The sequence below is a fragment of the Microbacterium sp. SA39 genome, assembly GCF_000967865.1.
Classification (GTDB): domain Bacteria; phylum Actinomycetota; class Actinomycetes; order Actinomycetales; family Microbacteriaceae; genus Microbacterium.
Genome location: NZ_JXRU01000032.1, coordinates 169908 through 226277, shown reverse-complemented (window position 1 = coordinate 226277; position 56370 = coordinate 169908). Strand labels below are relative to the sequence as shown.

The window sequence follows — 56370 nt, the reverse complement described above, 5'->3', positions numbered from 1 at the left end:
CCGCCCCCTGGCGCGCCCTCATCGGCGGGCTGGTGGCGCTCGTCCTGGTCGTGGCCGCAGCGAGTCGCCCCAGCGCCGCGGCGCGGGCGCGGCTGCGGCGTCTGCTCGGCATCGTCGAGATGCTCGCGGTGATCGCCATGGTGCCCCTGCTCCTCGCCATCATCGGCGTGTTCGACGACCTGCTCGGAGCCTTCGCGTGAGTCGCCTCGGCTCGCTCCTGCAGGTCTGGCCCGCCGAGCGCCACGAACAGGCGATCGACGCCGAGCGCACGCTGCGCGCCGCTCTTCCCGTCGTGCGCCGCGTCGGGTTCGCCGCTCTCCGCGGAGGCACCGGATGCTCGACCGCAGCCAGCGGCGTGGCCGACGCGCTCACCGCACGCCGGGACCGTCAGACGCTGCTCGTCGACGCGACCGACGATGAACTGCGTCTCACCGAGAACTCCGAATCGCGCCCGGCAGCGCACGTGGTGCCCTCTCCCGTGTGGCCCGGCGGTGTCGATCACTGGCGTGAGCACTGCGAGGAACGTCACCGTGCTCACGAGATCACCCTCACGGACTGGGGCACCCTCGATCAATCCGCACTGTCTGCTGTCGCGGCGCACTCTCATGTGCTCTGCCTCACGACGAGCGTCGAGCGCAGCGCCGTGCAGGACACCGTCGACACGGCATCCGTCCTGATCGCCGGCGGAACGCCGACGGTGATCGTCGCCTCGGCGGTGCGCGGGCGTGCGACACCGGCAGCACGACGCATGCTGAGCTCCTCGCCGGTCCGGACCTTGGTGCTGCCCTTCGACCGCGGAGGACACCGCTCTGGGGCCACGTCGTTCGCGCTGTCGATGCTCAGCGCGGAGATCGTCCGCCTGTGCGGACGGCCTCGCGAGACGAGGATCGCATGACCAGAACGCTCTTTCACCGTCCCACGCGCGTGACGGCTCCGCCTTCCCCACCCGAGCCGCGACTGATCCCCGCGCCGCCGAGCCTCGAGGATCAGGGCGGTGGGATGCCGCTGCAGTTCCTGCTGCCCCTCATCGGAGCCCTGTCATCGGTCGTCATGATGGTGGTGCTGCGCAACGGCCAGCCACTCTTCCTCGTGCTCGCCGCAGTGGTGTTCATCGTCGCCGTCGTCGGCGGAATCGGGTTCGCACTCTCGGCTCGAGGCCGCGCCGCACGCAAGGCCCGGACACGTCGAGAGCTGTACCTCGACTACCTCGAGCGCTACCGCTCCGATCTCCGCGAGCGCGGTGCCGCCGACCGGGAAGCGGCCATCGCGGTGCACCCTGCGCCCGGGGGGCTCACCGAGATCATGCGGGACCCGGCGCGACGCTGGGAGCGGCGCCGGACCGACGAGGACTACCTCTCGGCCCGTCTCGGCCTTGCCGCTCGGCCCTGGTTCTCGCTGGAGGTGGGCAGCGAGGAGTCTCCCCTCGAGCCCGCCGACCCCATCCTGCAGCGCGAAGCCGAGATCGTCGCCCGGGCGCTCGACTCGGTTCCGGAGATGCCGGTCACCGCTGACCTCCGCCACGCCTGGGTCGTGTCCGTCGTGGCCGACCGCGCGAACGGCATGACGGCGATCCGGTCACTGGTGGCGCAGCTGTCGGCCGCCCACACCCCCGATGATCTGACGCTCGCCGCCGTCTACGCGACAGACCATGCCGAGGAATGGGCGGGATTCGACCTTCTCCCCCATGTGCAGGATCCCGCGCTGTTCGACGGCCCGGTTCCCGCCCGGCGCATCGCCCCCGACCTCCCCTCCCTGCTCGGGGTGCTCGCGACGGAGCTGGGCTCGCGCGCTTCTGCCGCGGCCGGGGTGCAACGACACGGACGCGGCGCGAACCCACGCGCCCGCCTGGTGATCTTCGTCGACGACCACGGGCGCGCCGCCTCGCGTCTGGCGAGCCCGGATCCGCACCTCGCACTCGGCGAACTCAACGTCACGGTCGTGCACCTCGTCGCGGATCGCGTCGATGAACCCGACGATGTCGACATCCGCATCACCATCGATGAGAGCGACGCGGTGCTGACGTCGCAGGCGTCGTCAGCCGAACCCGTCCACATCGCGTTCGCGCCCGACCGGACCCGCGCGAGCACCCTGACCAGCCTCGCCCGATCGATGGCCGCGTTCCGCACGGTGCACGCCGCCCGGCCCGAAACCGGCGAGACCGCGGCATTCGACATCACGCAGCTGCTCGGAATCTCCGAGGTGTCGGAGATAGATCCCGAGACGCTGTGGACTCCTCGCTCCCCCAGCGCCTTCCTGCGGGTGCCGTTCGCGATCGACGACAACGGCCGACCCGTCTTCCTCGACCTGAAGGAGAGCGCGCAGGAGGGCATGGGGCCGCACGGCATCTGTGTGGGCGCGACCGGCTCAGGCAAGTCGGAGATGCTGCGGACGGTGCTGCTCGCCCTCGCCCTCGCCCACCCTCCCGAGGATCTCAGCTTCATCCTCGTGGACTACAAGGGCGGCGCGGCCTTCGCACCCTTCCAGAACCTCCCCCATATCGCGGGTCTCATCGACAACCTCGCATCCGATCCGCAGCTCACCACACGTGCCCGTGCCTCGCTGCAGGGCGAGGTCATCCGTCGTCAGCAACTGCTGAAGGATGCCGACGCCTCACCCTCGATCACGCACTACCGAGAACTGCGCCGGACGCGACCCGACCTCGAGCCGATGCCGCATCTGTTCATGGTCATCGACGAGTTCGGCGAGCTGCTCACCGCCGAACCCGAGTTCATCGATCTGTTCCTGCAGATCGGACGCATCGGCCGGTCGATCGGCATCCACCTGCTGCTGTCGAGCCAGCGGATCGAGGCCGGAAAGCTGCGCGGACTGGACACATACCTGTCGTACCGGCTGGGTCTGCGCACCTTCAGCGAGAGCGAATCGCACGTCGTGCTCGGCACGGGTGACGCCTACCGTCTTCCCGCCATGCCGGGCTACGGCATCCTCAAGGTCGACACCTCGGTCTACCAGAGGTTCCGCGCAGGCTATGTCTCCGGTCCTGTACCCGTGGGACCGGCCCCCGTCGTCGGCGACAACGAGCGCAGCAGGGTGTTCCGGGTCCCGGTGCACAACGGGATCAGCTCCGCAGGGGACGACTCCCCCTCGGCAGGGCCGGTGTTCACGACCCCGGCGGTGGGCGATCTGCTGGTCGACGAGGCCGTCACACGACTGCGGGCCGACGACCGCGCTGTCGCGTCGGCCTGGCTGCCGCCGCTGCCGGAGACCCTCACGCTCGGCCAGATCCTCGGCGAACACGGCGGTACCTCGGGACTGGAGACACCGATCGGTCTCATCGACGACCCGGCCCATCAGAAGCAGCTGCCCTGGATGCTCGACCTCACCCGTGGAGCCGGACACCTCGCCATCATCGGGAGTCCTCAGTCCGGACGCTCGACCCTGCTGCGCACGATCGCGGTGTCGCTCGCCCTCACACGCACGCCCGCCGACGTCGCCGTCTATGGGATGGACCTCGTCGGCGGGGGCCTGCGCCGTCTGGAGCCGTTCCCGCACGTCGGCGGCGTGGCGACTCGCTCCGACCCCGCCCGGTTGCGCAGGCTCATCGAAGAGCTCGAGGCGATGCTCGACCTGCGCGAGCGGATCTTCAAGGAGAGCGGCATCGACTCCATGCCCCAGCTGAGGGCACGCCATGCATCCGGCGACATCCCGCAGCTGGCCTCTGCCGACATCGTGGTGCTGGTCAACGGGTACGGCGCTCTCCGCCAGGAGTTCGACGATCTCGATGCCGCGTTCACCGCGGTGATGCTGCGCGCGGCCGGCTACGGCGTGCACATCGTGCTCGCGCTCTCGCGGTGGAGTGAACTGCGCATCGCACACCAGTCCCTGTTCGGCACGAAGATCGAGATGCGGATCAACGACCCTGCCGAATCGCAGATCGACCGTACGCTCGCGCGCACGATCAAAGCGTCGACGCCGGGACGCGCGCTCTCGGATTCCGGCCTGATCGCCCATGTCGCCCTCCCCGTGCTCGAGACAGCGGATGACGGCGCTCTCGGCGACGAGATCGAGGCACTCGGCCGTCGCGTCGCCGCGTCGTGGGCCGGCCCGTCGGCCGCACCCATCCGTCTGCTGCCGCAGGACCTCGATCCGGAGCAGCTTCCCGAAGCCGTGGACGAACCGGATGCCGTGCCCTTCGGGCTTCGACAGGACACCATGGCCACGGCGTTCTGGGAGTTCCAGCAGGCGGATCAGCACCTTCTGGTGCTCGGCGACGCCCGCAGCGGCAAGTCCACGACCCTGCGGATGATCGCGGCCGGGCTCATCGAACGGTTCACCCCCGAGGAGCTCGCGATCGCCGTGGTGGACTCGCGCGGGCACGTCGCGGAGGTGATCCCGGACGAATACCTCGCCGCGCACGCGCGCACTGCCGCGCAGGCCTCCGGGTTGGCTTCGTCGATCGCGACGGAGCTGTCTCGACGACCACAGCTCGACGCGGACGAGGTCGCCAAGGCGCCGAGAGTCGTGCTGCTCGTCGATGACCACGACATCCTCAGTGCCGGTGGTCTCGAGCACCTGTCCGCGCTGGCGCCTCATCTGCCGACGGCGCGGGACAGCCGCTTCCATCTCGTCGTGTCCCGCCCCGTCGCCGGATCGGTCCGTGCGATGTACTCCCCGTTCCTGCAGGGCGTGCGCGACACGGGCGCGGCTCTCCTCCTTCTCTCCGGCGACCGCAGCGAGGGACAGATCCTTCCGCGCCTCCACGCGGAGCGCTTCCCCCCGGGCAGAGGGCGATACGTCCGCCGCGGTGAGCATCCGCACGTGGTGCAGGTCGCGCACCTGCGCGGACGATCGGAGCAGCCGCGATGACGTCTGTGACCTTCCTCGGTGCGGGCGGCGGAACCGGCACCACGACTCTCGCTGCCCTGAGCGTTCTGCTGCTCGCAGAGAACGGAGCGCGGGTGCCTGCCGTCGTCGCCGAGAACTCCGCCGCGTTCGATCGCCGTCTCGGGACGCTGCCCGCTGCCGCACGCGCCGGTGGCAACGAGCTGGTGGACGGCGGCGGCTACCGGGCGGGGAAGGCATCATCCGCCCTCGCGCAGGGCAGGCTCGTGATCGTCGGTGCGCCCACGCCGCAGGGCATCTCGTCCCTGGAGCTCGCGCTCTCGGACATCGCGTCCCGCTTCGGCGGTGCCGGGCTCGAGCGGACCCAGCCCGTCCTGGTCGCCGCATTCGGAGCGCCCTCCGGGCAGACCCCGGGCATCGACATCCGCGTCCGCATCCCCTTCGACCCGTCGCTGGCGCCCGGCGGGCGGGTGTCTGATGCACTCCCCGCGCTTCGCGGGCGCACGCGAGCGGCGTTACGCCAGCAGTGGCTTCCGTGGCTCTTGGACGTGTACGGCGGGCGCTGACCCGCCTGCTGACCCGCTGGGATCAGGAGAGGCTGGACACCCAGTTGCGCAGCAGCTGGATGCCGGCTTCCCCGGACTTCTCCGGGTGGAACTGCGTCGCCATCAGCGGTCCGTTCTCGACGGCCGCGAGGAACGGGTCGCCGTATGTCGACCAGGTGAGCACGGGCTGAGGGAACGGCGGGATGACGTCGAGTTCCCACTTCTGCGCGGCGTACGAGTGCACGAAGTAGAAGCGCTCCTGCTCGATGCCCCGGAACAGGACGCTGTCGGCACCGGGCTCGACCGTGTTCCAGCCCATGTGCGGCAGCACCGGCGCGTTGAGCTCGGTGACGGCCCCCGGCCACTCCGCGAGTCCCTCGGTGTCGTGGCCGCGCTCGACTCCATGCGCGAACATCACCTGCATCCCGACGCAGATGCCGAGCACGGGGCGACCGCCGGCCAGTCGGCGGTCGATGATCTCGTCTCCCCCGTGCGCGTGCAGCGCATCGCGCACCGCCTGGAACGCGCCGACGCCGGGCACCAGGAGGCCGTCGGCCTCCTGCGCCTCCTTGCGGTCGCGCGTCAGGACGGCATCCGCGCCGGCAGCGACGAGCGCCTTGACCGCCGAGTGGACATTGCCGGACTCGTAGTCGAAGACGGCGACCTTGGGAGCTCTGCTCACAGCGCGCCTTTCGTGGACGGCACGCCGTCGACCAGAGGATCGAGCGCCTTGGCCTGTCGGAACGCACGAGCGAAGGCCTTGAACTCCGCCTCGGCGATGTGGTGCGGGTCGCGTCCGCCCAGCACGCGCACATGCACGGTGAGCGCAGCGTTGAAGGCGATCGCCTCGAAGACGTGGCGCACCAGGGAACCGGTGAAGTGTCCGCCGATGAGGTGGTGCTCGAATCCGGCCGGCTCGCCCTCGTGCACGAGATACGGACGTCCGGAGATGTCGACGACAGCCTGTGCGAGCGCCTCGTCGAGCGGCACGAGCGCATCGCCGTAGCGGGAGATTCCGGACTTGTCGCCCAGCGCGTGCAGGATCGCCTGGCCGAGCACGATCGACACGTCTTCGACCGTGTGGTGCGCGTCGATGTTCGTGTCGCCCGAGGCGCGAACCGTGAGGTCGGTCAGAGAGTGCTTCGCGAACGCGGTGAGCATGTGGTCGAAGAACGGCACGGAGGTGTCGATGCGCGACGCACCGGTGCCGTCGAGGTTGAGCTCGAGCTCGACGGTGGACTCCGACGTGGTGCGCACGCGGCTGGCGGAGCGCGGGTTCTGGACGGGGGTGCTCATGAAGCCGATCCTATCGAGGCCAGGGCGTCGAGGAACGCGGTGGTCTCGGCCTCGGTGCCCGCGGATACCCGCAGGTGGCCGGGGATGCCGACGTCTCGGATCAGCACGCCACGGTCGTACAGCTGCTGCCAGGTCGCACGGGGGTCTGTCACACCGCCGAACAGGACGAAGTTCGACCAGGACTCGTGCGGCGCGTACCCCAGCGCCTCGAGCGTCGCCGAGATGCGGTCGCGCTGCTCGACGATCTCCTCGACCATGCCGAGCATCACGTCGGCGTTGCGGAGAGCCGCCACCGCGGCCGCCTGGGTCAGCGCGCTGAGGTGGTACGGCAGTCGCACGAGGCGCAGCGCGTCGATGAAGGCGGGGTCGGCTGCGAGGTAGCCCACGCGCGCGCCGGCGAAGGCGAACGCCTTGCTCATCGTGCGCGAGACCGCGAGACGCGGACGACCTTCGAGCAGAGTGAGAGCGGATGCCGCGTCGTGCGGCGCGAACTCCTGGTAGGCCTCGTCCACCACCACGATGCCGCGTGCCGCTTCGTACACCGCTTCGACGACATCGAGCCCGAGCGGCGTTCCGGTCGGATTGTTCGGCGAGCACAGGAGGATCACGTCGGGGTCGGCGTCGCGAACCTGCTCGGCGGCTTCCTCCGGGGTGATCGTGTAGTCAGGCTGGCGGGTGCCGGCGATCCAGCGGGCGCCCGTTCCTTGCGCGATCAGCGGATACATCGAGTAGGTCGGAGCGAAGCTGAACGCCGTACGCCCGGGACCCCCGAAGGCCTGCAGGATGTGCTGGAGGACCTCGTTCGAGCCGTTGCCCGCCCAGATCTGGTCGGCCGTCAGACCGTGTCCGAGGTACTCCGCGAACCCCTCGCGCAGCGTCGTGAATTCGCGGTCCGGGTAGCGGTTCACGTCGCGCAGCGCCACGGCGATGTCATCGAGGATGTCGCTCGCGACGGCATCCGGCACGGGATGCGTGTTCTCGTTGACGTTCAGTGCGATGGGGAGCGGCGCCTGCGGTGCACCGTAGGGCGTGAGCCCCCGGAGGTCATCGCGCAGCGGGAGGGCATCGAGTGAAGAAGTCACCCTTCCATGCTAGGCCGCGTGCCCGCCGCGTGACGCACCCCTCACCTTGGGTCCCTGAGCCTGCCGAGGGGTTCAGTCGGTGTACTCCGCGGGGATGGCGAGCTCCTGACCGATCTGCAGCTCGCCGCCGCGGAGCATGTTCAGCCGGCTGATCTCGCCGATGACCTCACGCGGGTCGGCGGTCGGAGCCACTGCGCCGGCGATGGACCAGAGGGTGTCGCCCGGCATCACGGTGACGGTCTCGAAGCTGGCCGCGGCGACCGCGTCGCCGGAGGCGAGAGCGCTGCCCCCGCTGATCGCGGCGAACGCGATGCCGACGGCGAGCGGCACCGACGCGATCGCCAGCAGCACGCCGCGCCCACGAGCCGTCAGACGCAACCGCGACCGCGTCGCCGGACGCGTCGGGAGGACCACTGCGGTGCTGAGGCTGATGCTGCTCATGTCGGGCTCCTTACCCTGTTCCGTCGAGTGATCGGCGGAGAAGTTGGCGTAGCGTTCGCATTCGCGCCTCGGCCGGGAGCCGTGAATGCGAAGCTACGTTCCGAAGATATCTTCGAGTTCGAACATCTGTCAACTGTTCTTCGAAATCGGACCCGCGAATCCTCCGACACGCTCGAACAGATATTCCAGATCAGCCCGATACTCGGATACGGTTTCGATAGGAACACCCCACCACGGACCTCCGACATTCGAAGAGGAGCGTCGGGTCGCGTACTGAAGGAGCACCATGAGCGAGAACTCAGCCCCGGAGCAGGAGGCCCCTCGGACGCGCCGTCGGAAGAGCCTCAGCCCGAAGCAGATGGCGATCCTCGAGGTCATCCAGATCTCCATCGCCCATCACGGCTACCCGCCGAGCATGCGGGAGATCGGCGACGCGGTCGGGCTCAAGTCCCTCTCCAGCGTCACCCACCAGCTCGGGCAGCTCGAGCTGAGCGGATACCTGCGACGCGACCCCGGCAAGACCCGTGCGATGGAGGTCCTCATCGACCTCCCCGGCACAAGCGGCGAGAACCCGGCGGATGTGGCGACTCCCGTGGGCGACGCCGCCCTCGTCCCGCTCGTCGGTCGCATCGCCGCCGGAGTGCCGATCACCGCCGAGCAGCAGGTCGAGGAGATCTTCCCCCTTCCCCGCCAGCTGGTCGGCAAGGGCGACCTGTTCATGCTCAAGGTCTCCGGCGAGTCGATGATCGACGCGGCCATCTGCGACGGCGACTGGGTGGTCATCCGCTCGCAGAACAGCGCGGAGAACGGCGAGATCGTCGCCGCGATGCTCGACGACGAGGCGACCGTGAAGACCTTCCGCCGCCGCGACGGGCACACCTGGCTGCTCCCCCGCAACTCCGCCTTCGAACCCATCCTCGGTGACGAGGCCACGGTCCTCGGCAAGGTCGTGGCGGTGCTCCGCGCCGTCTGACCTGCCGTTCCGGCATCCGCCGACACACGCGAAAAGCCGCCCTCCGAAGATTCAGGAGGGCGGCTTTCTCGCCGCGCAGCAGGCGCGCGGCATCCGAGAGTCCGTGGGGCGCCTCACGTTCTGCGGACGATCCGAACTTCTGCGGCCCGATCAGACGCGTCGGGCCGCAGAAGTTGCCGATGGCCGCGAAAGCTGCGAGTCAGACGCCGACGCTGATGTCCTCACGGACTCGGCGGGTGGCCTCCACGATGTTGCGCAGCGAGGCCGTGGTCTCGTCGTATCCACGGGTCTTGAGCCCGCAGTCGGGGTTCACCCAGAGCTGACGGGTGGGGATCTCCTCGACGGCGCGACGCAGCAGCGACTCGACCTCGTCGACGGTGGGAACGCGCGGCGAGTGGATGTCGTAGACGCCCGGGCCGATCCCGTGGCCGAAGCCGACCTCCGCGATGTCGGCCACGACCTCCATGCGGCTGCGCGCGGCCTCGATGGAGGTCACGTCGGCGTCAAGCGCCCGGATCGCGTCGATCACGACGCCGAACTCCGAGTAACACAGGTGCGTGTGCACCTGCGTGCCCGCCGCGGCACCGCCGGTGGCGAGACGGAAGGATGCCACCGACCAGTCGAGGTACGCGGGCTGGTCGGCCTTCTTGAGCGGCAGCAGCTCGCGCAGCGCCGGCTCGTCGACCTGGATGATCGCGATGCCCGCAGCCTCGAGATCCTCGATCTCCTCGCGGAGCGCGAGCGCGACCTGGTTCGCGGTCTCCCCCAGCGGCTGATCGTCACGCACGAACGACCACGCGAGGATCGTCACGGGCCCGGTCAGCATCCCCTTCATGTGCTTGGTCGTGAGCGACTGCGCGAAGCTCGACCAGCCGACCGTGATCGGGGCCGGACGAGACACGTCGCCCCACAGGATCGAGGGACGCGTGGCGCGCGAGCCGTAGGACTGCACCCAGCCGTTCTCGGTCACCGCGAAGCCGTCGAGGTTCTCGGCGAAGTACTGCACCATGTCGTTGCGCTCCGGTTCGCCGTGCACGAGCACGTCGAGGCCGAGCTCCTCCTGCAGCGAGACGACGCCGGCGACCTCGCGGCGCAGGAAGTCCTCGTAGTCCTCCGCGGGGATCTCGCCCCGGGTGAACCGTGCACGAGCACGGCGGATGTCGCCGGTCTGCGGGAACGACCCGATGGTCGTGAGCGGGAGTGCGGGCAGCCCGAGGGCTTCCTGCGCCGTCTCGCGCTCCTCGTAGGAGACACGGGAGAAGTCGGCGTCGGCGAGCTCACGACGACGCACGGCGCCGTCGCGGACGCCGGGGGCGGCCAGTCGATCCGCCAAGGCTGCGGACGCGGCATCCAGTTCGTCCACGATCGCCGCGCGCCCCTCGGCGAGGCCGCGCGCGAGGATGCCCACCTGCTCGACCTTCTGGTCGGCGAAGGCGAGCCACGACACCAGACTCGGGTCGAGCAGCGACTCGTCCGCCACGTCGTGGGGCACGTGCAGCAGCGACGTCGATGTTCCCGCTGCCACCGGCGTTCCCAGAGCGCGCAGCGCCTCGAGCTTGTCGAAGGCCGCGGCGAGGTCGCTGCGCCAGATGTTGTGCCCGTCGACGACACCGCCCACGAGGGTCTTGCCCTCGAGGCCGGGTGCCGCAGTGGGGATGCCACCTCGGACGAGATCGACGGCGATGGCCTCGATCGGCGCGGCGGCCAGCACGGGGAAGACATCGCCCAGGTCGGCGTACGGCGCTGCGACGAGGATCGAGGGGCGCTCAGCGGTGCCACCAAGAACAGCAAGGGCCCGTGCCGCGGCATCCGCCAGCTGTGCCGTCGAGGCCGGGAGCGACTCGCTGACGAGTGCGGGCTCGTCGAGCTGCACCCACTCGGCACCCGCGGACTTCAGCTTCGAGAGCAGTTCCAGGTAGACGGGCAGCAGGTCGTTCAGACGGGACAGCGGGTCGAAGCCCTCAGGCGCGTCGTCGGAGGCCTTGGCCAGCGCGAGCAGCGTCACCGGTCCGACGACCACCGGACGGGTCACGAAGCCGGCGGCGACGCCCTCGGCGACCTCGCGCACGAGGCGGTCGCTGGAGAGGGAGAACACCGTCTCCGGGCCGATCTCGGGGACCAGGTAGTGGTAGTTCGAGTCGAACCACTTCGTCATCTCGAGCGGTGCGCGCTCCCCCTCGCCGCGGGCGATGGTGAAGTACGCCGGAAGCCCGATGGTGCCGTCCGCCGAACGCAGGCCTTCGAAGCGGCTGGGGATCGCCCCGACCGCGACGGCGGCGTCGAGCACCTGGTCGTAGTAGGAGAACGACTCCGGGATCGCCGAGTCGGTGCGGCCGAGGCCCAGTGCCGCGAGCCGATCGCGGGTCGCGGCACGCAGCTCGGCGGAGGTCTGCTCGAGCTGTTGCTCGTCGATGCGGCCGGCCCAGAACGCCTCGACGGCCTTCTTCAGCTCGCGGCGGCGGCCGATGCGGGGGTAACCGAGAATCGTGCCCTCGGGGAATGCGGTCATGATCTTTCCTTTCGGCGGGGTCTGGTCGACCAGGTCTGGTCAGCGGGCTTCTAGCGGCGCAGAGCGGGGAGGATCCCTGCCTCGGCGAGGACGGTGAGGACGGTGTCGTGCTGGTTGAACGCGTACAGGTGCACCCCGGGGGCTCCGCCGGCGACGACCTCGCGGGTGAGACGGGCGGCCCACTCGATGCCGATCTCCCGGCGTCCCTCGGCGGTCGGTTCGACCTCGAGGGCGATCGAGAGCTCGCTCGGGAGGTCTTCTCCGGTGAGTTCGAGCACGCGGGCGAGGCGGGCGGGCGAGGTGATCGGCATGATGCCGGGCAGGATCGGGATCGTGACACCCGCGGCTCGAGCGCGCTCGACGAAAGCGAGGTAGTCGTCCTGATGGAAGAAGAGCTGCGTGATCGCGAACGTCGCACCGGCCGCCTGCTTCGCGAGCAGCGCCTCGACGTCCTGTGTGCGGTGCGTCGCCCGCGGGTGCCCCTTGGGGAACGCGGCGACCGCGATGTTCACCTTCCGACGCGGCGACACCCGCGCCGCTCCCGGGAACCCGGGAACCGGAGACTCCTCGTAGGGAGCTCGCTCGGCCTGCGCCCGGTCGATGAGCTGCACGAGTTGTGCCGCGCTCTCCAGGTCGCCGAGGAACGGCTCGTCATGACCCTGCGGCGGATCGCCGCGCAGGGCGAGGAAGCTGAGGATGCCGGCATCGAGGAACTCGCGGATGAGCGCGGCCGCTCCGGCATACGTGTTCCCGACGCAGGTGAGGTGCGCGAGCGGTTCGACGTCGGTGTGCTCGCGGATGAAGCGCAGCACGTCGAGGGAGCGGCCTCCGGTCGAGCCACCGGCGCCGTAGGTGACCGAGAGGAACTCGGGGCCCACGGCCGCGAGACGGCGGACGGTCTCGTGCAGCGCCTCCTCGCTCGACTCCGAACGCGGAGGGTAGAGCTCGAAGGAGAACGGCACTCGAGGGGTGCCGGAAGTCTCAGTCTCGGAAGACATCTCTCTCCTGGGGACAGGGCGGGCCGGGGGCCGCGCACGACGCAGTGGGCATCATTCGCGGGCGGGTGCCGGGCTCGGCTGTCGCTCCACGTCCGGGGCGAACCGGGCGTTTCCAGAAACCTAGAACACCCCGCCCCGAGCCCGCACCTCTGTGACGCCGTATGTCGGCTCGCGCCTAGGCTCGAAGCATGTCGTCACCGTACGGTTCCTGGCCCTCCCCCTTCTCCGCCGCGTCGGTCGCGGCATCCGCACCGCGCATCGACGGCGCGAGATTCGTGGGCACCGAGATCTGGTGGGGCGAGTCTGTTCCGGCCGAGGGCGGGCGCATGACGGTGCGGAGCTCCACCGGCGCCGAGGTGCTCCCGGCTCCCTGGAGCGCCCGCTCGCGCGTGCACGAGTACGGTGGCGGATCCTGGACCGCGGATGCCGACGGCACGCTGTACTTCGTCGACGCGGGAGATCAGCGCGTGCACCGGCTCGCCCCCGGTGCGGACCCGGTTCCGCTGACGCCGCCCGGGCCCGCTCACGGTGGCCTGCGACTTCAGCACGGACGTCTGCTCGCCGTCCGGGAAGACACCCGCGTCGAGCCCTCCCTCCGCGCGATCGTGGAGATCCCCGTCGACGGCTCCGCTGCCGAGGATCCGTCCGCCATCCTCATCCGCAAGGAGGGAGCCACATTCGTCGCGCATCCTTCCCTCTCCCCGGACGGCACGCGGATCGCGTGGGTCGAGTGGAGCGGCACCGAGATGCCGTGGGAGAGCGCGTCTCTGTTGATCGCCCGCACGACGGGCGCGGGCGGCGGCGCACTCATCCGCACCCGATCCGCTCTCCAACCCGAATGGGTCGGTGACCATGAGCTGGTCTTCGCCGACGATCCGGACGGACGCTGGCAGCTGCAGCGCCTGCACCTCGATCCGGTGACGCTCCAGGGCGAGGCACAGCCGATCACCTCGACGGATGCCGACACCGGCTACGGCCTCTGGGTGCTCGGCAATCGCTGGTATCAGCCACTCCCCGACGGGCGCATCGTCGCGGTGCGCACGAACGGTCGCGACGAGGTCGTCGAGATCACCGCGGACGGCACCGAACGCACCCTCGCGGTCCCCTGCGACGGGCACGTGAGCGTCGACGACGTGGACGGCTCGCGGGTGCTGCTCTCCGGGAACAGCTCGACCATGACCCCGGGCGTGTGGTGCATCGATCTCGACACCGACGAGGTCGTCGCCGTCGCGGGCGGAGAGCCGGTCGACGGCGACTGGATGCCGCCGGCATCCCCGATCCGCGTTGAGGGCGCTCAAGGCGAGGTGCGCGCCTTCGACTATCCGCCGGCGAATCCCGGAGCCGCGGCGCCCCTCGGGGCACTGCCGCCGTACGTCGTCTTCGTCCACGGAGGCCCGACCGCGCACGTCACGGGTGCCGCATCCGCCGCGATCGCGTTCTACACGAGCCGCGGCATCGGGGTGCTCGACGTGAACTACGGCGGCTCCACCGGGTACGGTCGCGCCTACCGCGACCGCCTCCACGGACAGTGGGGAGTCGTGGACGTCGACGACGTGATCGCGGCCGCGCGCGGGTTGGCGGATGCCGGACTCGCCGATCCCGCCCGCATCGCGATCCGCGGCAGCTCGGCCGGCGGCTGGACCGTGCTCTCAGCGTTGGTCCGCGGCGGAACGTTCGCAGCAGGCATCAGCCGTTACGGCGTGGCAGACCTCCGGATGCTCGCCGAGCACTCGCACGGCTTCGAGGAGCATTACATCGAGGGACTCGTCGGGCCGCTGCCCGACGCTGAAGACCTCTACATCGAACGCTCGCCGCTCTCGCACGCCGGTCGCATCGACGTGCCCGTGCTGCTCATGCAGGGCGCGGACGACCGGGTGGTCCCGCCGTCGCAGTCGGAGGCCATCCGCGACGCGCTGGCCGCCAACGGCGTCGACCATGAATACGTCGTCTACCCCGGCGAGGGGCACGGCTTCCGCAGCGGCACCACGATCGTCAACGCACTGGAGCGGGAACTCGCGTTCCTCGGACGGGTGTTCGGCTTCACGCCGAGCGTCTGACGCGCGAGGAGCCGACCGGCGGACTACTCCCCGACGCGGTTCCGCAGCCGCATGGCCCGGTCGGCCTCGCGGGTGTCCTGGCGCTCGCGCAGGGTCTGCCGCTTGTCGAACTCGCGCTTTCCCTTCGCGAGGGCGATCTCGACCTTGGCACGTCCGTCGGAGAAGTAGAGCTTGAGCGGGATCAGCGTGTAGCCGCCGGCGGACACGGCGTGCGCGATCTTCTCGATCTCTGCGCGGTGCAGCAGCAGTTTGCGGATGCGCTTGGCGGAGTGGTTCGTCCAGTGGCCCTGGGAGTATTCAGGGATGTGCACCGAGTCGAGGAACACCTCGTTGCCCTTCACGAACGCGTAGCCGTCGCTGAGGTTGGCGCGCCCCTGACGCAGCGACTTGACCTCGGTGCCGGTCAGCACCATTCCCGCCTCGTACGACTTCTCGATGCTGTAGTCGTGACGTGCGCGACGATTGGTCGCGACGACCTTCTCCCCGCGTTCCCTGGGCATGATGCTCCCGCTCTCTGTCGTAGCCAGCCCATCAGCCTACATCAGGCGCGGGCGGGATCAGGTGCGCAGCCAGCGACGGATGGCGAAGCCGGCCGAGAGCGCCGCCAGGATCACGCCGATCCCGATCAGGACGGGGACGACGAGCGCCGCATCTCCCATCGTGATCCAGGTCGTGATGAACGGCACGCGCCCGCGCAGATACCCGTTCACGCCGAAGTGCACGCCGGCGACGACCGCCGCACTGGCCAACGCCGATCCGAGGAACGCGGCGAACACACCCTCGAGCACGAACGGCGTCTGGATGAACCGGTTCGACGCGCCGACGAGACGCATGATGCCGATCTCCTTCCGCCGGGCATACGCCGACAGTCGGATGGTGGTGCCGATCAGCAGCGTCGCGGCGATGAGCATGAGCACGGCGATGCCGACCGCGATGTACGTCGCGACGGTCAGCGCCGAGAACAGCGGTTCGAGGTACTGGAGCTGATCCTGAACCTGCTCCACCCCCGCCTGCCCGCTGAACGCCTCGGCGAGGACCTGCGACTGCCCCGGGTCCTTCATCGTGACGAAGAAGACCTCGAACGCCTGGTCGGGGGTGAGGACGCTCGCCTGATCGGCACCCAGCTGCTCGACGAGCTTCTCGTAGGTCTGCTCTCTGTTGTCGAAGGTCATCGAACTGATCAGCGGTGAGAGCGCCTCACCCTCCAGCTGTCCGCGCACGGCGGCGACCTGCTCCTCGCTCGCCGCGCCGTCGACGCACGTGTCGGCCTCGGAGACGGCCGAGCACATGTACACCGCGACCTGGGCGCGCTCCGCCCAGTACCCGCGCATGACGCCGATCTGCGACTGCATCAGGATCGCCGCGCCGACGAACGTCAGCGAGACGAACGTGACGAGCACGACGGAGATCACCATCGAGATGTTGCGCCGCAGGCCGCCGAGGGCCTCGGTCAGGATCAGACCGATTCTCATGAGGTGGGGCCCACTTCCTCGGCGTCGTCGTCGGACAGGCCGAGGCGATCGGCGACGCCGAGCTCGGCGACGTCGACCTGGGGCAGGACGATCGGGTGGGTGCGCGGACCGGGGGCGACCGGCCTCTCCTCGACAGGTTCGCGCGGCGCTTCGGCCGCTTTCTCGACGGGGGCGGCGGGTGCACGCGCGGGTTCCGGAGCGGAGGACAAGGCGGATGCCGCCGCCCTGCGCTGAGCACTGAGCTCCTCCGCGAGGGCGGCGCGCACCACGGAGAGGTCGGCGGTCTGCCGCTGCACCTCCTGCACGGCGGTGAGCGCGGCCGCCGCTGCGGCGCCGCGCACCTCCTCCGGCACGAGCCGGGGGATGTTCGACGTGTCGCCATATCCGCCGTGCACCTCGTCGCGCACCATCTCACCGTCGCTGAGCTCGATGACGCGGCGCCGCATCGCATCGACGAACCCCGCCTCATGCGTCGCGCACAGCACGGTGGTGCCGCCGGCGTTGATGCGGGCGAGCAGTTGCATGATGTCGACGGAGGTCGCGGGGTCGAGATTTCCGGTCGGCTCGTCGGCGAGCAGCACCTGCGGGCGGTTCACCAGCGCTCGGGCGATGGCGACGCGCTGCTGCTCGCCGCCGGAGAGCTCGTGCGGCATCCGCTTCTGCTTGCCGTCCAGGCCGACCAGGGCGAGCGCCTCGGGGACCGCCTGCTGGATGAAGCCGCGGGACGACCCGGTCACCTGCAGCGTGAACGCGACGTTCTGGTAGACGGTCTTCGACGGAAGCAACCGGAAGTCCTGGAACACCGAGCCGATGTGGCGCCGGAAATAGGGCACCTTCCGGTTGGCGAGAGAGCGCAGGTCGCGTCCGAGCACGGCGACGCGTCCCGTCGTGGGCACGTCCTCGCGCAGGATCAGACGCAGACAGGAGGATTTGCCGGAACCCGAGGCGCCGACGAGAAAGACGAACTCTCCGCGTTGCACCTCGAAGTCGACACCGGACAGCGCGGGCTTGGACGTCCCGCGGTAACGTTTCGTGACGTTCTCGAACCGAATCATGGCGCTACGAGCCTACGTGCGGCGTCTCCTCTGGCCGCGAGCGACACCCCGCGCGGACGAGTCAGGCATGGGGATCGCTCCCCATCGAATCGCCTCATCAACGTCGACCGCCACTGCTATACATGGAGAGGCGATTCGCGTGATTCCGCGCACGCCGAGGACTCGAGGGGGACACCATGACGACACCTGCCGGTTGGTACGACGACGGATCCGGGCGCCAGCGCTGGTGGGACGGTCAGCAGTGGACCGAGCACTTCGCTCCGGAGGCCCCTGCAGCTCCCGAGTCTTCTGCAGCTCCCGAGGCGTCGAGTTCGTTCACCGAGCCTGAGACGCCTGCCTTCAGTGAGGCGGTGGCACCCGCCGCCGAGTCAGCTCGGGCAGCCGACGAGCCCCCTGCGGAGGATGCCGCTTCCGACGCGGCCCCGGTCGAGGAGACCGTCGTCGCTCCCAAGGCACCGCGCGACCGGGCCGCCCCGGCAGCCCCACCCGTGCCGCCGCTCCCGCCCGTGGCACAGGGCGGTGCTCCCGCGTACCCGGGCGCTGCCGCACCCGCCTACCCCGCCGCCTCGGGCGGGTATCCGCCGGCGAGCGGTGCCTACGCCTCCCCCGACTCCGCGGCGCCCGGCGCCTATGCGGCCGGTGGCTACCCGGCATCCGCGCCTTATGCGGCAGCGGCGCCCTACGCGGCATCCGCTCCGACCGGTCCGGCGAAGCCGTCCGTGCTCGGACTCGTCGGCCTCGGCCTCGCGGCCCTCGGCCTGATCCTCGCCTTCTTCCCGTTGACCCTCCTGTTCGCGTGGATCCTGCTCGCCGCCGGCTTCATCGTGTCGCTCATCTCCGTCTTCCTCAAGGGGAAGAAGTGGCCGGGCTTCACGGGCCTCGGCGTCTCCGTCGCCGGCGCGATCATCGCCTTCATCATGGGCTTCGTCTTCCTCTTCGCTCTCGCCGAGCAGATCGACGACTCACTGCCCGACCCGATCCCGACCACCGACACCGGTACGGATGAGGGCACCGACGAGGGCACCACGCCGACCGAAGTCGTCGAAGGCGTGATGGGCGAGCCCGTCATCATCACGCAGATGTCGGGTACCAGCGAGGTCACCATCACTTCGGCCAACTGGAGCCCGACGAGCGACACGGGTTTCGCTGCTGAGAACGGCGGCTACCTCGACATCGAGCTGACCTGGACCGGCATCGACGGCACCACCTACGTCAACCCGCTGATCTACTTCACGGCCGAGACGGCCGAGGGTGCGACCGGTCAATATGCTCTGTTCGGCGACGCGACGATCGAGCCGGACGAGCTGGAAGCCGGCGAGACGACCCAGGGCACCGTTCCCTTCGACGTGCCGCAGAGCGGCTCGTACGTCATCATCATCACCGACGAGGTCCTTCAGGAAGTCGCCCGAGTGACCGTGGAGCCTTCGGCCGGCTGATCGCCGATCGAAGCAGGGACAACAGGAAAGTTCGATGACGACACCCGCCGGCTGGTATGACGATGGCTCCGCGAACCTGCGCTGGTGGGACGGCCAGCAGTGGACCGCTCACGTGCGAGCGGCTCCGCAGTCGGCTACGGAAGCCGTAGCGGAGCAGGCTCCGGCGGTGACGCCGGAAGCAGTCGGCACCGCCGCAGCCGACCCTGAGCCCTTCGCACCGCCCTATTCCCTTCCCACGCAAGCGGCCGGGGCGACATCGGGCTACCCGGCATCCGCGCCGCCGTACCCCGGCGTTCCTGTCGCACCGGCAGCTGCAGCACCGACCCGAAAGATCTCGGTGTTGGGCCTGATCGGTCTCATCGTGGTGGTGATCGGCGTGGTGCTCGCCTGCGTGCCGTCGATCTCGATCGTCGGATGGGTCGTCCTCGGACTCGGCTTCGTCGCCTCCCTCGTCTCGCTGTTCCTGCGGGGCGCGAAGTGGCCGGGGATCACGGGCCTGGGTGTCGCGGTCTTCGGCACGATCCTGGCGCTCGGCGTCTCGCTGCTGTCGCTCGGGATCGGATCAACGGCCGAGGCCGATCCTGTCCCGGTCGCCACGCCCAGCGAGCGTCCACCCGCCGACGACGACGGTGCGTTCTCAGATGGGGCGCAGGACCCTTCCGAGATCGAGGGGGCGGAGATGTTGCCCTTCGCCGATCTCCAGGTCGGCGACTGCATCCCCCTGGTCGAGTACGACGGGGAGGATGAGATCTTCGAGGTTCCGGTGGTGCCCTGCGACCTGCCGCACACCGACGAGGTCTTCTTCATCTACCAGCTCGATGACGGCGACTATCCCGGCGACGATGCCATCTACGAGATCGCCTGGGACGGCTGCGCCGCCGAGTTCGAGGGTTTTGTCGGTCTTTCCTACGAGGAGTCGGAGTTCGACATCTACAACTACACGCCGACCAAGGCGTCGTGGACCCGGATGAACGACCGCACCGTTCACTGCATCATCTACAGCTACGAAGACGTGACGGGAAGCCTGCAAGGCACCGCCCGCTGACCGTAGGTATGAAGAAGGCCCCGGATTTCTCTGGGGCCTTCTTCATGAGATCAGTCCTCGTGGACTCAGTCGTCGTCCTTGCGCTTGCGCCAGCGGATGCCGGCCGAGATGAACCCGTCGAGGTCGCCGTCGAACACAGCCGCCGGGTTGCCGGACTCGTGCCCGGTGCGCAGGTCCTTGACGAGCTGCTGGCCGTAGAGGAAGTACGAGCGCATCTGGTCGCCCCAGCTCGCGGTGATGGTGCCTGCGAGCTCTTTCTTCTTCGCGGCTTCCTGCTCCTTCTGCTGCAGCAGCAGGCGGGTCTGCAGCACGCGCATGGCGGCCGCGCGGTTCTGGATCTGCGACTTCTCGTTCTGCATCGACACGACGATGCCGCTGGGGAGGTGGGTGAGGCGCACAGCCGAGTCGGTCGTGTTGACCGACTGCCCACCGGGACCGGACGAGCGGAAGACGTCGACGCGGATGTCGCTCTCGGGGATCTCGACCTCGGTCGCCTCCTCCATCAGCGGGATGACCTCGACGGCGGCGAACGACGTCTGGCGCTTGTCCGCGGACCCGAACGGGCTGATCCGGGCGAGACGATGGGTGCCGGCTTCGACCGAGACCGTGCCGAAGGCATAGGGCGCGTCGATCTCGAAGGTCGCCGACTTGATGCCGGCGCCCTCGGCGTAGGAGGTGTCCATCACCTTGACGGGGTACTTGTGGCGCTCGGCCCAGCGCAGGTACATGCGCATGAGCATCTCGGCGAAGTCGGTCGCGTCGTCGCCGCCGGCGCCGGAGCGGATCGTGATGATCGCCGAGCGCTCGTCGTATTCGCCGTCGAGCAGGGTCTGCACCTCGAGCTGGTTGATGATGCTGGTCAGCGCGGTGAGCTCGGTGCGAGCCTCCTGCGCGGATTCCTCGTCGCCCATCTCGTTGGCGAGGCCGATGAGCACCTCGAGGTCGTCGAGTCGCGAGGCGATGCCGGTGATGCGCGCGAGCTCGGACTGGCGGTGGCTGAGGGCGCTGGTCACCTTCTGCGCGTTGTCGGTGTCGTCCCAGAGGTCGGGCGCACCGGCCGCTTCGCTGAGTCGCGCGATCTCGTCGCGAAGGTGGGCGACATCGACGACCTCGCTGATGTCGCCGAAGGTGTGCCTGAGCGCCTGGATTTCGGCGGAGAGATCTAGTTCGAGCATGACACCCCAGCCTAACGTGCCGCCTGCGCGCGCGGGGACCCTCGCGTCTCGAGCACCGAGGCCACGGGGTAGCGTGATTGTGTGAGCAGTACATCGACGGTCCTCCGGCAGTTCGGACCGATGGTGTACCTGCCGACGATCCTCTTCGCCCTCGGCGAGGGTGCGGTCATCCCGCTCATCCCGGTGATCGCGGTGTCCATGGGTGCCGACGTGGCCTTCGCCGCTCTCGTGGCGTCCGGCCTCGTCATCGGTCAGCTGTGCGGCAATCTCCCGGCGGGCTGGGCGGTCGGGCGCATCGGCGAGCGCTACACGATGGTGGTGGCCGGCATCATCGCCATCCTCGCCGGGGTGGGGATGGCGCTCGCGCCGTCGCTCGGCATGTTCGCGGCATCCGTCTTCCTGCTCGGCATGTGCGCGGCGGCGTTCGGACTCGCCCGGCATGCGTTCATGACGACGCGCGTCCCGGTCGCCTTCCGTGCGCGCTCCCTGTCGCTCTTGGGTGGGAGCTTCCGGCTCGGGATCTTCATCGGTCCTTTCGTCACGGCGGGACTGCTGCAGCTGTTCGGCAGCGAATCAGCGGCGATCTGGTTCTTCCTCGGCTGTCTCGCCGCCATGGTCGTGCTGGTGATGTTCGGACCCGACCCGGAGAAGACGATCCCGGAGATCTCGCCGCTGCGCTACGCGGAGGACTCGGGCGAGGCGGTGAGCGGCTCGATTCCGACGATCGAGCGCGCGGGGACCTTCCGCACGATGTGGCGGGAGCGCACGGTGCTCACCCGCCTCGGCCTCGCGGCGGCGTCTCTGTCCGCGGTGCGATCGGCACGGCAGGTCGTGCTTCCCTTGTGGGGGCTGTCGCTGAGTCTCGACGCCTCGACGATCGCGCTGGTCGTCGGCGTCTCCGGCGCGATCGATTTCGCCCTCTTCTACGCGAGCGGCCAGGTGATGGACCGGTTCGGCCGACTGTGGGCGGCGATGCCCGCGATGGTGCTGATGGGTGTCGGCTTCCTGGCGATGTCGTTCACGCACGACCTCGACGCGGCCGTGCTGTGGTTCGTGCTGTTCGCGGGTGTGCTCGGCGTCGGGAACGGCTTGTCGAGCGGCATCCTGCTGACCCTCGGCGCTGACGTCGCCCCGAAACGGGAACCTGCGGCTTTCCTGGGTTCCTGGCGGACGCTGACGGATGCCGGTGGCGCCGTCGCCCCGCTGATCGTCGCGGCCGTCACCGCGGTGGCCGCTCTCCCGTTCGCGGCTGCGGCCATGGGCGTGATCAGCCTTCTCGGGGCGGCAGGCTTCCTGCGGTGGATCCCGAGGTTCGTGCCGCGCACGCGGCCGGAAGACCCGGAAGAGGAGCGAGCGTGAGCGGGACCCTGTCAGCCGACGTGCACCGGCTCGTCGCCGATTTCGCGCCGCAGTCCGAGCGCGATCGCGCGGCCCAGGTCGACTTCGCGGCGTTCTTCCCTGACGATGCGGGACCGGTGTCGCGCGATGCGGGACCGGATCACGCCACCGCCTCCTGTGTCGTGTTCGACGAGACGCTCACGCAGACGCTGCTGGTCTTCCACGGCAAGGGCCGGTTCTGGGTGCAGCCCGGTGGGCACGCCGAGGACGGCGACGAGTCGATCGTGGATGCCGCACTGCGCGAACTGCGCGAGGAGACGGGCATCGACGCCGCTGCCCCGACCACTCCCCTGGCCTATGACCTCGACCATCACGGGCTTTCGTCCCGCTTCGGCCGCTGTGCCTCGCACCTCGACATCGGGATCGCGGTGATCGTCGATCGGGATGCCGTGTTGACGGTGAGCGACGAGTCGGAGGACGTGCGGTGGTGGCCGGTCGACGCGCTGCCTGCCGAGGTGCCGCCGCAGCTCGAACCCCGGTTGCGCGGACTGTTGCAGCGGTTGCGTTCGCAGCAGTAGTGCCCGCGCCTCATTCGAGGGCTGTGCGGCTGGTCGCTGTGGACTCCAAGGCGACACCCTCGGGCACGAACGGCGAGAGCAGCGGCGGATGCCACGTCATCGCGACCGTGACGCGGGCGGAGACGCCGTCCGGCGTGCTCGCGCTGACAAGTTCGCAGTCACTGGGGAGTGCCGCGACGAGTGCTGCGGCCTGCTCCTGCACGCCGGCATCCGACAGCTCCGCCCTCACTGCGTCGCCCTCGACCTGCAGCGTGAAGCCGTCGGCTCCGGCGAGCGCGGCGGAATCGGCCAGGGCGTCCAGCTGTTTCTGGGCGATGTACAGGTCGGTCGCGCACACGCAGACGAAGATCACCGCGACCGCGAGCAGCACGTACCCGAGGGTGAGAAGCAGGACGCTCCCCTCCTCTTCGCCGAGACCGGCATCCCCGGTGGTCACTCCGTCCCCCAGAGGCGCGATACCTTCTGCGCCGCGTGCGCCTGCACGCGGACGGATGCCGCTCGGTCGAGGCCGAACACCGGCGGGACCAGCGGTAGTCGCACGCGTGCCGCGACCGTCACCGTGAGGGTGGCTCCGGCAGAGGGACAGGCGACTCCGGCCGGCGAGCATGACAGCGACACATCGACCTCTGCAGGGTCGAGGCCGTATTCGTCGATGATCCCCGTGAGGACCGCCTCGCCATGCTCCGAGGCAGCCGCCGCGTCCGGTGCCAGAGCTACTGCTCGTGCCGTATGACGCGCGGCCGCCTCGGCGCCGAGGGTCTGCTCCTGGATCGCACCGAGCGCGATCACCAGGTAGACAAGTGGTACGAGCAGGATGACGCCGACCGTGATGAACTCGAGCGCGGCCGAGCCCTCGTCATTCTTCCCCCAGGCTCTCGACCGGCGCATGCGCCTCCACCTCCAATGCATACGGGATGCCGATGAGTCCGAGCACGGGCAGCGACGTGCGGATGCGCACATCGACCGTGTCGTGGCCGAGAGCATCCGACGTTCCGATCGCGATGTCGCCGGCATACGCGCTTCCGATCGCCTGTGTGATCACGGTGCGCGTGCGGTCAGCCCCCTCGTTCAACGTCGTGTCAGCGAGCGCTGCGTGATACGCACCCTCCACTGCCGCGTCGTGGACGACGTTGCGCACGTAGACCGCAAGCGCGAGCTGCAGCACCGCCAGGGTGAGCACTGTGAGCAGTGTGCCCACCAGCACGAACTCGACCGGGCTCGAACCTCGGTCATCACGCAGCAGACGCACGTGCAACACGTCAGAGACCGGACACCCGCTGGATCTCCTGCTCGAACAGCGCCGTCAACGCCGGGCCCGCGACAGCCCAGATCAGAACGACGAGCCCCGCGGTCATCAGTGTGACGAGAACCCAGCCCGGCACGTCTCCGCGCTCGTCCGCCGTGAGCTCGCGTCCCCACGCTCTCGCGACTCGCCACCAGCGGGTGAGCGTATTGTCTCGGAGGTTCTGCACGCGTGCTGTCATGGTCGCCCTTTCATGGTTGCTCAGCCGATGCCGAGTCGGAGGATGAAGAGTCCCGGGTAGATGGCGAAGACCACCGACAGCGGGAGGATGAGGAACACCAGCGGGAGGAGCATGAGGATCTCCTTGCGCCCCGCCTGCTCGATGAGCGTGCGCTTCGCGTCTTCGCGCGCGTCACCGGCTTGGGCGTGCAGCACCGAGGCGAGCGGCGCGCCGTGCTCGAGGGCAGCGATGACCTGGTCTACGGCGCGGGAGAGACCCGGGAGCTGCAGCCGGGTCGACATCTCTCCGAGAGCATCCGCGAGGGGCGACCCGGTGCCTGCGGCGAGTACCACCCGCCGCAACTCTGCCGTCAACTCGCCCGAGCCGACGGCGGCGACTCGCCGCAGGGAATCGAGGAAGCCCTCACCTGCCGAGAGGCATAGGGCCAGGAACTCCAGCGTCGTCGGAAGTTCGTCGGTGAGTCTGGCACGGCGGGACCGCGCCCGGGCGGAGAGCTGCATGTCGTAGCCGACGGCCGCCAAGGCTCCGAAGAGGATCGGGATGACGACGACCGGCACCGACATCCGGCCGGCGAGAGCCAGGGCGATCACGGTCACCGCCCCTGCTGCGATCCCCGCCAGCAGCCAGCTCAGCTGGCGCCCGCGGAAGGCGATCGGATCGGTGGGCGCCCCTGCTTGCGCGAGCCTCAGGCGAACGGACTCGCCGCCTCCCAGCATCCGTTCGAATCCGTGCTGCGCGCGCTGCCACCGGCTGCCGCCACCGAGCGGGAGCACCCCCGCCGCCGGCAGCAGACCGCGAGGCATGGCGTCATCGTCGACGACGTCGCGCACGTACGGGGCGATTCGCACGCTCAGGGACGCCGCCCGCCAGCGCGGCAGAGCGGCGAGAAGACAGAGCAGACCGGCCGACAGCGTGCCGCCGACCAGGATCGCGCTCGCGATGGCTGAGAGGGGGTTCATCCGAACCACCGCCGAGGCTCCGGCAGCCTGCCGATGCGGATCATGATGCGGAAGGCGACCAACGACACGGCGGCGCCGACGCAGATCACGACCACTCCTTCCGGCGTGCCGTATGCCGACGCGCCTTCCGGCCTCATCACGAGCAGCCCGAGGACCACCCAGGGTGCGATCGCGCCGAGTACGGCGGCGCCGCGGATCCAGGACTGCCGCGCCTCGACCTCCCCGCGAAGCGCTGCGTCGGCGCGCACCGAGGACGACAGGGCGCGCAATACGGAGATCAACTCCGTGCCGCCGACCTGGCGTGCCATCCGCAGGGTCTCCGCGATGCGGTCGCCGATCGGATCCGCGAGCGAGGACTTCAGACGGTCGAGGCTGGTCTCGAATCTTCCCGTGGCTCGGAGGTCACGGGCGAACACGACGAAGGCGGGGCGCAGCATCGCCGGTGCAGACTCGGCAAGACTCGCCACCGCATCCGGCAGAGAGAGTCCGACGCGGATCGCGGCGATCAGCAGATCGCAGACATCAGGCCACAGCTGTCGACGGAGCTTTCGGAGCCTCATCCTCCGGCTGCGCAGCCACATCACCGGTGCCGCAGACGCGGTCAGGCCTGCCAGAATCGCGAGCGCGGGAATACCTGCGAGGAGCCATACGGCGGATGCCACGACCAGAGCTGCCGCGAGCATCACGACGATGAGCAACCGGGGTGCCACGGCATCTATCCCCGCCTCGTCGAGGAGACGCGCAAGGCGCCCCGGCGGCGCCGCGAGGGCCTCTCGATCGGAACCCGGCCACATCCACGGGGACAGGCACAGCAGCAACCCGGCCGCGAGCACGGCGCCGATCAGGATGGTCACGACCCGCCTCCGCGAAGCAGGGCGTCATGCACGAGACCCGGCGTGGCGCGCGGTCGCGCCTCCGCCTCGTACACGGTGCGGGTGATGATGCGGCCCTCGACGACCTCCCCGGTCGGAGCGACGATCTCCTGCACCCGCCGCTCCCCCGACTCGAGGCGCGTGCAGTGCACGACGAGGTCGACGGCTGCGGCGAGCGCGGGCGTGATGAACGCCCGATCGATGTTGCGTCCGGCGAGCAGCGGGAGGATGGTGAGCTTCTCGAGTGCCTCGGCGGCGGAGTTCGCGTGCACCGTCCCGGCGCCTGGAACACCCGTGTTGAGCGCCAGCACCAGGTCGAGCGCCTCGGCGTCGCGCACTTCTCCGACCACGAGCCGATCCGGGCGCATGCGCAGCGCCTCTTTCACCAGCCGGCGCAGGGTGATCTCGCCGGTTCCCTCGAGGCTCGCCTGCCGCCCCTGCAGGGAGACCACGTCTCTTCCGTCGACAGCGAGCTCGAACGTCTCCTCGACGGTGATGATGCGCTGGGTGTCGGCACAGGACGCCAGCAGTGCTCCGAGGAGCGTGGTCTTCCCCGCGTGCGTCGCGCCGGACACGATCACGCTGCGGCCGTCGCGCATCGCGTCGCGGAGGAGACCGGCGATCTCCCGCGGCATCGCTCCGTGGCGCATCAGCGCGTCGAGCGAGCGGTACCTGGGCAGGAACTTCCGGATGTTCACCGCCCACGCGCCGCGCACGACATCGGCGATCGCCACGTGCAGTCGCGATCCGTCGGGCAGGGACGCGTCGACGAAAGGCTGACTGATGTCCACGCGGCGACCGGTCGGCTGCAGCATCCGCTCCACCAGGTCGCGCACCGTCGTGTCGGACAGGTGCAAACCCGTGCGCTCGGCCACCCCACCCCGCGCGATGTGCACGTGGCCGTCGCCGTTCACCCAGATCTCCTCGATCCCGACGTCATCGAGGAACGGCTGCAGGGATCCGAGCCCGCTCACGGCAGCGAGCACGTCACGCACGCACGCAGCCTCGTCGTCGATCAGCGCCTCCCCGCGCGCCAGAGCGAGATCATCGTGCCGCCGCACCTCGGCATGCGCGATGCGGCGAGCCGCATCCGGATCGATCGTCGGGTCGACCCCCTCCGCCCGCAGACGCGAACGCACGCGTTCAGCGACGAGGACGGACGGATGACTCACCCGGGCATCCTCGCAAGAATCACCTCGCGGCCGTGGAAGTTATCCACAGGCTCGACGACGCGCCACTCGACGGCAGAACTCGGAAACGCGGCACAGCCGCCGGACCAGCAGACCCGCCGCTTCGTTCCGCCGCCTCTGCAGCGACAGCCTGCAGCCCCTCCAGCACCGCACGGACCGACGCATGCGCGAGCGCGTCAGGACGAGCGAGCACATCCACGTGGCGGACGAGTGGGACGCCGACGATCGGGCGCAGCACCAGCCCATCGACCGCGAGCGATGCCGCCGTCGTCCGGGGCATCACCGCGATGGCCGCTCCGGTGCGGACGACCTGGGCGGCGACGAAGAACTCGTTGATCCGGTGATCGATCCGAGGGTCCTTCCCGATGAGCGCCGCCAGGTGGGTGACGACGCCGGCCAGCGGGAAGCCCTCGTGTGTCGAGATCCACCTCTCATCGCGCAGCTGCTCCGGAAGGATGGCCGGAGCGGACGCGAGCGGATGGGACGTATGCAGAGCGATGTCGAGCGGCTCGACCAGCAGCGGCGTGACGACCAGTCGGCGCGCCGACCATTCCGGATCGTGCGACAGTCGATGCGCGATGACGAGATCGTGATCGGCCGTGAGTCCCGCGAAATCGCGCTGCGCGACATCGGCATCGGCGAGGTGGACCCGCGGTCCCTCCGACCGATCGCCGCGGCGATCGTCCGCGCGTTCCATGTGACGGCGAGCGCGCACCTCACCCGCGGTCGCACCGACAGCTCGCTCGGACTGGTCCTCGTCCAGATGGTGACCTGCGCTGCCGTCTTCACCGTCATGGCCGGCCCCACTCTGCCCGCCGCAGCCGCAGGACTGGATGCAGAGGGCTGGGCGAACGTCTTCTTCCTCGGCATCCTCTGCTCGGTTTTCGCCTTCGTCGTGCAGCTCTGGGCGGTCAGGCGCACGTCCGCGTCGCGAGCGAGCATCCTGATGGGCACCGAACCGGTATGGGCTCTGCTGGTCGGCGTCCTCATGGCCGGAGAGGCGATCGGAACGATCGGGATCCTCGGGGCCGTCCTGATCATCGCGGCGAGCTATGCCGGACAGTCGATCGAACGACGGCACCGGCGATCCCGCGGTACCCGAGCCGGGTCGCCGGTGTCAACCGCGTCGACCCTTCCCGGCCGGTCGCCGTAGTCTGCGAGGAGACCGCAAGGAGGTCACGTGCCGCGCCCCACAGAAGCTGGACCATCGCCGACCGTGTCGGTCGTGATCCCGGTGAAGGATGACGCGGAAGAACTGCGCCGATGCCTCACCGCTCTCGACCGTCAGACCCGGCGCCCGGACGAGGTCATCGTGGTCGACAACGGCTCCACCGACGAATCCGCTGCCGTCGCCGCCGACCTCGGCACCGTCGTGGTGACCTGCGATCAGCCGGGCGTGCCCGCGGCGAGCGCGCGCGGCTACGACGCCGCCGGTGGCGACCTCATCCTGCGCCTCGATGCCGACTGCGTGCCGGCGGAGACCTGGGTCGCGACCGTCGTCGAGGCGTTCGCGCAGCATCCTCGGGTGTCCGCATACACCGGAGGTGCCCGGTTCATCGACGGCCCGCGCGAGCTGCGCACTCCGCTCGCTGCCGTCTACCTGATCAGCTACACGCTGGCGACCGCACCCGCTCTGGGCCACCTCCCCCTCTTCGGTTCAAATCTGGCCTTCCGCCGCTCCGCGTGGCTGAGCGTGCGCGCTGACGTGCGGCGAGACGATCCCGAGCGGCACGACGACCTCGATCTCGCCTTCCACCTCGGGGAGCGCCACCGCATCCGCTTCCTGCCGCAGGCTGAGATGGGCATGTCCATGCGCCCGTTCCGCAGCGGACGGGCGTTCGCTCGCCGCTTCGTCCGCGGCATCCGCACGGTCGTGGGGCACTGGCCCGAGGACTTCCCTCCGGTGCGCTGGGTGCGCCTCGCGCTCCGCCGCGTCCTCCACCGACTCGGAGTGCCCACACCGGCGAGGGCTGCCCGATGAGCCTCGCACTCGTCGGCCCCGCCGCGCCGCCGTCCGTCCACGTGATGACCTTCAACGTCCGTCGACGGATGAACGGCGTGACGTGGCCGCCGGCCGATCGGTGGAGCATCCGCCGCCCGCGCCTGGAAGCGCTGCTGCGCGACGAGCGTCCGACGGTCCTCGGTGCCCAAGAGGTGCTGCCCGACCAGGCGAAGGCGATCCGCGACGCGCTCGGCGACTCCTACCGCGTCGTCGGGCACGGACGGCATCCCGGACCACGCGGCGAGGGATGCCCGGTGTTCTACGACGACGCACGGCTCGAGCTCGTCGACTGGCGACAGGCCGCGCTCTCCGACCGCCCCGATGAGGCCGGCTCGACATCCTGGGGCAACGTCATCCCTCGCGTCTTCGTGCAGGCCGGGTTCCGCGACCGGATGACGTCGAAGACGTTCACGGTCATCAACACGCACCTCGACGTCTTCTCCGCTCGGGCACGGCAGCGCGCGGCGGAGGAGCTTCACGCGGTGATCTCGGCGCAGCCGTCTTCCGCGATCCTGCTCGGCGACCTCAACGCCGGACCGACATCCGCACCGTGGACGACCCTGGTGTCCCATGGAGTGCTGAGGGATGCCTGGTCGGAAGCGGACGTTCGCCTCTCGCCCGAATGGGGAACATTCGCCGGATATCGCCGGCCGCGACCGGGCCGGCGCATCGACGCGATCCTCGTGTCGCCCGGGGTGCAGGTGCGCCGCGCGGCGATCGATGCTCGCCCGATCGATGGCGGCTGGCCGTCGGATCACCTTCCGGTGCAGGCCCTCGTGACGATCGCGGCATCGAAGGGGGCGAAGTGAAGGAGAACTTCCTGCGACCGCCGCACGGTTTCGCGGAATACGCCGCTGATGCTCTCCGCGTCATCGGCGTGCTGGGTGTGCTCGCCGCCGCGATCTGGTCCACGCCGACGGATGCCGGCATCCTCGCGCTCGCGCTTCCCGCGCTGATGATCCCCCGGATGCTGGGCCTGCGCGCCGGAGCGGACTTCATCGTCGGGGCGACCGTGCTCGTGGCGGCGGCGAGCAACGTCTTCGACCTGTATCGGGCGGTTCCGGGCTGGGACCTCGTCGTGCACTTCGCCTGTACCGGTGTGATCGCCGCGGCCGGGTACGTCCTGCTCGCGCGCGCCGGCGTCGTTCCTGCCCAGGATGCCGAATGGTTCCGCACGCGCACCGCGATCGTGATCGTCCCGGCTCTCGGTCTCGCCGTCAGCGCCCTGTGGGAGATGATCGAGTGGGCCGGCCGCACATTCGTCACGACCGAGATCCTCGTGACCTACCAGGACACCATCGGCGACATGGCGGTCGGCGGACTCGGCGCCGTGGTCGCGGGCGTCGTCGTCGCTTTCGTCCGTCTCGAACGTGCGGATGCAGTCGCAGACAGTGTCCGTAGTCGGCACATCGCGGCGTGAAGCGCAAGGGTGCAGACGACAGCCTGACGCGGTGCTGGACTCATCGGAATGCGACAACCACCTGAACGAGAGGATCTGTCATGACCGACTCCTTCCCCCTTCCGGGTAGCCCGGGCGAACCGATCGCTCCGACCCCCGACGAGCCGCTCGCGCCCTATCCGGATGAGCCGCTCGCCCCGACCCCGGACGAGCCGCTCGCGCCGAATCCGGAGGAGCCCGTCGTCCCCGGGGCTGAAGCCCTGCGTTGATCCGAGACATCGAGACCGCCGCCTGCCTCACGTGCGGGCGGCGGTCTCGTCGTGTGTGCCGGCGACGGCCGCGTCGTCGCGAACTGCGGGCTGATCCCCAGAATGCCGGTTTGTGCGATCAGTAGACTGAATCCACCGCGCGGGAGTGGTGGAATTGGCAGACACGCAGGATTTAGGTTCCTGTGCCCTAGGGCGTGTGGGTTCAAGTCCCACCTTCCGCACGAGAGTCGATGGCGTGGCCCGAAGGGTCGCGCCGGCGACTCTCACACGGAAGTTAGGATCCTTGAACAACGGGGCCCCACCGGCCAGAGGCTCCGCCCGGCGCGAAGCGACGGGTGGAGGGGCCGGAGGGACTCAAGTCCCATCTTCCGCACGAGAGTCGATGGCGTACCCCGAAGGGTCGCGCCGTCTCACCTCACCGTTACACCGCCGACCAACAAAGACCGACGGGAATCCCCTGTGCTCGAAACCATGCTGCACGCACCGACCGCCCTCATCCCCTGGCTCGATCCTGAGACGATCATCCGCGGTGCCGGGCCTTGGGCGCTCCTCGTCGTGTGCTTCATCGTGTTCGCCGAGACCGGGCTGCTGGTCGGCTTCCTGCTGCCCGGCGACACGCTGCTGGTGATCGCCGGGCTGCTCTCGCACCCGCTCGCAGGTTCCGACCAGGGCATCTTCGGCATCAACATCTGGTTCGTCGCCCTGCTCATCGCGCTCGCGGCCTTCGTCGGCGGTGAGGTCGGCTACCTCATCGGACACAAGGCCGGGCCTGCGATCTTCGAACGCAAGGAATCGGGGCTCTTCAGCAAGAAGAACGTCGAGCGGACGAATGCCTTCTTCGAGCGCTTCGGCGGCATCACCGTCATCCTCGCCCGATTCGTGCCGATCGTGCGGACGTTCGCGCCGGTCGCCGCGGGCGTGGGCCACATGCCGTGGCGCAAATACTCGCTCTACAACCTCATCGGCGCGATGCTCTGGGGCTTCGGCCTCACGATGCTGGGGTACGCGATCGGCTTCATCCCGCCGATCAAGTGGTTCGTGACGGAGTACATCGACCTGATCCTGCTCGCGGCTGTCGGCGGCACCGCGCTCATCACTCTCTGGCACTACCTCTCCGAGCGCCACAAGGCGAAGAAGGCGGCAGCGGCCGGCGAGGATGTCACCACGGATGCCGTCGAGGCCGAAGAACTCGCCCTCGACCCCGAGGTGTTCGAGCGCGCTCCCGACCTGGACGGCGACGGCAAGCACTGACTGACGCCGGACACCGGCACCGAGGTGCTCAGCCGGTCTTCTTGGCCGGCTTCTTCGCCTTCGCGGGCTTCTCGCTCGCGCGCTTCTCCTTGGACCGCGCGACGCTCTCGCGCAGGGCCTCCATGAGGTCGATGACCTCTCCGCCCTTGCCCTCGGCATCCGCTTCGCCGAAGGTGTCGGCGATCTCGAAGCTCTCACCGGCCTCGATCTTCGCGTCGATGAGCGTGCGCAGCTCCTTCTGGTACTCGTCGACGAAGGCCTCCGGCTCGAAGTCCGCCGAATAGCTGTCGACAAGCGCGGCCGACATCTCGAGTTCCTTCTTCGAGATGCGCACGTCTTCGTCGAGCGCCGGGAACTCGGCTTCTCGCACCTCGTCTGCCCAGAGGAGCGTCTGCAGGACGAGCACCTTCCCCCGCACACGGAGCGCCGCGAGCCGGGTCTTCTGGCGCAGCGTGAAGCGCACGATCGCCGTGCGGTCGGTCTGCTCGAGGGTCTTGCGCAGCAGCACGTAGGCCTTGGCCGACTTCGAATCGGGCTCGAGGTAATACGGCTTGTCGAGGGTCAGAAGGTCGACCTGATCCGAGGGGACGAACTCGACCACATCGATCTCGCGGCTCTTCTCCGATGGGAGGGCCGCCAGGTCGTCCTTGGTCAGGACGACCGTCTGCCCCTCCTCGACATACGCGCGGTCGATGTCGGCGTAGGCGACGGTCTCGCCGCACACCTCGCACGTGCGCTGGTAGCGGATGCGTCCGCCGTCCTTCTCGTGCACCTGGTGCAGCGGCACGTCGTGGTCCTCCGTCGCCGAATACACCTTGACCGGCACGTTGACGAGCCCGAATGTCAGCGCGCCCTTCCAGATCGTCCTCATGCCACCAGTGAACACCAGCCGCACCTGCCACGGCCAGCCCCTTGACGGCATGCTCTTGGACGGCGCCGCCCCTTGACTACGCTGGCTGCATGGTCGGAGAAGCGCAGGTCGTGCAGGTCGACGGCCGGCGTCTGCGCGTGACCAATCTCGACAAGGTCGTCTTCCCCGAGACCGGCACCACCAAAGGCGAGGTCATCGCCTACTACTCGGCGATCGCCCCGCTCCTGCTCCCCCTCCTCGACGGCCGCCCGGTCACCCGCAAGCGCTGGGTGGAGGGCGTCGGCACAGCGGATGCCCCGGCGGACGCGTTCTTCACGAAGCAGCTCGAGCCGGGTGCTCCCGACTGGATCCCCCGTCAGGCGATTCAGCACTCGGACGGGCCCAAGGATTACCCGCTCGTCGAGGACGTGCCGACGCTGGTCTGGCTCGCCCAGGTCGCCGCGATCGAGCTGCACGTCCCGCAGTGGCGCTTCGCTCCGGACGGGCTTCCGGGGCGACCCGATCGGCTCGTGCTCGACCTCGATCCGGGCCCCGGCGTCGGACTCGCCCAGTGCGCCGAGGTCGCCCGCATCGCGCGCGGCATCCTCAGCGGCATGGGTCTCGATCCACTGCCGGTCACGAGCGGCAGCAAGGGGATCCACCTGTACGCGGCGCTGCCCGGCGAACAGACGAGCCAGGAGATCTCGGCGGTGGTCAAGGAGCTGGCTCGGCTCATCGAGAGCGATCATCCCGACCTCGCCACGAGCGTCATGTCCAAGGCGGTGCGCGGCGGCAAGGTGTTCCTCGACTGGAGCCAGAACAACGGCAAGAAGACGACCATCTCGCCGTACTCGCTCCGCGGGCGCGCACAGCCGTGGGTCGCCGCCCCGCGCACGTGGGAGGAGCTCGACGACCCTGATCTCGCGCAGCTGGACAGCGATGAGGTGCTCGCCCGTGCGGCGGAGGGCATCGATCCCCTGAGCTCGTTGCGGCCGGATACGGCGCCATCGGCGGCGCCCCGGGAAGCGGCTCGCCCGGCGGCAGCGGCTTCCGCTCCGCACCGCTCGTCGCGATATGCCCGGAGCACGGCGGCGGCGTCAGGCACCGCCGCCTCCACGACCGCGCCCATGCTAGCCCCGATGCTCGCCGAGAACGGCACCCCGGCGATCGCTCGCACCCTCAGCGACCCCTCGTGGGCCGAGGTCAAATGGGACGGCATCCGCGCCATGGGCACCTGGGCGGACGGACGGATGCTGCTGCACGCGCGCCGCGGAACCGACATCACAGCGCGCTATCCCGAGCTCACCGCAGATGGAGCACCGTTCCTCCCGGCGACGGATGCCGTGGTCGACGGCGAGATCGTCGCCTTCGACGGACAGGGTCGACCGAGCTTCTCGCAGCTGCAGAACCGGATGCACCTCACCCGTCCGCGCGAGATCGAACGCGAAGTGGTGCGCACGCCGATCGTCTACATGCTGTTCGATCTGCTGCGTCTCGACGGACACGATCTGACGGCGATGCCGCTCCGTCAGAGGCGGACGCTGCTCGAAGACCTCGTGGCGGACCTGGATGCACCGGTGCAGGTGCCGCCGGTCTTCGATGACGTCGACGCCGCTCTGGGCGCCAGCGAGCAGTTCGGACTCGAGGGCGTCGTGGTCAAGGACCCGGCCTCGCGCTACCGGCCGGGACTGCGCTCACCCGCGTGGCTCAAGCTCAAGCACACCCTCATGCAGGAAGCGGTGATCGTCGGCATCCGTCCGGGGAAAGGTGATCGGCAGAGCACGCTCGGCTCCCTGCTGCTCGCGGTGCCGGACGTTTCGGCGGGTTCGGGGACCCACCGGCCCCTGCGATACGTCGGCCGAGTCGGCTCGGGGTTCACCGAACGGATCCTGCGCGACCTGCTCGAGCGACTCGAGCCCCTGCGTGTGAAGACCGCGCCCCTGAGCGGCGTCCCGGCGCCGGACGCCTCCGACGCACTGTGGGTGCGACCCGAGCTCGTCGGCGAGGTCGAGTTCGCGAACTGGACACCCGACGGCGTGCTGCGTCACGCCCGCTGGCGAGGGCTGCGACCCGACAAGACTCCGGAGGAGATCGTCGTCGAGGCCTGACGGTCACGCGTGGTGCGGTGCGCAGTCCGACTGCTCGGCCGGCTCGATCTGGAACGTCGAGTGCTCGACATCGAAGTGATCGGCGAGGCACGCCTGCATCTCGGAGAGCAATCGCGCCGAGCGTCCGTCGGCGATCAGCAGCGGGTCCACGCTGACGTGTGCCGTGAAGACGGGCGCTCCGCGGGTCAGCTGCCAGACGTGCACATCGTGCACGCCGATCACGCCCTCATAGCCGAGCAGGTGGGTGCGGATCTCGCTGACCGCCGTGCCCTTCGGTGCGGACTCGGAGAGGACCGAGAACACCTCGCGCAGCAGAGTGATCGCGCGCGGGAGGATCATCGCCGCGATGAGCAGTGACGCGACGGCATCCGCGGGCATCCACCCGGTCGTGAGGATGATGACGGCCGCGACGATGACGGCGACCGAGCCGATCAGATCACCCATCACCTCGAGGTAGGCGCCGCGCACGTTGATGCTCGTACGCTGCGCCCGGCTCAGCAGCCACATCGAGACCGCGTTGGCGAACAGACCCACGACGGCGACGACGAGCATCAGGCCGCCGGCGACCTCGACGTCGCCCGGGTTCACCAGACGGCTGATGCCCTCGACCGCGACCCACGCGGCCAGCGCGATCAGGATCACGGCGTTGATCAGCGCGCCGAACACCTCGGCACGCTGATACCCGAACGTGCGCCGGTCGTCGGCCGGACGGGCGGCGACGGATGCCGCGATGAGCGCGATGACCAATGCCGAGGCATCCGTGAACATGTGGGCGGCATCCGCGAGAAGCGCGAGCGAACCGGTGAGCACGGCTCCGACGATCTGCACCACCATCACGGTCGCCGTCAGCGACAGCGAGATCGCCAGGAGGCGTCTGCTGCTCGCAGAGCGGATGCCGCCGGCGGCGGGCGCGTGATCGTGCATGCCTTCAGGCTAGACCGGGCGGGCATGCCCGGACGGCGGTTCCGACTAGTCGGGAAGGGTAACGATTCTCACCTTCACGCGCGCCGTCACCGGGACCGCGTGTACTCCAGCACGACGCAGCCGTTGTCGAAGGTTCGAGCCTCGTCGAGATCGAACAGCCTCGGAGCGAATGGGTGTCTCGCCATCGGAATGCCGTCACCGGCGATGAGCGGGTACTTCTTCACGATCAGTAGATCGAACTCGTCGATCAGCGCGCCCGCGAGTCCGGCACCGCCGGCGAGGTAGATGCCGAGTCCGTCCTCTGCTTTCAGCTCGCGCACGCGTGTCACCGGGTCGGTCCGGACGATCTCGACGTTGGCGACGGCCGGGTCATCGAGCGTGGTGCTGAACACGATCGTGCGCAGGTGTGCATACGGGTCGGTGATCCCCACCTGCAGCGCGGGCTCGTAGGTGCGGCGCCCCATGACGACCGTGTCGAAACGGGTCACGGGAGCATCCGCACCGCGCTCCGCACGCACGTGGGACGGCTGGATGTCGGCGAGATCGGTTCCCAGGGTCTCGGCGAAAGCGGGAGTCACCGGAAAGAAATCGACCTCGTCCTGCGGCCCGGCGATGAAGCCGTCGAGGGTCACGCCGATGTGATAGGTCAGTTCTCGCATGCGTCGAAATTAACCACTACTGGTGTAGTACGTCACGCGTAGTGCTTGAGCATCCGCCCGGTCAGAGCTCGGTCAGCAGGGGCACCAGCGCTGCAAAGGCTCGCGCCCGATGCGACTGCGCCTGCTTCTCCTCGGCCGTGAACTCGCCCACCGTGCGCTGCGCGCCGTCGGGCTGACCGTCCGGCACGAAGATCGGGTCGTAGCCGAATCCTGCGCCGCCGGATGCCTCGCGCGCGAGCCGTCCCGGCCAGAGCCCCTCGACCACCTCTTCCCGACCCTCCGGCGTCACGAGCGCGATCGTCGAGGTGAAATGAGCGGAGCGGTGCGGGTCCGCGACGTCACGGAGTTGATCGAGCAGCAGCTCGAGGTTCGCTGCGGCATCCTTCTTCTGACCCGCCCAGTAGGCGGAGAACACGCCGGGCGATCCACCGAGCACGTCGACGCAGATCCCCGAGTCGTCCGCCAGCGCGGCCAACCCGGTATGGGCAGCCGCCGCGCGGGCCTTGATCAGCGCGTTCTCGGCGAACGTCGCCCCGTCCTCAACCGGCTCCGGACCGTCGTAGGCGACGATCTCCAAGTCGGGGCGCGTGTCTCGGACGATCTGCTGGAACTCCGTCACCTTGTGCGGATTGTGGGTCGCGAGGACGACCTTCATCGTCACGCGTCCGTCGTGGCGGCCAGGGCGGCCAGCTGCTGATCCTTGAGGTCGGCGCAGCCGGCGAGACCGAGCTCGAGCAGCGCATCCAGCTCGCGCTTGTCGAACGGCGCTCCCTCGGCGGTGCCCTGCACCTCGACGAACAGGCCTCGGCCCGTGACGACCACGTTCATGTCTGTCTCGGCGCGCACGTCTTCGACATATGCCAGATCGAGCATGGGCTCGCCGTCGATGATGCCGACCGACACCGCGGCGACCGAATCGAGCAGCGGCGTCGAGTTCTTGCCGATGAACTTCTTCTCACGGCCCCACTCGATCGCGTCCGCAAGGGCGACGTACGCCCCGGTGATCGCCGCGGTGCGGGTGCCGCCGTCGGCCTGCAGCACGTCGCAGTCGATGACGATCGTGTTCTCTCCGAGAGCCTTGGTGTCGACGACCGCGCGCAGTGCGCGACCGATGAGACGCGAGATCTCATGCGTGCGACCGCCGATACGGCCCTTGACGCTCTCACGATCGTTGCGGCTGTTCGTGGCGCGCGGCAGCATCGAGTACTCGGCCGTGACCCACCCCTTGCCCTTGCCGGTCAGCCAGCGGGGCACGCCGTTGGTGAAGGATGCCGTGCACAGCACCTTCGTGCCGCCGAAGCTGATCAGCGCGGAGCCCTCCGCGTGCGCGCTCCAGCCGCGCTCGATGGTGATCTCGCGGAGCTGGTCGGTGGAGCGGCCGTCGGCGCGGACGATATCGGTCATGTGCTTCTTTCGGGTGGGGGTGGCCGAATCGGCTCAGCGCGATTCGGAGAGGGATTCGGGAAGCGTGATGACACCGGTCTGCACGAGCTGCACATCGCGGACCTCGCGGCCCATCAGACGGTTCGCGAGCGCCGTGAACTCGTCGGCGGATGCGCCGGTGGCCTCGTAGACGTAGGTGGCCGTGGCGTCCGGCGGAGCCAGCAGATCACCGCGGACGAGCTGACGATAGACGTCGCCGGCCGTCTCGTCGTCGCTGGAGACGAGCGTGACGCCCTCCCCCATGACATAGCTGATCGCGCCACGGAGGAACGGGTAGTGGGTGCAGCCGAGTACGAGCGTGTCGACGCCGGCATCCCTCAGCGGAGCAAGGTACTCCTCCGCCACGGCGAGGACCTCGGGGGTCCCGGTGATCCCCGCTTCCACGAACTCGACGAACCGCGGCGCCGCGGCAGTGAACACCTGCAGGCGCTCGTTGACCTCGAGCATGTCCTGGTACGCCCGGGAACCGATCGTGCCGACCGTGCCGATCACGCCGACCCGGCCGTTGCGCGTCGTCGACACGGCGCGGCGCACGGCGGGTCCGATCACCTCGACCACGGGGATGTCGTAGCGCTCGCGCGCATCGCGCAGCATGGCGGAGGATGCCGTGTTGCAGGCGATCACGAGCATCTTGACGCCCTGGTCGACCAGCGTGTCGAGCACTTCCAGCGCGTAGCGGCGCACGTCGGCGATGGGCTTCGGGCCGTAGGGCGAGTGAGCCGTGTCACCGATGTACACGAACGATTCGCGGGGCAGCTGGGCGCGGATGGCCCTGGCCACCGTGAGCCCGCCGACACCGGAGTCGAAGATCCCGATCGGCGCGTCGTTCATGAGTCCCCAGCCTACCGGCCCTCGCTAGGCTGAGCGCATGACCACGTCGACGGCGCTGCTCACTGATCGTTACGAGCTCACGATGCTCGCCGCCTCGCTCCGAGACGGCACGGCCTTCCGGCCGAGCGTCTTCGAGCTGTTCTCCCGCCGCCTGTCCGGCGGACGGCGCTTCGGCGTCGTGGCCGGCACCGGTCGACTGCTCGGCCTGCTGCGCGAGTTCCGCTTCGGCGAGGACGAGCTTCGGTACCTGCGGGACGAGCAGGTCGTCGACGCCGACTCGCTCGCGTATCTCGAGAACTATCGCTTCACCGGATCGATCAGCGGCTACCGCGAGGGCGAGCTCTACTTCCCAGGGTCCCCCATCCTCACCGTCGAGGGGACCTTCGCCGACGCAGTGGTGCTGGAGACCCTCGCCCTGAGCGTACTCAACCACGACTCCGCCGTCGCGACGGCCGCCACCCGGATGAGCATCGCCGCCGGCGAGCGGCCCCTGGCCGAGATGGGCTCACGTCGCGCCGCAGAGCGCTCTGCCGTCGCGGCCGCGCGCGCGGCGTACATCGCGGGCTTCGGAGCGACCAGCAACCTCGAGGCCGGCCGCAGCTGGGGTATCCCGACGATGGGCACTGCCGCGCACTCCTGGACGCTGCTGCACGACACCGAGGAAGACGCGTTCCGGGCCCAGGTCGAGAGCATGGGCACCGGCACGACCCTGCTCGTCGACACCTATGACATCCGCGCGGGGGTCGAGACCGCCATCCGGATCGCCGGGACCGAGCTCGGTGGCGTGCGCATCGACTCCGGCGACCTGCCGACTGTCGCGGCCCAGGTGCGCGCGCAGCTCGACGAGCTCGGAGCGACCGGTACGCGCATCACCGTGACCAGCGACCTCGACGAGTACGCGATCGCTGCCCTAGCCGCATCGCCCGTCGACGCCTACGGCGTGGGCACGTCGGTCGTGACGGGTTCGGGCTACCCGACCGCGAGCATGGTCTACAAGCTGGTTGCCAGGCAGGATGCCGGCGGCGCCTGGATCGGCGTCGCCAAGGCGTCCATTGACAAGGCCTCGTACGGCGGGCGCAAGGCCGCGTTCCGCACGCTGTCCGACGGCGTCGCGACCGCGGAGACCGTCGTGGTCTCGGACGGCTTCGAGGAGCTCGACACTCCGTCCGAGCACCCGGACGGACGCCCGCTGCAGATGACGTTCGTCGAGGCGGGCGACATCGACACGGCACACGAGGGCGTCGAGGGAACGGCATCCGCCCGGGCGCATCACCTGCGCGTGCGCGAGGAACTCCCGGTGCGGGCGCTCGCTCTCAGCAAGTCGGACCCGGCGATCCCCACGGTGTACGTCGAGGCGACCTGACGCGGTTCCCGAGCGAGCGCAGCGAGACGAAGATCAGCTGATCATCGACTCGTAGATCTCCTTGCACGTGGGGCAGATGGGGAACTTCTCCGGGTCGCGACCCGGCGTCCACTTCTTGCCGCACAGCGCGCGCACCGGTTTGCCGGTGATCGCCGACTCGAGGATCTTGTCCTTCTTCACGTAATGCGAGAAGCGCTCATGGTCGCCCGGTTCGAGATTCTCCTCGCGGAGGAGCTCTTCCAGTTCGCGATCAAGCGTTGCCACGCCGCCCTGATCGGGGCTGTCCAGCGGAGTACTCATCCCGTGAGTCTAGCTGCGTCGGTGCCCGCGCGGGCGGTCGTCATGCGGTCTCGACGAACTCCATCAGCCGCTCTCCGCTGCGCTCGAAGATGCGGCCGCCGATGACCGCGCCGACCCAGAGCACGACGAGGCCCGAGAGAAGCCCGACCCAGAATGCAGCGGGCGCGTAGGAATCGCCCGCGACGATCGTCGCGCCGAACAGCCACGCGGTGGGAAGGCTCAGCAGCATGGCTCCGAGGAAGGCTGCCGCCGGTCCGTACGTCCCGCGGGATGTCGGCCGCTGCGGCTGCTGGAACGGACTGTCGCCGGGACGCGACACCGCGTACGGCGCCACGACCGAGACGATGCTGGAGATACCGAGGGCGGCGAACAGCAGGCTCGCGGCCAGACCCGTGAGCGGCAGCAGCAGTCGCCAGTCGCCGATCAGGAGCAGTGTGAGTGGCACGGCGATCGCGAGCACGGGGATCGCCACCAGGAGCACGGGCACGAGTCGGCCGAGACGGTCGGGGAGTCCACGGATACCGCTCGCCACATGCGTCCAGAGAGCTGTGGAGTCGTACGCGACGTCGTTGTGCGGCAGCCATCCGAAGAACAGCGCCATCACCGGCACGGGCACGAGCGCCGCGATCTCTACGGGCACTCCGGCGACGATCAGCGGCAGAACCGTGAGGACGCCGGCGACCGGCACCACGATGACGTTCATGATGTAGCGGCGGTCGCGTGACCAGTACACGAGGCTCCGTGCCGCGATCGCGCCGAAGGCGTTGGAAGGGAGCAACCCGAACCAGCCGAGGCCCGTCCGTTCCCGGGCGGCGACGGGGCGCTCGGTGGTCGTCAGCAGTCGGCGCACGAGCCAGGCCCACAGCACCCAGAGCAGCAGGGCCGTGACGACCGCGACGATTCCGCTGGTCCACGCCGTCGACGTCGCGTGGGCCGCGACGTCGAACAGGAAGCCCGGTGCCGCCGCGAGCGGCGTGAAGCCGAAGGTGGTGGACAGCGCGGCCAGCGATTCGGGGACATGTCCATCCCAGCGCAGGGAGGCGACGAAAACGGCGACCGGGAACGCGATCACGATGATGGCCAGCGCGAAGAGAGCGGTCAGCTCTCGCGATCGACGCTCGGGAAGCAGCAGGGCGTTCACGGCCATGCCGACGCGTGCCATGAGCACGGTCGTGACCACGCCGATGATCGTCATCAGCACGGCCAGTGGCCAGGGCGCTCCCAGCCGGATGGCGACGATGCAGACGCTGATGTACACAGCGAGCAGAGCGAGACTCGGCACGCTGACGAATGCCGCGAGCGTGAGCACCCAGGGCATCCGCCGCTCGTCCACACCGAAGACGGCGAATCGTCGCGGATCGAGCTGGTCGACGGCGCCGACCAGGATCGGCCCGACGAGGAAGCCGAGGAGGAGAGCTGCTCCCCCGAGTACCGTGACCGCACGCGCGACAGGCACCGGTGCGCCGGCAAGACTGAAGACGGCAAGGCAGACGACGACGGTGATGGCGATGACGGCGAGCAACGTGACCAGAGTCCGGACCCGGCGTTCGCCGCGCAGCGATCCGACCAGCAGCGCGAGCCTCAGTCGGAGAACGTGTGCAGCCACTCGAGCCCCTCCACCTCTCCGCTGGATCCGGCGAGCTCGACGAATCGCGCTTCCAGCGTCTGCCCGGCGCGCACCTCGTCGATCGTGCCTTCCGCGAGCACTTCGCCGCCGACGATGATCGCGACGCGCGAGCAGACCCGCTCGACGAGATCCATGCCGTGGCTGGAGAGGATCACCGTACCGCCGTGCGAGACGTAGGCGCGGAGGATGTCGAGGATCACGGCCGAGGAGACCGGGTCCACCGATTCGAACGGCTCGTCGAGCACGAGGACGCGCGGTGAGTGGATCATCGCCCCGGCGAGCATGATCTTCTTCGTCATACCGGCGGAGTAGTCCGAGACGACGCGGCTGAGTGCGTCGCCGAGATCGAAGGCCCGAGCGAGATCTGCCGCGCGCTTCTCGATGACGTCGGCTCCCAGACCCCGCAGCAGGCCGTAGTAGTACAGGAGCTGCCTGCCGGTGAGGCGGTCGAAGGTGCGCAGCCGGTCGGGCAGCACTCCCATCACCCGCTTCGCAGCGAGCGGCTGCCTGGCCTGGTCGATGCCGCAGATCACGACGCTGCCCTCATCCGGCCGCAGGAGACCTGCGACGATCGAGAGCGTCGTGGTCTTACCGGCGCCGTTCGGACCGACGATTCCGTAGAACGACCCGGCAGGCACGGTGAGATCGATGCCGTCGACGGCGCGATTGTCGCCGAACTGCTTGACGAGCCCACGGATGCTGATGGCCTCGGTCGCGCCGATGCCGTCGCGCTCGGAGGACGCACCGGATGCCGCGTCGCCGGAGTCCGTCTCCGGTACGGCCACGCCTCGCGTGTCCGCGACAGCTTCCTCGGGCGTCACACCGTCCGCCGCGTGCTCCTCGGCCACCGGCGTCGGGACAACAGGTTCCTCGACGACAGGTTCCTCGACGACCGCGCCCTCGTCCACGGTCTCGCCCACGACCGCTTCGTCGTTCACCGATTCCGCCGCGACAGATTCCTCGACGACAGGTTCCTCGACGACAGGTTCCGCCGCGACAGATTCCTCGACGACAGGTTCCTCGACGACAGGTTCCGCGGCAGCGGGTTCCACGACGACGACCTCTGCGACTGCGGTCTCGGCGATGCTCTGCTCCGGGGCAACCTGCTGGTCGACCGTGGTCGAGTCAGCTGGCCGAGACTCCGCCGCGGCGGCCGCCTCGGCGGCCAGCTTCTCGGCCGCGAGCTCCTCTGCGGCTGCCGCCTTGGCCGCTGCCGCCTTCGTGGCCGCTGCACGGGCCGCGGCCGTCTTGGCAGAGGTCGAGCGCGCCGACGCGGTGCGTGCCGTGCTCTTGGCGGCAGCGGACTTCTCCGCCGCAGACTTCGCCGCCGCAGTCCGGGCAGTCGCCGTCCTCCCGGCCGCGGCCTTTCCGGCGGTCGTGTTCGCGGCTGAGCTCTTGGCAGACGCTGCTGTCGAAGAGCTCGACGCGGCTGCCCTCGCGGCGGCCGCACGGGCCGCCGAGGTGGCCGGCTTGGCGGACTTCGCCGCTGCGGCGCGGGCGGCACTGTTCTTCGTCGCCGCGTTGCGTGCCGCCGCGGTCCGGGCCGAGTTCCCCGAGGCTACCGATGCGGGGGCATCGATCACCATCTTCACAACAGGCTCGATGACGATCTCTCCGGCGGGAGCCGCAGTCTCCGCGGACGCTTTGGCGGGCGTGCGACGTGCCGGCTTCTTCGCAGCGGGAGCGCGCTTCGTCGGCGTCTTCTTGGTCGTGGGACGCCCCGCAGAACTCTGCTTCGCTGCCGGCGCTCCGCCGGGGAGCGCCGTCTGGGGCGGGGTCTCGAAGTCGTCCACCTGGTCGGTGCGGTCGTCAGGGGAAGCAGTCACCGTCCTACGGTATCAATGGCTTGCCCCTCGCCGAGGGTGTCACGCAACAATCCGCGCTCGGATCGCGCAGATTCCGCGCACCGTCCGCTCCATCGTCTACCCTGAGTGTTGAGTGTGTAGTCGGTCACGAAATGACAACGGGGCCATCGATCCCCCAGCCTTCCCAGGCGGAATCGGTACCATGAACGCGGCACGATGAGGTGTCTGATCGGTGAACCGATCGTGAACACAACTTCCCTTAGGAGCACTCGTGACTCTTCAAACCGTCATTCTCGCCGCAGGCATGGGCTCACGCCTCGGCCGCGCGCTGCCGAAGCCGCTGACCGAGCTGAGCGACGGCCGCACGATCATGCGCCAGCAGCACGACAACATTCGCGCCGCCTTCGGCTCCGATGCGCGAATCACCGCGGTCGTCGGCTATCGCGCCGAAACCATCATCGAAGCGTTCCCCGCAGTCAACTACGTGCACAACGAGCGCTACGACGAGACGAACACCTCGAAGAGCCTCCTCCGCGCCCTCGCCGCCACCGGCAGAAGCGGCGTGCTGTGGATGAACGGAGACGTCGTCTTCGACCCGATGATCCTCGGTCGTGCGGCCGCGTACATCGAACGCGACCAGTCGTTCGTCACGGTCAACACTTCGAAGGTCAGCGACGAAGAGGTGAAGTACACCGTCACGGCGGAGGGCTTCATCGACCAGCTTTCCAAGACCGTCAAGGGCGGGCTGGGCGAGGCCGTCGGCATCAACTACATCTCCTCGGCGAACAAGAAGGCGTTCATGCGCCAGCTGCAGCGCGTCGAGGACCAGGACTACTTCGAGCGCGGCCTCGAACTCGCGATCGCCGAAGACGGTCTACTGCTCGAGCCGATGGATGTCTCCGACCTCTACGCGGTCGAGGTCGACTTCGCGGAAGACCTCGAGCGGGCGAACCTGTTCGTCTGATCGCACATCCCGAACGCCCGGCGCCTCTCGAGGGTCCGGGCGTTCGGCGTTTTCGCGGACTTACTTCGTAAGATCGGGCCATGGCTCCCAAGGTGCATAAGATCCATTCCCTGCCGGACGACTCTCCATGGGACAAGACGGTGCCTCCGGTGGGGTCGCCGGAGCACCCGATGATGGTGCGCGGACTCGACCGCGTGCTCTCCATCCAACGGCCCCTCGTCCTCGCCCATATCCGCAGCATCCGTCTGCGCAACCCGCAGGCCACCCCGGCGGAGATCATCCACATCCTCGAGCGGCGGTACCTGGCCGCGGTCACCACCGGCGGCGCAGCGGTAGGAGCGACCGCGGTCGTACCGGGCATCGGCACGGGCGTCACGCTCGCGCTGTCGGGCGTCGAAACCGTCGGCTTCGTCGAGTCGACCGCGCTGTTCGCACAGTCCGTGGCCGAGGTGCACGGCATCGCGATCTCGAATCCCGAACGCGCGCGGGCTCTCGTGATGACTCTGATGCTCGGCAAGGAAGGCGTCGACCTCGTCGGACAGCTCGCGGGCCAGGTCGCCGGCCGGGGCGGAAACCGATCGTCCTACTGGGGCGAGCTGGTCACCAAGTCGCTCCCCCGCGCCGCCGTCGGCCCGTTGGTCGATCGGCTCAAGAGCATGTTCGTGAAGCAGTTCGCCGCGAAGGGCGGCGCCTCGATGATCGGGAAGGCGCTCCCGTTCGGCATCGGCGCCGCGATCGGCGGCGCCGGCAATCACATCCTCGGCCGACGCGTGCTCACGACATCGCACAAGGCCTTCGGCGCCGCGCCCGTCGACCTGCCGCTCGAACTCGAGCCGGTGCAGGGTGCAGAGAAGATGGAGCTGCGCGTGCTGCGCGGCGCGCGATTCGCCGGGAGCGCCGTCGCCGGCGCCGCGGGCACGGCCGCGCGCGGCGTCGGCTGGGCCGGACACAAGGTCGGTGAACTCGCGACCCGGCGGGGACACCGCAAGGACACCGCGGAGCTCGAGGAGGGCACCGGCGGGGCCCACGGCGGCCATGACCTGTCCGGCCTCGATTCATCGATCGATCGGGAGCACTGACCGGAGATCGCCAAAGGATCGGCGGCTCCGTTGTGCCGAGCATCCAACGGACAGCACCGACCCGACGCTAGGGTTGAATCCGTGACGGACAAGCCCGACCTCTTTACCACCGCCGGCAAGATCGCGGACCTGCGCGCTCGCTACACCGAGGCCGTCATCGACGCCGAGGCCAAGGCGAAGGAGAAGCAGCACGCCAAGGGCAAGATGACCGCCCGCGAGCGCATCGAACTGCTCGTCGACCCCGGAAGCTTCGTCGAGTTCGACGAGTACGTGCGCCACCGCACGACCGCTTTCGGCATGGACCGCTCCCGTCCGTACGGCGACTCGGTCGTCACGGGCGTCGGCACGATCCACGGCCGCACCGTCGCCGTCTACTCGCAGGACTTCTCGACCTTCGGCGGATCTCTCGGCGAGGTCGCCGGCGAGAAGATCATCAAGATCATGGAATTCGCCCTCGCGGGAGGGATGCCGTGCATCGGCATCCTCGACTCCGGCGGCGCACGCATCCAGGAGGGCGTCGTCGCCCTCGGCAAGTACGGCGAGATCTTCCGGCTGAACACGCGCGCCTCCGGCGTGATCCCGCAGATCTCCATCATCATGGGCCCGGCCGCCGGAGGCGCGGTCTACTCCCCCGCGCTGACGGACTTCGTCATCATGGTCGACAAGACCAGCCAGATGTTCGTCACCGGCCCCGACGTGATCAAGACCGTGACCGGCGAGGACGTCGGCATGGAAGAGCTCGGCGGCGCGTACACGCACAACACCCGCTCGGGTGTCGCGCACTACCTCGCGGATGACGAGGATGACGCGATCGACTACGCGCGCACTCTCCTCGGCTTCCTCCCCGACAACAACATGTCCGAGCTGCCGTCGTACGAGACGACGTTCGAGTTCGAGACGACGGATGCCGATCGCACGCTGAACACGATCGTCCCGGACTCCGCCAACCAGCCGTACGACATCAAGACCGTGATCGAGCATGTCGTCGATCAGGGCGACTTCCTCGAGGTCCAGCCGCTGTTCGCACCGAACATCGTCATCGGCTTCGGTCGCGTCGAAGGTCGCACCGTCGGCATCATCGCGAACCAGCCCTCGCAGATGGCCGGAACCCTGAACATCCAGGCCGGCGAGAAGGCCAGCCGGTTCGTGCGGTTCTGCGACGCCTTCTCGATCCCGATCGTGACGCTGGTCGATGTGCCCGGGTACCTGCCGGGCACCGATCAGGAATGGGAGGGCGTCATCCGGCGCGGCGCCAAGCTGCTCTATGCCTACGCCGAGGCGACGGTGCCGCTGGTCACGGTCATCCTCCGCAAGGCGTACGGCGGCGCGTACATCGTGATGGGCTCCAAGCAGCTCGGCGCCGACGTGAACCTCGCATGGCCGACGGCCGAGATCGCCGTCATGGGCGGCCAGGGCGCAGTCAACATCCTCTACCGCGGCGAGATCAAGAAGGCCGAGGAGGCCGGTGAGGACGTCGCCGCCGTCCGTACACGCCTCGCCAACGAATACACCTACGACGTCGCCTCCCCCTTCCTCGCCGCCGAACGCGGTGAGCTCGACGGCATCATCGAGCCTGCCAACACCCGCGTGTCGATCGCCAAGGCGCTGCGGGCGCTGCGCGGCAAGCGCGCGGATCTGCCGCCGAAGAAGCACGGGAACATCCCGCTGTGACCGAGAGCACCGCTTTCCCCGAGACGCCGGACGAACTCCCGACCGCGCTCGAGATCACACGTGGCGCCGCGAGCGAGGAGGAGCTCGCCGCCCTCATCGCGGTGATCAGCGATGCCTATGCCACGGAGGCGGCGGATGCCGTCGCCGTCGAGCCGCACGCATCGGCCTGGACCCGCACGCAGCGCCCGCTGCGCGCACCCCTGCGCCGCGACATCCCGTGGGGACGGTTCTCCGGCTGAGCCGGAGTCAGTCCTCCAGCAGCAGATCGGTCGTCCGCGGCGTCAGCGCGGAGTCCAGCACGACGCAGGCGGCTCCGACCGCCCCGACGTCGACACCGACGACGCTGCCTGCGACAGGCAGCGAGTGCACTGCCCGCGTGGCGCTCAGCCGATCGAGACGTCCGGGGATCTCGTCCAGGAAGACAGCTGCCAGACGAGCCCAGAACGGGCCACCGAAGACGACGCGATCCACGTCGAGCATGTTGGTCAGCACGGCGGTGAGCGCGGCGAAATCGCCCGCCGACTGCCGAAGTACATGCGCCGCCCGGTCGTCGCCCGCTGCGGCCCGCTCGCACAGCTCGGTGAATCGCGCCTCGACCGCCTCGACGTCATTCGCCTCCCGGTCGTCCGGGAGCACGCCGGCGCGTTCCGCCCGCTCGACGATAGCCTGCGGCGTGCACATGACCTCGACGCATCCGCGCGACCCGCACAGGCAGGGCGGACCCTCGGGATCGACCACGATGTGCCCGATCTCGCCGAGATTCCTGGTGCTGCCGCGCACCACGTCACCATCTCTGGCCAGAGCCGCGCCGATGCCCGTGCCGAGGTAGACGAAGACGAAAGATTCGTCGGAGGAACCGTGGCGGGTCCACAGCTCTCCGACGGCTGCGGCCGTCGTGTCCTTCTCCAGGGTCACCGGGAGGCCCGTCGCCTCCGCCAGGACCGCGCGCAGCGGCACGCGGTGCCACCCGATCAGCTTCGGCGGGTCGATCACCGTGCCCTTGTCCGGATCGAGCGGCCCCGGCGCGGCCACACCGATGCCGGCGATGCGCTCGCGGTCGACACCCGAACCGGCGATCAGCGTCTCGATCGTGCTGGCCATGGCCTCGATGATCTGGCGAGGGTCGGTCTTCGGCGTGCGCACCCCGACCCGCCGCACCACCCTTCCCGCCAGGTCGAGGAGCACGAAGGTCATGACCGCCGGGTCGAGGTGGACCCCGACGGAGAACCCGCTCTCCGGCACGAGTCGCAGTGTGACCCGCGGTTTCCCGGGCCCGTTGATGGTGCGTCCGGCCTCACGGATGAATCCGTCGTCAAGGAGCCGACGCGTGATGTTCGTGACGGTCTGGGCGGACAGCCCGGTCGCCTCGACGAGTTCGATCCTGCTCAGTCCTTCGCCGGAGCGCCGGATGGCCTCCAGGATCACGGACTGGTTGAAGTCACCCATCCGCGGGAGATTGGTTCCGCGACGCATTCCCATCGTCCAATGATCTCGCATCGGCGTCGGAATCGTGTCCCCCAAAATACCTACAGACAAGCTGTTGACGACCCGCCAGACTGAGGGAGACGCTTCGCGTTCGGCTGGTCTCTCTGTCCCAGGGTAGACAGACGCTGATCGGCCACTCGCGGACGGTTTTCGGGTAACTGTCCGCACGGCGAGGGGCAGGCGGCATCGCCGCCGCCCCTCGCCTACTCTCGTCAGACCGACGCGACGTCGCGCAGGATCTCGTGCCAGAGTTCGACCGAGTCATCGTCGCCTGACGAGCGGGCTCCGGCCCGACCGACGACAGTGACGGCGACGCGCGGGTCCTTGGCCGAGCGGATGATGATGCGCCCCGCCTCCGCGTTCGCGAGCGTGACGGCAAGCTCGTCCCTGATCTCGACGCGGCGCTCTTCGTCGATCCCGTCGAGTCCGCCCTCATCGAACACGGTGACGACGACACCTCGTCGCCGCGCGGCTTCGATCGCGTCCCGCACGGCGTCGTTGAGCAGTTCCGCGCCGCGGAGCTCGTCACGGAGCCGCCCCTCGGCCAGACGTGCTTCCAATTGCTCCTGCTCGTCCAGGGCTCCGCGAGAGGCGACGACACGGCTCAGCACGGGCCCTGCCACGGCCAGCGCGAACTGCGTGCGCAGCCGTCGTTCGCGCTGGCGGACGAGTTGGGTGGCATGCCAGGCGGAGACCGCCTGCTGTATCTCGGCGAGTCGCTCGGTGTCTCGGACGGCGCGATCCCAGAACATCACGAGCAGCTGGGCGATCAGGACCCACATGATCGATCCGACGAGCCCGAGATTCAGGGCGACCCCCAGGCCGAGATACGCCGCCGCCGTCACGACGAGCAGAGCCAGAGTGAGCCAGCCGAACACCGGACGACGGCGGACGACGCACACGACGCCGAGCAGTCCCAATCCTCCGATGTACCAGGTGGCGAACGGCTCGGTGCGGTCGGCCGGGTCGAGCGACAACGTGACGAGCGAGGGGATCAGCGCGCTCATGACCACTCCGGGTACGGCTGCCCACACCGGCATCCGCACCGAGGCGGAGTCCACCAGGATGGCGAGGTTCACCACCACGAGGAACAGCCCGATGGCGAGCACCATCAGCAGCGGGGCGGTCGGCTGTTCGATCCACCACACCCCGCGCGCGACGAAGTACATGGCGAAGCCGACGGCGAGCGAGGTGGCGACGCTGCGCACGGTGCGGTTCATGAGCGCTCCCACCCCAGCGTGACGATCGTCCCGTGCTCGCCGGAATCGATGGCCGAGGTCCCCGCGACACCGGCCATCCGCGCGAAGATCGAGGCGCGGATGCCGAGACGGTCGGCGCCGATCTCCTCGATGTCGAATCCCGGCCCCGTGTCCGAGATCGTCACCCGTATCCCTTCGTCGCCGTGCCCCTCGGCGACGATGTGGAGCCCGCGTCCGCTCGCGTGCGCCACCGCGTTGCCGATGGCCTGTCGAGCAGCCAGCACGAGGGCACGGGCGGCACGCCCGGGGATCAGTCCGATGCCGCCGCGCTCCTCGACGATCGCGTCGGCGCCGAGCTCGGACAGCGATCTGCGCAGTTCGACCACGATCTGAGCGGTCCCGACGGGTTCGTCGCTCCCTTCCTCGGCGACGGCGCCCTCGGTGTTGGCCAGACGCGTCAGCGCTTCGCGTGCCATCGCGACGGCCAGCTCACGGGCCCGTTCGCCCTCGGCCCGCTCGCCCGCGATCAGAGCAGCCAGCACGCTGTCGTGCATGAGCGCGGACATCGCCATGCGCTCCTCCTCGGCAGCGGCCGCGGCTGCGGCTGAAGCGTAGGAAGCCACGGCCCGTCCGCGCGCCTCGTCCACCCCGGCGGCCACCGAGCGGAACATCCAGCCGAGCGAGATGATGATCACGCCGAGGATGAGCGTGAAGGACACGTCGAACGCGGTCGTCACCCAGAACTCGCGGGAGAACTCCCCCTGCACGAGCCGCACGTAGCCGTAGACGAAGGGCATGCCGATGGCCCACGCGAACTGGAGACGCACGGGGAACGCGAGCATCGCGGCGACGACGCCGATGTTCACGAGGAAGAAGATCCACGGCTGGTCACCCGCGACCTTGTCCGCCGGGTCGACGATCACCGGCCACGCGGCGAGCGCCAGCACGTACGCGACCGCGAACACGCCGGAGGCCACACGGACGCCGCGCCCGATCAGGCAGGCGACGAGCATCGCGGCGAGCGGCACGAACACCACGACGAGCGCGGCGATGTGCGCGACGTCTGCGGAAGACAACGTGCCGATCGCGGCGATCAGAGCCTGTGCGCCGAGTGCCGCCGAGCCGATCGCGACGACGATCGCGAGGATCCGCTCCATACGCTTGCCCGTGAACCGCTCGAACTCGGTCTCGACCGCACCGGGAGAGGGGATCTTGCTCCAGGCGTCGCGGATGCTGAGCGGGTCAGCGGGCACTCGCGGCCCCGTCGGCGGCGACGATGCCGTCCTCCATGGCCCGGCGGAGCAGGTCCACCTTGGTCGGGGCGGGTCTGCCGACCTCGACGTACTTCACCCGGATCCGGGTGATGTTCTCCTTCGCGGTGGAATAGGCGACTCCGAGACGCTCGGCCACAGCCTTGAGCGGCAGCCCCGTCGCATAGAGCCGGAGCACTTCGCGCTCACGGGTCGACAGCTGCGCGTCGGCGAAGGCACGGTCGCCGTCGACCGCGCTGGCCCACTCGACGTTGTTCAACGCCTCACCCTGCGCGACGGTGCGGATCGCGTCGAGCACGTCGTCGAGCGCGGAGGACTTGCTGACGACACCCGCTGCTCCCGCGGAAAGCGCCTCGCGGACCGCGGCCGGGCGGTCGGCCACGCTGTGGATCACGACGCTCGCACCGTCCCCGACGAGCGAGTGGACGTTCTCGGTCACGGTCGTGCCGTCGCCGAGCGTGAGGTCGAGGACGACGACATCCGCAGGCGCAGCACCCGTCCCGCGTCGCCACTGGAGGTACGAGCTGACAGTGCTTCCCGAGAAGACCACGGTCTGCGCATCGCGCGCGCACGCGGCCTCGAGGCCGAGGCGAACGGACTCGTGATCGTCGATGAGTGCGACCGTGCTCATCCGCCCAGCCTAGTGAGTCTCAGCGGACCGCCCGCCAGCGCGGTCAGCGGGTGAGCAGTGCGACGACCTCGAAGTGGTGCGAATGCGGGAACAGATCGAAGCCGCGAAGCGTCGGCACCTTCCAGCCGAGGCCTCGGAAGGTGCCGAGATCGCGGGCGAGCGCGACCGGATCGCAGGCCACGTAGGCGATCGCCTCGGGGGCGAGGGCATGCACGGCCTCGACGACCGCTCGCCCGGCACCCGCTCGCGGCGGATCCAGGATGACAGCGCCCGTCCGTCCGTTGTTCTTGACCCCGGAGAGGAACCGGTCGACTCGGGCCGTCACCGCGGTGACGTCGAGGGGAGCGAGGTTCGCGGCCGCATGCTCGGTGGCGCGAGCGCTCGACTCGACCGTGACGATGTCGGTGCCGCCGAGGTCGGCGAGGGTCGCGGCGAAGAGTCCGACACCGCCGTAGAGGTCGTAGTGCGTCCTGTCGTCATCCACATGCCCGTCGAGGATGCCGTACACCGCGGCGTCGAGCACGGATGCCGCCCGCGAGTGCACCTGCCAGAACCCCGTGGAGTCGACCTGGAAGCGCCGATCGCCCACGACCTCGCGGATCACCTCGGGGGTCGGACGACGTCGGAAGCCGCGCGCGACGCGGGCGGGGCGCTCGGTCTCCTCGCGCCGGATGATGCGCACCTGGCCGTCCGCAGGCTCGACGAGTTCGATGCGTCCGGGCGCCTCGCCGCGCAGCGCGAGGGCGGCCTCGGCGATGGCAGGACGCGAGAGCGGGTACGAGGAGACGGGGATGACGCGGTGGCTGCGGGCGGCGAACGGCCCCACCTCACCGGCATCGTCGACGTGCAGGGTGACGCGGGTGCGCCACGCGGTGCCGTCCCCGGATTCGACGGCCTCGATCTCGGGGGCGACGAGGCCGGGGCCTGCGAAGCGGTCGAGCGCTTCGGTCAGCACCTGACGCTTGAGCACCCGCTGGTGCTCGAGGGCGATGTGACCGAGATCCGCTCCTCCCGGACGGTCCGCAGGATCGCGGGAGAGGTCGGCCTCGGGCCAGATGTGCGGACGGCGATGCTCGGAGGCGTCGAGCACCTTGAGGGTCTCGGCGCGCCAGAAGCTGCGCGTCGAGGCATCCGCGCCCTCACCGGACGGGATCAGCCTGGCGCGCACGCGCTCCCCAGGGATCGCATCCGACACGAAGACGACACGCCCTTCGTGGCGGGCGATGAACGTGCCACCATGCGCGATCCCGGTGATGTCGAGGTCGAGCACGTCGGCTGGGGAGGAAGTCATCCTTCGAGGATACGGTGGTGAACATGCGCGTCTGCCTCGCCTCCACCTCTCCCGCCCGCCTGATGCTGCTGCGACAGGCCGGCATCGAGCCGCTGACACTCTCCCCCGACGTGGACGAGGATGCCGTCGCGGTGGCCGCGACGGCGGAGCGTGGCGCGGACCTCCCTCCCGAGGAGCTCGTGCTGCTGCTCGCCCGCGCGAAGGCCGCTGACGTCGCCCGGCGACTGACGGAGGAGGGCGCCTTCGACGGTCTCGTCATCGGCGGCGACTCGATGTTCGCGCTGGCGGGACGCGTGTACGGCAAGCCGTACACGCCGGAGGAGGCGACCAGGCGCTGGCAGGAGATGCGCGGTGCCACCGGCATCCTGCACTCCGGGCATTCCGTGTACCGCGTGTCCCCGGGCGCCGAGCTCGTCGAGGCCACCGCGGTCGCCGCGGCATCCGTCACGTTCGCCGAGGACATCGCCGACGAGGAGATCGCCGCCTACGTCGCCTCGGGCGAGCCGCTGCTGGTCGCCGGCGCCTTCACCGTCGACAGCCTGGGCGGCGCCTTCATCACGCGGGTGGACGGGGATCCCTCGACCGTCGTCGGCATGTCGCTCTCGACGATCCGGCGCCTGGCCGGGCAGCTCGGCGTCCGCTGGACGGACCTCTGGTCGTAGACTCCCGTCGACGTTTCCGGCTCTTTCTTGTGGAGGGTCGTCAAAAGGATCGAGCGGCTTCTCGCTAGGCTGGCAACCATGCCTGCTATCGCCAAGGTGCTCATCGCCAACCGCGGCGAGATCGCCGTCCGCATCATCCGCGCCGCCCGGGACTCGGGAATCGCCTCGGTCGCCGTCTACGCCGATCAGGATCGTGACGCGCTGCACACCCGTCTCGCCGACGAGGCGTTCGCGCTCGGAGGTGCGACGAGCGCTGCGACCTATCTCCAGATCGAGAAGATCCTGTCCGTGGCCCGCCGCGCCGGAGCGGATGCCGTGCACCCGGGCTACGGCTTCCTCGCGGAGAACGCCGAATTCGCCCGCGCCGTGATCGACGCCGACATGATCTGGATCGGCCCGTCGCCTGCCGCGATCGAAGCCCTCGGCGACAAGGTGACGGCACGTCACGTCGCGGAGAAGGTCGGGGCTCCCCTGGCACCGGGCACCCCCGGTCCGGTCGAGACGGCCGAAGAGGTCATCGCCTTCGCGAAGGAGTTCGGCCTGCCGATCGCCATCAAGGCGGCCTACGGCGGTGGCGGCCGCGGTCTCAAGGTCGCCCGCGAGCTCGACGAGGTCGCCGAGATGTTCGAGTCCGCGACGCGTGAAGCGGTCGCCGCCTTCGGCCGCGGCGAATGCTTCGTGGAGAAGTACCTCGACAAGCCGCGACACGTCGAGACGCAGTGCCTCGCGGATGCCGCGGGCAACGTCGTGGTCATCTCGACGCGCGACTGCTCGCTGCAGCGCCGCCACCAGAAGCTGGTCGAGGAGGCTCCGGCGCCGTTCCTCACGACAGAGCAGAACGACCTGCTCTACTCGGCGTCCAAGGCCATCCTGAAAGAGGTCGGCTACGTCGGAGCCGGCACCTGCGAGTTCCTGATCGGGGCCGACGGCACCGTCTCGTTCCTCGAGGTCAACACGCGTCTGCAGGTCGAGCACCCCGTCTCGGAAGAGGTCACCGGCATCGACCTGGTGCGCGAGCAGTTCCGCATCGCCGCCGGCGGCACGATCGACTACGACGACCCGACCCCGCAGGGCCACTCGATCGAGTTCCGCATCAACGGCGAAGACCCGGGCCGCGGGTTCCTCCCCCAGCCCGGCCCCATCCACGTCTTCAAGACGTTCGGCGGCCCCGGTATCCGTCTCGATTCCGGCGTCACCGCCGGCGACTCCGTCTCGGGCGCGTTCGACTCGCTCCTGGCGAAGATCGTCGTCACCGGCAAGAACCGCGCCGAGGCGCTGGAGCGCTCGCGCCGTGCCCTCGACGAGTTCGAGGTCTCCGGCATGCCGACCGTCCTCCCCTTCCACCGCAAGGTCGTGCGCGACCCGGCGTTCACCGCGGAGAACGGCGAATTCGGCATCTTCACCCGCTGGATCGAGACCGAGTTCGTGAATGACATCCCCGCGTGGGACGGCGAACTCGAGTCGCCGGCATCCAGCGGCTCGCGCCACACTGTCGTCGTCGAGGTGTCCGGAAAGCGGCTCGAGGTCAGCCTCCCCGATCGCGTCGCGGCCCCCGCCGGCACCTCCGGCCGTCCGGCCGCCGTGCCGCCCTCTCGCCGCAGCCACGCCACCACCGTCAACGCGGGTGCTGCAGGCGACGCCGTGAAGTCGCCGATGCAGGCGACGATCGTCAAGATCGCCGTCGAGGACGGACAGCAGGTCGTCAAGGGCGACCTCGTCGTGGTGCTCGAGGCCATGAAGATGGAGCAGCCGCTGCAGGCGCACAAGGACGGCGTCGTCGGCAACATCAGCGCGGATGCCGGTGCCACGGTCTCCGCGGGTCACCAGCTGCTCACGATAAGCTGACGCGGCGTTTCGACCGTTTCGTCTCGTCGCTGCGCTCCTCGCTCAACGACCGGTTCTCGGTCGTTGAGCGAGCGGAGCGAGACGAAACGCCTCAGGAGATGTAGCCCAGGTGCATCGCGCGGCTGGCGTCGGTGAT

General features: G+C 69.3%; 57 protein-coding genes and 1 tRNA gene (2 of these 58 running past the window's edge). 25 read left to right on the top strand and 33 right to left on the bottom strand.

Going from position 1 to position 56370, the window contains the following annotated elements:
* The 4 genes in view from eccD to RS85_RS08790 are tightly spaced (each overlapping or abutting the next) and all read left to right on the top strand, a layout consistent with a single transcriptional unit that may run on beyond the window.
* A protein-coding gene (eccD, locus tag RS85_RS08805) for a type VII secretion integral membrane protein EccD (protein ID WP_052703497.1) crosses the window boundary here: on the top strand, positions 1-200 show its 3' end. 1108 nt of this gene lie to the left of the window's left edge; the window shows 200 of its 1308 coding nt (coding positions 1109-1308); its start codon lies beyond the left edge, outside the window; its stop codon occupies positions 198-200.
* Positions 197-895 (top strand): hypothetical protein, encoded by a 699-nt coding sequence (locus RS85_RS08800; RefSeq protein ID WP_046013038.1) that lies wholly within the window; start codon positions 197-199, stop codon positions 893-895. Before eccD ends, RS85_RS08800 begins: the two co-directional genes overlap by 4 nt.
* A complete protein-coding gene (locus RS85_RS08795) occupies positions 892-4824 on the top strand; it encodes a type VII secretion protein EccC (RefSeq protein WP_046013086.1) in 3933 nt (1310 codons plus the stop codon). Before RS85_RS08800 ends, RS85_RS08795 begins: the two co-directional genes overlap by 4 nt.
* Entirely contained in the window at positions 4821-5366 is a 546-nt protein-coding gene (locus tag RS85_RS08790; RefSeq protein WP_046013037.1) for a hypothetical protein, read from the top strand. Before RS85_RS08795 ends, RS85_RS08790 begins: the two co-directional genes overlap by 4 nt.
* Before the next feature lie 22 nt (positions 5367-5388).
* Here RS85_RS08790 and hisH read toward each other — a convergent pair whose 3' ends face one another.
* From hisH to RS85_RS08770, 4 genes are all read right to left on the bottom strand, one after another.
* Positions 5389-6027 carry an imidazole glycerol phosphate synthase subunit HisH gene (gene hisH / locus RS85_RS08785; protein ID WP_046013036.1) on the bottom strand — a complete coding sequence of 213 codons (639 nt, stop codon included), beginning with the start codon at positions 6025-6027 and terminating at the stop codon, positions 5389-5391.
* Positions 6024-6641: an imidazoleglycerol-phosphate dehydratase HisB gene (gene hisB / locus RS85_RS08780; RefSeq protein WP_046013035.1), complete on the bottom strand. Its 618-nt coding sequence runs from the start codon at positions 6639-6641 to the stop codon at positions 6024-6026. Before hisB ends, hisH begins: the two co-directional genes overlap by 4 nt.
* The gene (locus RS85_RS08775) at positions 6638-7723 is read right to left on the bottom strand and encodes a histidinol-phosphate transaminase (RefSeq protein WP_046013034.1); all 1086 of its coding nucleotides are present in this window, start codon (positions 7721-7723) and stop codon (positions 6638-6640) included. The genes hisB and RS85_RS08775 overlap by 4 nt, the downstream gene beginning before the upstream one ends.
* 72 nt (positions 7724-7795) lie before the next feature.
* Entirely contained in the window at positions 7796-8164 is a 369-nt protein-coding gene (locus tag RS85_RS08770) for a LysM peptidoglycan-binding domain-containing protein (protein WP_046013033.1), read from the bottom strand.
* 286 nt (positions 8165-8450) lie between these two features.
* Between RS85_RS08770 and lexA the strand changes: the two genes are divergently transcribed.
* Positions 8451-9137 (top strand): transcriptional repressor LexA, encoded by a 687-nt coding sequence (gene lexA / locus RS85_RS08765; RefSeq protein WP_046013032.1) that lies wholly within the window; start codon positions 8451-8453, stop codon positions 9135-9137.
* Positions 9138-9336: 199 nt separating this feature from the next.
* Here lexA and metE read toward each other — a convergent pair whose 3' ends face one another.
* Positions 9337-11646, bottom strand: a complete 2310-nt coding sequence (gene metE, locus RS85_RS08760) for a 5-methyltetrahydropteroyltriglutamate--homocysteine S-methyltransferase (RefSeq protein WP_046013031.1) — start codon at positions 11644-11646, stop codon at positions 9337-9339.
* Positions 11647-11696: 50 nt separating this feature from the next.
* Entirely contained in the window at positions 11697-12644 is a 948-nt protein-coding gene (locus RS85_RS08755; RefSeq protein ID WP_046013030.1) for a methylenetetrahydrofolate reductase, read from the bottom strand.
* Between the two features lie 188 nt (positions 12645-12832).
* Here RS85_RS08755 and RS85_RS08750 point away from each other — a divergent pair, with 188 nt between their 5' ends.
* On the top strand, positions 12833-14701 hold the full coding sequence (locus tag RS85_RS08750; protein WP_046013029.1) for a prolyl oligopeptidase family serine peptidase: 1869 nt from the start codon (positions 12833-12835) through the stop codon (positions 14699-14701).
* Positions 14702-14724: 23 nt separating this feature from the next.
* Here RS85_RS08750 and smpB read toward each other — a convergent pair whose 3' ends face one another.
* From smpB to ftsE, 3 genes are read right to left on the bottom strand one after another with little or no spacing between them, the layout of a single operon-like run.
* Entirely contained in the window at positions 14725-15201 is a 477-nt protein-coding gene (gene smpB / locus RS85_RS08745; RefSeq protein WP_046013028.1) for an SsrA-binding protein SmpB, read from the bottom strand.
* A gap of 57 nt (positions 15202-15258) precedes the next feature.
* Complete coding sequence (gene ftsX / locus RS85_RS08740; RefSeq protein ID WP_046013027.1) at positions 15259-16173, bottom strand: permease-like cell division protein FtsX; 915 nt, start codon at positions 16171-16173, stop codon at positions 15259-15261.
* Positions 16170-17228, bottom strand: coding sequence for a cell division ATP-binding protein FtsE (ftsE, locus tag RS85_RS08735; protein WP_046013026.1), 1059 nt, complete (start codon positions 17226-17228; stop codon positions 16170-16172). Before ftsE ends, ftsX begins: the two co-directional genes overlap by 4 nt.
* A gap of 176 nt (positions 17229-17404) precedes the next feature.
* On the opposite strand from ftsE, the gene RS85_RS19990 reads away from it, so the two are divergent.
* Positions 17405-18664: a DUF2510 domain-containing protein gene (locus RS85_RS19990; RefSeq protein WP_046013025.1), complete on the top strand. Its 1260-nt coding sequence runs from the start codon at positions 17405-17407 to the stop codon at positions 18662-18664.
* 34 nt (positions 18665-18698) lie between these two features.
* Entirely contained in the window at positions 18699-19709 is a 1011-nt protein-coding gene (locus RS85_RS18970; RefSeq protein WP_052703496.1) for a DUF2510 domain-containing protein, read from the top strand.
* Positions 19710-19774: 65 nt separating this feature from the next.
* Here the strand turns inward: RS85_RS18970 and prfB are convergent, their stop codons facing one another.
* A complete protein-coding gene (gene prfB / locus RS85_RS08715) occupies positions 19775-20884 on the bottom strand; it encodes a peptide chain release factor 2 (protein WP_046013024.1) in 1110 nt (369 codons plus the stop codon).
* Between the two features lie 120 nt (positions 20885-21004).
* Between prfB and RS85_RS08710 the strand changes: the two genes are divergently transcribed.
* Positions 21005-22243 (top strand): MFS transporter, encoded by a 1239-nt coding sequence (locus tag RS85_RS08710; RefSeq protein ID WP_046013023.1) that lies wholly within the window; start codon positions 21005-21007, stop codon positions 22241-22243.
* Positions 22240-22800, top strand: a complete 561-nt coding sequence (locus RS85_RS08705) for an NUDIX hydrolase (protein ID WP_046013022.1) — start codon at positions 22240-22242, stop codon at positions 22798-22800. The genes RS85_RS08710 and RS85_RS08705 overlap by 4 nt, the downstream gene beginning before the upstream one ends.
* Positions 22801-22810: 10 nt before the next feature.
* Here RS85_RS08705 and RS85_RS08700 read toward each other — a convergent pair whose 3' ends face one another.
* The 8 genes from RS85_RS08700 to RS85_RS08665 are packed head-to-tail and all read right to left on the bottom strand — an operon-like array spanning position 22811 to position 28002.
* Complete coding sequence (locus RS85_RS08700) at positions 22811-23236, bottom strand: pilus assembly protein TadG-related protein (protein WP_046013021.1); 426 nt, start codon at positions 23234-23236, stop codon at positions 22811-22813.
* Positions 23233-23688 (bottom strand): hypothetical protein, encoded by a 456-nt coding sequence (locus RS85_RS08695; protein WP_046013020.1) that lies wholly within the window; start codon positions 23686-23688, stop codon positions 23233-23235. Before RS85_RS08695 ends, RS85_RS08700 begins: the two co-directional genes overlap by 4 nt.
* Positions 23657-24058, bottom strand: coding sequence for a TadE/TadG family type IV pilus assembly protein (locus tag RS85_RS08690; RefSeq protein WP_327037208.1), 402 nt, complete (start codon positions 24056-24058; stop codon positions 23657-23659). Before RS85_RS08690 ends, RS85_RS08695 begins: the two co-directional genes overlap by 32 nt.
* Position 24059: 1 nt before the next feature.
* A complete protein-coding gene (locus tag RS85_RS08685) occupies positions 24060-24284 on the bottom strand; it encodes a hypothetical protein (protein ID WP_046013019.1) in 225 nt (74 codons plus the stop codon).
* A 20-nt stretch (positions 24285-24304) separates the two neighbouring features.
* Complete coding sequence (locus RS85_RS08680; RefSeq protein WP_046013018.1) at positions 24305-25243, bottom strand: type II secretion system F family protein; 939 nt, start codon at positions 25241-25243, stop codon at positions 24305-24307.
* The gene (locus RS85_RS08675) at positions 25240-26097 is read right to left on the bottom strand and encodes a type II secretion system F family protein (RefSeq protein WP_046013017.1); all 858 of its coding nucleotides are present in this window, start codon (positions 26095-26097) and stop codon (positions 25240-25242) included. Before RS85_RS08675 ends, RS85_RS08680 begins: the two co-directional genes overlap by 4 nt.
* The gene (locus RS85_RS08670; RefSeq protein WP_046013016.1) at positions 26094-27287 is read right to left on the bottom strand and encodes a CpaF family protein; all 1194 of its coding nucleotides are present in this window, start codon (positions 27285-27287) and stop codon (positions 26094-26096) included. The genes RS85_RS08675 and RS85_RS08670 overlap by 4 nt, the downstream gene beginning before the upstream one ends.
* 19 nt (positions 27288-27306) lie before the next feature.
* Positions 27307-28002: a LysR substrate-binding domain-containing protein gene (locus RS85_RS08665; RefSeq protein ID WP_082087550.1), complete on the bottom strand. Its 696-nt coding sequence runs from the start codon at positions 28000-28002 to the stop codon at positions 27307-27309.
* On the opposite strand from RS85_RS08665, the gene RS85_RS08660 reads away from it, so the two are divergent.
* The 7 genes from RS85_RS08660 (at position 28003) to RS85_RS08635 (ending at position 32226) form a co-directional block, all read left to right on the top strand.
* Positions 28003-28458, top strand: coding sequence for a DMT family transporter (locus RS85_RS08660; protein ID WP_235282384.1), 456 nt, complete (start codon positions 28003-28005; stop codon positions 28456-28458).
* Between the two features lie 27 nt (positions 28459-28485).
* Positions 28486-29286, top strand: coding sequence for a glycosyltransferase family 2 protein (locus RS85_RS08655; protein ID WP_046013015.1), 801 nt, complete (start codon positions 28486-28488; stop codon positions 29284-29286).
* The gene (locus RS85_RS08650; RefSeq protein ID WP_082087549.1) at positions 29283-30116 is read left to right on the top strand and encodes an endonuclease/exonuclease/phosphatase family protein; all 834 of its coding nucleotides are present in this window, start codon (positions 29283-29285) and stop codon (positions 30114-30116) included. The genes RS85_RS08655 and RS85_RS08650 overlap by 4 nt, the downstream gene beginning before the upstream one ends.
* Positions 30113-30727 (top strand): DUF2238 domain-containing protein, encoded by a 615-nt coding sequence (locus RS85_RS08645; RefSeq protein ID WP_046013013.1) that lies wholly within the window; start codon positions 30113-30115, stop codon positions 30725-30727. Before RS85_RS08650 ends, RS85_RS08645 begins: the two co-directional genes overlap by 4 nt.
* A gap of 80 nt (positions 30728-30807) precedes the next feature.
* Entirely contained in the window at positions 30808-30975 is a 168-nt protein-coding gene (locus tag RS85_RS19695; protein WP_160298617.1) for a hypothetical protein, read from the top strand.
* A 139-nt stretch (positions 30976-31114) separates the two neighbouring features.
* A tRNA-Leu gene (locus RS85_RS08640) sits at positions 31115-31196 on the top strand.
* Between the two features lie 250 nt (positions 31197-31446).
* Positions 31447-32226 (top strand): DedA family protein, encoded by a 780-nt coding sequence (locus RS85_RS08635; protein ID WP_046013012.1) that lies wholly within the window; start codon positions 31447-31449, stop codon positions 32224-32226.
* Between the two features lie 28 nt (positions 32227-32254).
* Here the strand turns inward: RS85_RS08635 and ku are convergent, their stop codons facing one another.
* Positions 32255-33097, bottom strand: a complete 843-nt coding sequence (gene ku, locus RS85_RS08630; RefSeq protein ID WP_046013011.1) for a non-homologous end joining protein Ku — start codon at positions 33095-33097, stop codon at positions 32255-32257.
* Positions 33098-33186: 89 nt separating this feature from the next.
* Here ku and ligD point away from each other — a divergent pair, with 89 nt between their 5' ends.
* Positions 33187-35184 (top strand): non-homologous end-joining DNA ligase, encoded by a 1998-nt coding sequence (ligD, locus tag RS85_RS08625; RefSeq protein WP_046013010.1) that lies wholly within the window; start codon positions 33187-33189, stop codon positions 35182-35184.
* A 3-nt stretch (positions 35185-35187) separates the two neighbouring features.
* On the opposite strand, the gene RS85_RS08620 is transcribed toward ligD, so the two are convergent.
* The 5 genes from RS85_RS08620 to murI all read right to left on the bottom strand — a co-directional run bounded on the left by RS85_RS08620 (position 35188) and on the right by murI (position 39041).
* Positions 35188-36108 (bottom strand): cation diffusion facilitator family transporter, encoded by a 921-nt coding sequence (locus tag RS85_RS08620; RefSeq protein WP_046013009.1) that lies wholly within the window; start codon positions 36106-36108, stop codon positions 35188-35190.
* Between the two features lie 86 nt (positions 36109-36194).
* Entirely contained in the window at positions 36195-36767 is a 573-nt protein-coding gene (locus RS85_RS08615; protein WP_046013008.1) for a dihydrofolate reductase family protein, read from the bottom strand.
* A gap of 61 nt (positions 36768-36828) precedes the next feature.
* Positions 36829-37422, bottom strand: a complete 594-nt coding sequence (gene rdgB / locus RS85_RS08610; protein ID WP_046013007.1) for an RdgB/HAM1 family non-canonical purine NTP pyrophosphatase — start codon at positions 37420-37422, stop codon at positions 36829-36831.
* Positions 37423-37424: 2 nt separating this feature from the next.
* Positions 37425-38171, bottom strand: coding sequence for a ribonuclease PH (gene rph, locus RS85_RS08605; RefSeq protein ID WP_046013006.1), 747 nt, complete (start codon positions 38169-38171; stop codon positions 37425-37427).
* 33 nt (positions 38172-38204) lie between these two features.
* A complete protein-coding gene (gene murI, locus RS85_RS08600) occupies positions 38205-39041 on the bottom strand; it encodes a glutamate racemase (protein ID WP_046013005.1) in 837 nt (278 codons plus the stop codon).
* 37 nt (positions 39042-39078) lie between these two features.
* Between murI and RS85_RS08595 the strand changes: the two genes are divergently transcribed.
* Positions 39079-40404 carry a nicotinate phosphoribosyltransferase gene (locus tag RS85_RS08595; RefSeq protein ID WP_046013004.1) on the top strand — a complete coding sequence of 442 codons (1326 nt, stop codon included), beginning with the start codon at positions 39079-39081 and terminating at the stop codon, positions 40402-40404.
* Between the two features lie 33 nt (positions 40405-40437).
* Here the strand turns inward: RS85_RS08595 and RS85_RS08590 are convergent, their stop codons facing one another.
* From RS85_RS08590 to RS85_RS20180, 3 genes are read right to left on the bottom strand one after another with little or no spacing between them, the layout of a single operon-like run.
* Positions 40438-40704: a DUF3039 domain-containing protein gene (locus RS85_RS08590; RefSeq protein ID WP_046013003.1), complete on the bottom strand. Its 267-nt coding sequence runs from the start codon at positions 40702-40704 to the stop codon at positions 40438-40440.
* A 40-nt stretch (positions 40705-40744) separates the two neighbouring features.
* Positions 40745-42310, bottom strand: a complete 1566-nt coding sequence (locus tag RS85_RS08585) for a hypothetical protein (RefSeq protein WP_046013002.1) — start codon at positions 42308-42310, stop codon at positions 40745-40747.
* Positions 42286-44157: an ABC transporter ATP-binding protein gene (locus RS85_RS20180; RefSeq protein WP_327037207.1), complete on the bottom strand. Its 1872-nt coding sequence runs from the start codon at positions 44155-44157 to the stop codon at positions 42286-42288. The genes RS85_RS08585 and RS85_RS20180 overlap by 25 nt, the downstream gene beginning before the upstream one ends.
* A gap of 250 nt (positions 44158-44407) precedes the next feature.
* Between RS85_RS20180 and RS85_RS08570 the strand changes: the two genes are divergently transcribed.
* The 4 genes from RS85_RS08570 to RS85_RS08555 all read left to right on the top strand — a co-directional run bounded on the left by RS85_RS08570 (position 44408) and on the right by RS85_RS08555 (position 48089).
* Positions 44408-45100, top strand: coding sequence for a phosphocholine cytidylyltransferase family protein (locus RS85_RS08570; protein WP_046013001.1), 693 nt, complete (start codon positions 44408-44410; stop codon positions 45098-45100).
* A gap of 80 nt (positions 45101-45180) precedes the next feature.
* Entirely contained in the window at positions 45181-46179 is a 999-nt protein-coding gene (locus RS85_RS08565) for a hypothetical protein (RefSeq protein ID WP_235282383.1), read from the top strand.
* Positions 46180-46260: 81 nt separating this feature from the next.
* Positions 46261-47850 carry an acyl-CoA carboxylase subunit beta gene (locus tag RS85_RS08560; RefSeq protein WP_046013000.1) on the top strand — a complete coding sequence of 530 codons (1590 nt, stop codon included), beginning with the start codon at positions 46261-46263 and terminating at the stop codon, positions 47848-47850.
* The gene (locus tag RS85_RS08555; protein ID WP_046012999.1) at positions 47847-48089 is read left to right on the top strand and encodes an acyl-CoA carboxylase subunit epsilon; all 243 of its coding nucleotides are present in this window, start codon (positions 47847-47849) and stop codon (positions 48087-48089) included. The genes RS85_RS08560 and RS85_RS08555 overlap by 4 nt, the downstream gene beginning before the upstream one ends.
* Before the next feature lie 7 nt (positions 48090-48096).
* On the opposite strand, the gene RS85_RS08550 is transcribed toward RS85_RS08555, so the two are convergent.
* The 5 genes from RS85_RS08550 to RS85_RS08530 form a co-directional block, all read right to left on the bottom strand.
* Positions 48097-49296, bottom strand: a complete 1200-nt coding sequence (locus RS85_RS08550; RefSeq protein ID WP_046012998.1) for an ROK family transcriptional regulator — start codon at positions 49294-49296, stop codon at positions 48097-48099.
* Positions 49297-49547: 251 nt separating this feature from the next.
* Positions 49548-50555, bottom strand: coding sequence for a hypothetical protein (locus RS85_RS08545; RefSeq protein WP_046013077.1), 1008 nt, complete (start codon positions 50553-50555; stop codon positions 49548-49550).
* Positions 50552-51787 (bottom strand): ATP-binding protein, encoded by a 1236-nt coding sequence (locus RS85_RS19690; RefSeq protein ID WP_052703495.1) that lies wholly within the window; start codon positions 51785-51787, stop codon positions 50552-50554. Before RS85_RS19690 ends, RS85_RS08545 begins: the two co-directional genes overlap by 4 nt.
* Positions 51777-52436 (bottom strand): response regulator transcription factor, encoded by a 660-nt coding sequence (locus RS85_RS08535; RefSeq protein ID WP_046012997.1) that lies wholly within the window; start codon positions 52434-52436, stop codon positions 51777-51779. Before RS85_RS08535 ends, RS85_RS19690 begins: the two co-directional genes overlap by 11 nt.
* Before the next feature lie 43 nt (positions 52437-52479).
* Positions 52480-53727: a class I SAM-dependent RNA methyltransferase gene (locus RS85_RS08530; RefSeq protein ID WP_046012996.1), complete on the bottom strand. Its 1248-nt coding sequence runs from the start codon at positions 53725-53727 to the stop codon at positions 52480-52482.
* Positions 53728-53750: 23 nt separating this feature from the next.
* On the opposite strand from RS85_RS08530, the gene RS85_RS08525 reads away from it, so the two are divergent.
* Both RS85_RS08525 and RS85_RS08520 read left to right on the top strand, forming a co-directional pair.
* On the top strand, positions 53751-54389 hold the full coding sequence (locus RS85_RS08525) for a Maf family protein (RefSeq protein ID WP_046013075.1): 639 nt from the start codon (positions 53751-53753) through the stop codon (positions 54387-54389).
* 78 nt (positions 54390-54467) lie between these two features.
* Positions 54468-56234 (top strand): acetyl/propionyl/methylcrotonyl-CoA carboxylase subunit alpha, encoded by a 1767-nt coding sequence (locus RS85_RS08520; protein WP_046012995.1) that lies wholly within the window; start codon positions 54468-54470, stop codon positions 56232-56234.
* 91 nt (positions 56235-56325) lie between these two features.
* Here the strand turns inward: RS85_RS08520 and RS85_RS08515 are convergent, their stop codons facing one another.
* Positions 56326-56370: the 3' portion of an NAD(P)H-quinone dehydrogenase gene (locus tag RS85_RS08515; protein WP_046012994.1), read on the bottom strand. Its footprint extends 1404 nt past the window's final position; only the last 45 of its 1449 coding nucleotides appear in the window; its start codon lies off the right edge, out of view; the stop codon is at positions 56326-56328.

Coding starts and splice junctions, on each gene's coding strand:
- RS85_RS08615 (WP_046013008.1), bottom strand. CDS start 36,767: ATGCGAGAACTGACCTATCACATCGGCGTGACCCTCGACGGCTTCATC.
- RS85_RS08545 (WP_046013077.1), bottom strand. CDS start 50,555: ATGAACCGCACCGTGCGCAGCGTCGCCACCTCGCTCGCCGTCGGCTTC.
- ku (WP_046013011.1), bottom strand. CDS start 33,097: ATGAGGACGATCTGGAAGGGCGCGCTGACATTCGGGCTCGTCAACGTG.
- RS85_RS08520 (WP_046012995.1), top strand. CDS start 54,468: ATGCCTGCTATCGCCAAGGTGCTCATCGCCAACCGCGGCGAGATCGCC.
- RS85_RS08565 (WP_235282383.1), top strand. CDS start 45,181: ATGGCTCCCAAGGTGCATAAGATCCATTCCCTGCCGGACGACTCTCCA.
- RS85_RS08750 (WP_046013029.1), top strand. CDS start 12,833: ATGTCGTCACCGTACGGTTCCTGGCCCTCCCCCTTCTCCGCCGCGTCG.
- RS85_RS08590 (WP_046013003.1), bottom strand. CDS start 40,704: ATGAGTACTCCGCTGGACAGCCCCGATCAGGGCGGCGTGGCAACGCTT.
- RS85_RS08665 (WP_082087550.1), bottom strand. CDS start 28,002: ATGGAACGCGCGGACGATCGCCGCGGCGATCGGTCGGAGGGACCGCGG.
- ftsX (WP_046013027.1), bottom strand. CDS start 16,173: ATGAGAATCGGTCTGATCCTGACCGAGGCCCTCGGCGGCCTGCGGCGC.
- RS85_RS08790 (WP_046013037.1), top strand. CDS start 4,821: ATGACGTCTGTGACCTTCCTCGGTGCGGGCGGCGGAACCGGCACCACG.
- RS85_RS08680 (WP_046013018.1), bottom strand. CDS start 25,243: ATGAACCCCCTCTCAGCCATCGCGAGCGCGATCCTGGTCGGCGGCACG.
- RS85_RS19990 (WP_046013025.1), top strand. CDS start 17,405: ATGACGACACCTGCCGGTTGGTACGACGACGGATCCGGGCGCCAGCGC.
- RS85_RS08595 (WP_046013004.1), top strand. CDS start 39,079: ATGACCACGTCGACGGCGCTGCTCACTGATCGTTACGAGCTCACGATG.
- murI (WP_046013005.1), bottom strand. CDS start 39,041: ATGAACGACGCGCCGATCGGGATCTTCGACTCCGGTGTCGGCGGGCTC.
- ftsE (WP_046013026.1), bottom strand. CDS start 17,228: ATGATTCGGTTCGAGAACGTCACGAAACGTTACCGCGGGACGTCCAAG.
- RS85_RS19695 (WP_160298617.1), top strand. CDS start 30,808: ATGACCGACTCCTTCCCCCTTCCGGGTAGCCCGGGCGAACCGATCGCT.
- RS85_RS08535 (WP_046012997.1), bottom strand. CDS start 52,436: ATGAGCACGGTCGCACTCATCGACGATCACGAGTCCGTTCGCCTCGGC.
- lexA (WP_046013032.1), top strand. CDS start 8,451: ATGAGCGAGAACTCAGCCCCGGAGCAGGAGGCCCCTCGGACGCGCCGT.
- RS85_RS08650 (WP_082087549.1), top strand. CDS start 29,283: ATGAGCCTCGCACTCGTCGGCCCCGCCGCGCCGCCGTCCGTCCACGTG.
- RS85_RS08550 (WP_046012998.1), bottom strand. CDS start 49,296: ATGGGTGACTTCAACCAGTCCGTGATCCTGGAGGCCATCCGGCGCTCC.
- RS85_RS08695 (WP_046013020.1), bottom strand. CDS start 23,688: ATGCGCCGGTCGAGAGCCTGGGGGAAGAATGACGAGGGCTCGGCCGCG.
- prfB (WP_046013024.1), bottom strand. CDS start 20,884: ATGCTCGAACTAGATCTCTCCGCCGAAATCCAGGCGCTCAGGCACACC.
- RS85_RS08685 (WP_046013019.1), bottom strand. CDS start 24,284: ATGACAGCACGCGTGCAGAACCTCCGAGACAATACGCTCACCCGCTGG.
- RS85_RS08795 (WP_046013086.1), top strand. CDS start 892: ATGACCAGAACGCTCTTTCACCGTCCCACGCGCGTGACGGCTCCGCCT.
- hisB (WP_046013035.1), bottom strand. CDS start 6,641: ATGAGCACCCCCGTCCAGAACCCGCGCTCCGCCAGCCGCGTGCGCACC.
- rph (WP_046013006.1), bottom strand. CDS start 38,171: ATGACCGATATCGTCCGCGCCGACGGCCGCTCCACCGACCAGCTCCGC.
- RS85_RS08635 (WP_046013012.1), top strand. CDS start 31,447: ATGCTGCACGCACCGACCGCCCTCATCCCCTGGCTCGATCCTGAGACG.
- RS85_RS08770 (WP_046013033.1), bottom strand. CDS start 8,164: ATGAGCAGCATCAGCCTCAGCACCGCAGTGGTCCTCCCGACGCGTCCG.
- metE (WP_046013031.1), bottom strand. CDS start 11,646: ATGACCGCATTCCCCGAGGGCACGATTCTCGGTTACCCCCGCATCGGC.
- RS85_RS08755 (WP_046013030.1), bottom strand. CDS start 12,644: ATGTCTTCCGAGACTGAGACTTCCGGCACCCCTCGAGTGCCGTTCTCC.
- RS85_RS08620 (WP_046013009.1), bottom strand. CDS start 36,108: ATGCACGATCACGCGCCCGCCGCCGGCGGCATCCGCTCTGCGAGCAGC.
- ligD (WP_046013010.1), top strand. CDS start 33,187: ATGGTCGGAGAAGCGCAGGTCGTGCAGGTCGACGGCCGGCGTCTGCGC.
- RS85_RS08525 (WP_046013075.1), top strand. CDS start 53,751: ATGCGCGTCTGCCTCGCCTCCACCTCTCCCGCCCGCCTGATGCTGCTG.
- smpB (WP_046013028.1), bottom strand. CDS start 15,201: ATGCCCAGGGAACGCGGGGAGAAGGTCGTCGCGACCAATCGTCGCGCA.
- RS85_RS08530 (WP_046012996.1), bottom strand. CDS start 53,727: ATGACTTCCTCCCCAGCCGACGTGCTCGACCTCGACATCACCGGGATC.
- rdgB (WP_046013007.1), bottom strand. CDS start 37,422: ATGAAGGTCGTCCTCGCGACCCACAATCCGCACAAGGTGACGGAGTTC.
- RS85_RS18970 (WP_052703496.1), top strand. CDS start 18,699: ATGACGACACCCGCCGGCTGGTATGACGATGGCTCCGCGAACCTGCGC.
- RS85_RS08710 (WP_046013023.1), top strand. CDS start 21,005: ATGGTGTACCTGCCGACGATCCTCTTCGCCCTCGGCGAGGGTGCGGTC.